Source organism: Flavobacterium sp. H122 (assembly GCF_004959765.1).
In the GTDB taxonomy this organism is placed as follows: Bacteria; Bacteroidota; Bacteroidia; order Flavobacteriales; family Flavobacteriaceae; genus Flavobacterium.
The window spans coordinates 115,344-173,014 of the sequence record NZ_SJZD01000006.1 but is presented as its reverse complement, the minus strand read 5'-3'; the positions used below and the strand labels follow the sequence as shown (position 1 = coordinate 173,014).

General features: G+C 34.3%; 53 protein-coding genes and 1 pseudogene (2 of these 54 cut by a window edge). 36 read left to right on the top strand and 18 right to left on the bottom strand.

The genetic code is table 11. The annotated features are described in order from the left end of the window. From EZM65_RS10840 to EZM65_RS10765, 17 genes and pseudogenes are all read left to right on the top strand, one after another. A protein-coding gene (locus EZM65_RS10840; protein WP_136668580.1) for a glycoside hydrolase family 65 protein crosses the window boundary here: on the top strand, positions 1-1,169 show its 3' portion. The gene continues 1,123 nt to the left of window position 1, outside the view; the window shows 1,169 of its 2,292 coding nt (coding positions 1,124-2,292); the start codon falls outside the window, past its left edge; the stop codon is at positions 1,167-1,169. A 4-nt stretch (positions 1,170-1,173) separates the two neighbouring features. After that, positions 1,174-3,288: a glycoside hydrolase family 97 protein gene (locus EZM65_RS10835; RefSeq protein ID WP_211196212.1), complete on the top strand. Its 2,115-nt coding sequence runs from the start codon at positions 1,174-1,176 to the stop codon at positions 3,286-3,288. Positions 3,289-3,341: 53 nt separating this feature from the next. Next, entirely contained in the window at positions 3,342-5,180 is a 1,839-nt protein-coding gene (locus EZM65_RS10830; RefSeq protein ID WP_136668578.1) for a glycoside hydrolase family 13 protein, read from the top strand. After that, the gene (locus tag EZM65_RS10825; RefSeq protein WP_136668577.1) at positions 5,177-6,583 is read left to right on the top strand and encodes an alpha-amylase family glycosyl hydrolase; all 1,407 of its coding nucleotides are present in this window, start codon (positions 5,177-5,179) and stop codon (positions 6,581-6,583) included. Before EZM65_RS10830 ends, EZM65_RS10825 begins: the two co-directional genes overlap by 4 nt. A gap of 1 nt (position 6,584) precedes the next feature. Continuing rightward, positions 6,585-7,247, top strand: a complete 663-nt coding sequence (locus EZM65_RS10820) for a glycerophosphodiester phosphodiesterase family protein (RefSeq protein ID WP_136668576.1) — start codon at positions 6,585-6,587, stop codon at positions 7,245-7,247. After that, positions 7,244-8,455, top strand: coding sequence for an NAD(P)/FAD-dependent oxidoreductase (locus tag EZM65_RS10815; protein ID WP_136668575.1), 1,212 nt, complete (start codon positions 7,244-7,246; stop codon positions 8,453-8,455). Before EZM65_RS10820 ends, EZM65_RS10815 begins: the two co-directional genes overlap by 4 nt. Positions 8,456-8,513: 58 nt before the next feature. Continuing rightward, positions 8,514-8,663: pseudogene (locus EZM65_RS15860) on the top strand (two-component regulator propeller domain-containing protein); the annotation flags it as partial. A 207-nt stretch (positions 8,664-8,870) separates the two neighbouring features. Further along, a complete protein-coding gene (locus EZM65_RS10810) occupies positions 8,871-11,081 on the top strand; it encodes a LytTR family transcriptional regulator DNA-binding domain-containing protein (RefSeq protein WP_248574855.1) in 2,211 nt (736 codons plus the stop codon). Between the two features lie 109 nt (positions 11,082-11,190). After that, positions 11,191-12,288, top strand: coding sequence for a T9SS type A sorting domain-containing protein (locus EZM65_RS10805; protein ID WP_136668573.1), 1,098 nt, complete (start codon positions 11,191-11,193; stop codon positions 12,286-12,288). A 152-nt stretch (positions 12,289-12,440) separates the two neighbouring features. Next, positions 12,441-13,523: a diphosphomevalonate/mevalonate 3,5-bisphosphate decarboxylase family protein gene (locus EZM65_RS10800; protein WP_136668572.1), complete on the top strand. Its 1,083-nt coding sequence runs from the start codon at positions 12,441-12,443 to the stop codon at positions 13,521-13,523. A gap of 11 nt (positions 13,524-13,534) precedes the next feature. Then, the gene (locus EZM65_RS10795; RefSeq protein WP_136668571.1) at positions 13,535-13,750 is read left to right on the top strand and encodes a hypothetical protein; all 216 of its coding nucleotides are present in this window, start codon (positions 13,535-13,537) and stop codon (positions 13,748-13,750) included. Positions 13,751-14,084: 334 nt separating this feature from the next. Beyond that, positions 14,085-15,023: a mevalonate kinase gene (locus EZM65_RS10790; protein WP_136668570.1), complete on the top strand. Its 939-nt coding sequence runs from the start codon at positions 14,085-14,087 to the stop codon at positions 15,021-15,023. Between the two features lie 45 nt (positions 15,024-15,068). Further along, positions 15,069-15,986, top strand: coding sequence for a geranylgeranylglycerol-phosphate geranylgeranyltransferase (locus tag EZM65_RS10785; protein ID WP_136668569.1), 918 nt, complete (start codon positions 15,069-15,071; stop codon positions 15,984-15,986). Between the two features lie 72 nt (positions 15,987-16,058). Continuing rightward, complete coding sequence (locus tag EZM65_RS10780) at positions 16,059-16,967, top strand: pseudouridine synthase (protein ID WP_136668568.1); 909 nt, start codon at positions 16,059-16,061, stop codon at positions 16,965-16,967. A 42-nt stretch (positions 16,968-17,009) separates the two neighbouring features. Further along, a complete protein-coding gene (locus EZM65_RS10775) occupies positions 17,010-17,372 on the top strand; it encodes a nuclear transport factor 2 family protein (protein WP_136668567.1) in 363 nt (120 codons plus the stop codon). 120 nt (positions 17,373-17,492) lie between these two features. Then, entirely contained in the window at positions 17,493-19,253 is a 1,761-nt protein-coding gene (locus tag EZM65_RS10770; RefSeq protein ID WP_136668566.1) for a DUF885 family protein, read from the top strand. Between the two features lie 90 nt (positions 19,254-19,343). Beyond that, the gene (locus EZM65_RS10765) at positions 19,344-22,085 is read left to right on the top strand and encodes an AsmA-like C-terminal region-containing protein (RefSeq protein ID WP_136668565.1); all 2,742 of its coding nucleotides are present in this window, start codon (positions 19,344-19,346) and stop codon (positions 22,083-22,085) included. 73 nt (positions 22,086-22,158) lie between these two features. Here EZM65_RS10765 and EZM65_RS10760 read toward each other — a convergent pair whose 3' ends face one another. Then, the gene (locus tag EZM65_RS10760) at positions 22,159-22,662 is read right to left on the bottom strand and encodes a CAP domain-containing protein (RefSeq protein ID WP_136668564.1); all 504 of its coding nucleotides are present in this window, start codon (positions 22,660-22,662) and stop codon (positions 22,159-22,161) included. Positions 22,663-22,935: 273 nt separating this feature from the next. Here EZM65_RS10760 and EZM65_RS10755 point away from each other — a divergent pair, with 273 nt between their 5' ends. Genes EZM65_RS10755 through EZM65_RS10745 form a run of 3 tightly spaced genes read left to right on the top strand, consistent with a single transcriptional unit; the run spans position 22,936 to position 24,924 of the window. Continuing rightward, a complete protein-coding gene (locus EZM65_RS10755) occupies positions 22,936-23,841 on the top strand; it encodes an alpha/beta fold hydrolase (RefSeq protein ID WP_136668563.1) in 906 nt (301 codons plus the stop codon). Between the two features lie 17 nt (positions 23,842-23,858). Continuing rightward, a complete protein-coding gene (locus EZM65_RS10750; RefSeq protein ID WP_211196211.1) occupies positions 23,859-24,344 on the top strand; it encodes an RNA polymerase sigma factor in 486 nt (161 codons plus the stop codon). Continuing rightward, positions 24,331-24,924, top strand: a complete 594-nt coding sequence (locus EZM65_RS10745) for a hypothetical protein (protein WP_136668562.1) — start codon at positions 24,331-24,333, stop codon at positions 24,922-24,924. The genes EZM65_RS10750 and EZM65_RS10745 overlap by 14 nt, the downstream gene beginning before the upstream one ends. 52 nt (positions 24,925-24,976) lie before the next feature. On the opposite strand, the gene EZM65_RS10740 is transcribed toward EZM65_RS10745, so the two are convergent. Next, a complete protein-coding gene (locus EZM65_RS10740) occupies positions 24,977-25,591 on the bottom strand; it encodes an N-acetylmuramoyl-L-alanine amidase (protein WP_136668561.1) in 615 nt (204 codons plus the stop codon). Between the two features lie 167 nt (positions 25,592-25,758). Then, on the bottom strand, positions 25,759-26,418 hold the full coding sequence (locus EZM65_RS10735; RefSeq protein WP_136668560.1) for a hypothetical protein: 660 nt from the start codon (positions 26,416-26,418) through the stop codon (positions 25,759-25,761). A 77-nt stretch (positions 26,419-26,495) separates the two neighbouring features. Here EZM65_RS10735 and EZM65_RS10730 point away from each other — a divergent pair, with 77 nt between their 5' ends. Then, complete coding sequence (locus tag EZM65_RS10730) at positions 26,496-27,293, top strand: DNA/RNA non-specific endonuclease (protein WP_136668559.1); 798 nt, start codon at positions 26,496-26,498, stop codon at positions 27,291-27,293. A gap of 3 nt (positions 27,294-27,296) precedes the next feature. Here the strand turns inward: EZM65_RS10730 and rodA are convergent, their stop codons facing one another. The 6 genes from rodA to purH form a co-directional block, all read right to left on the bottom strand. Further along, positions 27,297-28,553, bottom strand: a complete 1,257-nt coding sequence (gene rodA, locus EZM65_RS10725) for a rod shape-determining protein RodA (protein WP_136668558.1) — start codon at positions 28,551-28,553, stop codon at positions 27,297-27,299. 3 nt (positions 28,554-28,556) lie between these two features. Next, a complete protein-coding gene (gene mrdA, locus EZM65_RS10720; protein WP_136668557.1) occupies positions 28,557-30,515 on the bottom strand; it encodes a penicillin-binding protein 2 in 1,959 nt (652 codons plus the stop codon). Positions 30,516-30,517: 2 nt separating this feature from the next. Then, complete coding sequence (locus tag EZM65_RS10715) at positions 30,518-31,024, bottom strand: rod shape-determining protein MreD (protein ID WP_136668556.1); 507 nt, start codon at positions 31,022-31,024, stop codon at positions 30,518-30,520. Further along, on the bottom strand, positions 31,017-31,847 hold the full coding sequence (gene mreC, locus EZM65_RS10710) for a rod shape-determining protein MreC (RefSeq protein WP_136668555.1): 831 nt from the start codon (positions 31,845-31,847) through the stop codon (positions 31,017-31,019). The genes EZM65_RS10715 and mreC overlap by 8 nt, the downstream gene beginning before the upstream one ends. A gap of 71 nt (positions 31,848-31,918) precedes the next feature. Then, a complete protein-coding gene (locus EZM65_RS10705; RefSeq protein WP_136668554.1) occupies positions 31,919-32,947 on the bottom strand; it encodes a rod shape-determining protein in 1,029 nt (342 codons plus the stop codon). 144 nt (positions 32,948-33,091) lie between these two features. Next, complete coding sequence (gene purH, locus EZM65_RS10700; protein WP_136668553.1) at positions 33,092-34,624, bottom strand: bifunctional phosphoribosylaminoimidazolecarboxamide formyltransferase/IMP cyclohydrolase; 1,533 nt, start codon at positions 34,622-34,624, stop codon at positions 33,092-33,094. A gap of 129 nt (positions 34,625-34,753) precedes the next feature. Between purH and EZM65_RS10695 the strand changes: the two genes are divergently transcribed. Beyond that, complete coding sequence (locus EZM65_RS10695) at positions 34,754-36,010, top strand: ABC transporter permease (RefSeq protein WP_136668552.1); 1,257 nt, start codon at positions 34,754-34,756, stop codon at positions 36,008-36,010. Between the two features lie 49 nt (positions 36,011-36,059). Here EZM65_RS10695 and pepE read toward each other — a convergent pair whose 3' ends face one another. Then, positions 36,060-36,767 carry a dipeptidase PepE gene (pepE, locus tag EZM65_RS10690; protein ID WP_136668551.1) on the bottom strand — a complete coding sequence of 236 codons (708 nt, stop codon included), beginning with the start codon at positions 36,765-36,767 and terminating at the stop codon, positions 36,060-36,062. 105 nt (positions 36,768-36,872) lie between these two features. On the opposite strand from pepE, the gene EZM65_RS10685 reads away from it, so the two are divergent. The 5 genes from EZM65_RS10685 to EZM65_RS10665 all read left to right on the top strand — a co-directional run bounded on the left by EZM65_RS10685 (position 36,873) and on the right by EZM65_RS10665 (position 41,522). Continuing rightward, positions 36,873-37,625 (top strand): hypothetical protein, encoded by a 753-nt coding sequence (locus tag EZM65_RS10685; RefSeq protein WP_136668550.1) that lies wholly within the window; start codon positions 36,873-36,875, stop codon positions 37,623-37,625. Next, complete coding sequence (locus EZM65_RS10680) at positions 37,622-38,119, top strand: DUF6702 family protein (protein ID WP_371683002.1); 498 nt, start codon at positions 37,622-37,624, stop codon at positions 38,117-38,119. The genes EZM65_RS10685 and EZM65_RS10680 overlap by 4 nt, the downstream gene beginning before the upstream one ends. 60 nt (positions 38,120-38,179) lie before the next feature. Next, entirely contained in the window at positions 38,180-40,426 is a 2,247-nt protein-coding gene (locus tag EZM65_RS10675) for a M1 family metallopeptidase (protein ID WP_136668549.1), read from the top strand. A 140-nt stretch (positions 40,427-40,566) separates the two neighbouring features. After that, the gene (locus tag EZM65_RS10670) at positions 40,567-40,914 is read left to right on the top strand and encodes a twin-arginine translocase TatA/TatE family subunit (protein WP_136668548.1); all 348 of its coding nucleotides are present in this window, start codon (positions 40,567-40,569) and stop codon (positions 40,912-40,914) included. Then, positions 40,914-41,522 (top strand): phosphatase PAP2 family protein, encoded by a 609-nt coding sequence (locus EZM65_RS10665; RefSeq protein WP_136668547.1) that lies wholly within the window; start codon positions 40,914-40,916, stop codon positions 41,520-41,522. Before EZM65_RS10670 ends, EZM65_RS10665 begins: the two co-directional genes overlap by 1 nt. On the opposite strand, the gene EZM65_RS10660 is transcribed toward EZM65_RS10665, so the two are convergent. Beyond that, on the bottom strand, positions 41,481-42,122 hold the full coding sequence (locus EZM65_RS10660) for an O-methyltransferase (protein WP_136668546.1): 642 nt from the start codon (positions 42,120-42,122) through the stop codon (positions 41,481-41,483). The genes EZM65_RS10665 and EZM65_RS10660 overlap by 42 nt on opposite strands. A 106-nt stretch (positions 42,123-42,228) precedes the next feature. Continuing rightward, positions 42,229-43,179: a nitronate monooxygenase family protein gene (locus EZM65_RS10655; protein ID WP_136668545.1), complete on the bottom strand. Its 951-nt coding sequence runs from the start codon at positions 43,177-43,179 to the stop codon at positions 42,229-42,231. 171 nt (positions 43,180-43,350) lie between these two features. Between EZM65_RS10655 and rlmN the strand changes: the two genes are divergently transcribed. Continuing rightward, complete coding sequence (rlmN, locus tag EZM65_RS10650; protein WP_136668622.1) at positions 43,351-44,394, top strand: 23S rRNA (adenine(2503)-C(2))-methyltransferase RlmN; 1,044 nt, start codon at positions 43,351-43,353, stop codon at positions 44,392-44,394. A gap of 45 nt (positions 44,395-44,439) precedes the next feature. Here rlmN and EZM65_RS10645 read toward each other — a convergent pair whose 3' ends face one another. Then, positions 44,440-45,300: a hypothetical protein gene (locus EZM65_RS10645; RefSeq protein ID WP_136668544.1), complete on the bottom strand. Its 861-nt coding sequence runs from the start codon at positions 45,298-45,300 to the stop codon at positions 44,440-44,442. Between the two features lie 111 nt (positions 45,301-45,411). Here EZM65_RS10645 and EZM65_RS10640 point away from each other — a divergent pair, with 111 nt between their 5' ends. The 6 genes from EZM65_RS10640 (at position 45,412) to dnaG (ending at position 52,261) form a co-directional block, all read left to right on the top strand. Continuing rightward, on the top strand, positions 45,412-46,392 hold the full coding sequence (locus tag EZM65_RS10640; RefSeq protein WP_136668543.1) for a polyprenyl synthetase family protein: 981 nt from the start codon (positions 45,412-45,414) through the stop codon (positions 46,390-46,392). 102 nt (positions 46,393-46,494) lie between these two features. Further along, positions 46,495-47,055, top strand: coding sequence for an RNA polymerase sigma factor (locus tag EZM65_RS10635; protein ID WP_136668542.1), 561 nt, complete (start codon positions 46,495-46,497; stop codon positions 47,053-47,055). Continuing rightward, complete coding sequence (locus EZM65_RS10630) at positions 47,042-47,737, top strand: hypothetical protein (protein ID WP_136668541.1); 696 nt, start codon at positions 47,042-47,044, stop codon at positions 47,735-47,737. The genes EZM65_RS10635 and EZM65_RS10630 overlap by 14 nt, the downstream gene beginning before the upstream one ends. 16 nt (positions 47,738-47,753) lie before the next feature. Next, positions 47,754-48,803 (top strand): hypothetical protein, encoded by a 1,050-nt coding sequence (locus tag EZM65_RS10625; protein WP_136668540.1) that lies wholly within the window; start codon positions 47,754-47,756, stop codon positions 48,801-48,803. Between the two features lie 136 nt (positions 48,804-48,939). Continuing rightward, positions 48,940-50,178, top strand: coding sequence for a hypothetical protein (locus tag EZM65_RS10620; RefSeq protein ID WP_136668539.1), 1,239 nt, complete (start codon positions 48,940-48,942; stop codon positions 50,176-50,178). Positions 50,179-50,275: 97 nt separating this feature from the next. Further along, positions 50,276-52,261, top strand: a complete 1,986-nt coding sequence (gene dnaG, locus EZM65_RS10615; protein ID WP_136668538.1) for a DNA primase — start codon at positions 50,276-50,278, stop codon at positions 52,259-52,261. Here the strand turns inward: dnaG and EZM65_RS10610 are convergent. From EZM65_RS10610 to nadE, 3 genes are all read right to left on the bottom strand, one after another. Further along, positions 52,258-53,661, bottom strand: a complete 1,404-nt coding sequence (locus EZM65_RS10610; RefSeq protein WP_136668537.1) for a lectin-like protein — start codon at positions 53,659-53,661, stop codon at positions 52,258-52,260. The genes dnaG and EZM65_RS10610 overlap by 4 nt on opposite strands. Positions 53,662-53,678: 17 nt before the next feature. Next, a complete protein-coding gene (locus EZM65_RS10605) occupies positions 53,679-54,308 on the bottom strand; it encodes a response regulator transcription factor (protein WP_136668536.1) in 630 nt (209 codons plus the stop codon). A 75-nt stretch (positions 54,309-54,383) separates the two neighbouring features. Beyond that, positions 54,384-55,190 (bottom strand): NAD(+) synthase, encoded by an 807-nt coding sequence (gene nadE / locus EZM65_RS10600; RefSeq protein WP_136668535.1) that lies wholly within the window; start codon positions 55,188-55,190, stop codon positions 54,384-54,386. 92 nt (positions 55,191-55,282) lie between these two features. On the opposite strand from nadE, the gene gldB reads away from it, so the two are divergent. Together gldB and gldC are read left to right on the top strand one after the other, a co-directional pair. Next, positions 55,283-56,248, top strand: a complete 966-nt coding sequence (gene gldB, locus EZM65_RS10595) for a gliding motility lipoprotein GldB (RefSeq protein WP_136668534.1) — start codon at positions 55,283-55,285, stop codon at positions 56,246-56,248. 89 nt (positions 56,249-56,337) lie between these two features. Next, positions 56,338-56,676 carry a gliding motility protein GldC gene (gene gldC, locus EZM65_RS10590; protein ID WP_136668533.1) on the top strand — a complete coding sequence of 113 codons (339 nt, stop codon included), beginning with the start codon at positions 56,338-56,340 and terminating at the stop codon, positions 56,674-56,676. Between the two features lie 26 nt (positions 56,677-56,702). Here the strand turns inward: gldC and yihA are convergent, their stop codons facing one another. Together yihA and EZM65_RS10580 are read right to left on the bottom strand one after the other, a co-directional pair. Next, positions 56,703-57,326, bottom strand: coding sequence for a ribosome biogenesis GTP-binding protein YihA/YsxC (yihA, locus tag EZM65_RS10585; protein WP_136668532.1), 624 nt, complete (start codon positions 57,324-57,326; stop codon positions 56,703-56,705). Between the two features lie 43 nt (positions 57,327-57,369). Beyond that, positions 57,370-57,671, bottom strand: the 3' portion of a protein-coding gene (locus EZM65_RS10580; protein ID WP_136668531.1) for an alpha/beta fold hydrolase. 466 nt of this gene lie beyond the right edge of the window; the window shows 302 of its 768 coding nt (coding positions 467-768); its start codon lies beyond the right edge, outside the window; it ends in the stop codon at positions 57,370-57,372.

Below are 57,671 nucleotides of genomic sequence, written 5' to 3'. Positions count from 1 at the left end.
ACCAGCAGGTAGCACGAAATCTTTTGGCGTATCGTTACAATCAATTGGATAAAGCTATTGAAAATGCTGAAAAATTAGGTTTCAAAAACGGAGCAGCGTTGTACCCAATGGTGACTATGAACGGTGAAGAATGTCACAACGAATGGGAAATCACTTTCGAAGAAATCCATCGTAACGGTGCTATCGCTTTTGCTATCTATAATTATTACCGATTCACAGGTGATTATAGTTACATACCGGAAAAAGGATTGGAAGTTTTAATCGGAATTGCGCGTTTCTGGCATCAAAGAGCAACATTTTCTACCAAAAGAGGTGAATATGTAATTCTAGGGGTTACAGGGCCTAACGAATATGAAAATAACGTAAACAACAATTGGTACACAAACTATATTGCCAAATGGTGTATTAATTATGCTTTGGAACAGGTTGAAAAAGTTAAAGAGGATTATCCTGCCGATTATGCCCGTATCATGCACAAAGTGAATCTACAAAACGAGGAAATACTTGGGATGAAAAAAGTCGCCAACAAAATGTACTTCCCATATTCAAAAGAGCATCATGTGTATTTACAACAAGACGGTTTCTTAGATAAAGAGTTAATTACAGTGGCCGATTTAGATAAATCACAACGCCCAATCAATCAAAAATGGTCTTGGGACAGAATTCTGCGTTCACCCTACATCAAACAGGCCGATACGTTGCAAGGATTTTATTTCTTCGAAGATCATTTTTCAAAAGAAGAATTAGAACGTCATTTCGATTTCTATGAGCCATTTACAGTTCACGAAAGTTCATTGTCACCTTGTGTACATTCTATTCAAGCTGCCGTTTTAGGGAGAATGGAACAAGCTTATACTTTTTATCTGCGTACTTCCCGTTTGGATTTGGATGATTATAATAAAGAAGTGCATGAAGGATTGCACATTACTTCAATGGCCGGAACCTGGATGAGTATTGTTGAAGGTTTTGGTGGCATGCGTGTTAAAAAAGGTAAACTAACGTTTGAACCTAGAATTCCATCACAATGGGAAGGCTATTCTTTCAAGGTAAATTTCAGAAATTCAATTGTCAAAGTTGAAGTAAATCATCAGGAAACAAAAGTTAGCGTCGAAGGCGATAAAAGCGTTGAGGTAATTGTAAATGGTGCGGCTCAACTTATAAAAAATTAAAATTATGTGTAAATATTTTGTTTCAGTCATTATTGCTTTGCTATCCGTTTTGGGCGTTTCGGCACAGGAACTGAAATCTCCCAACGGGAATTTTAAAATGATTTTTTCATTAGCAAATGATGGTACTCCGTTGTACCAGCTTTTTTATAAAAGTAAAGAAGTAGTTAAGCCAAGTAAATTAGGTTTGGAACTGAAAAATGATAAAAATTCACTGCTGAATAATTTCAAAATCACAGAAGCAAAAGAAAGTGTCTTCAACGAAATCTGGAAACCGGTTTGGGGTGAAGAAACTGCTGTTCAAAATCATTATAATGAATTAGCTATACGACTGAAACAAAATACTACCGACAGAGATATTATAGTAAAATTCAGATTGTTTAATGATGGATTAGGATTTAGATATGAGTTTCCAGAACAAAAGAACTTAACCTATTTTGTGGTAAAAGAAGAACGTACCGAATTTGCCATGACTGGCGATCATACGGCATTTTGGATTCCGGGCGATTATGATACACAGGAATACGATTATACCGAAAGTAAGCTTTCTGAAATAAGAGGTTTATTTAAAAAAGCGGTTACCGATAATGCCTCTCAAAAACAGTTTTCAGACACTGGTGTCCAAACTTCACTAATGATGAAAACTGTAGATGGATTGTATATCAACATTCACGAAGCGGCTTTAATCAATTATTCGTGTATGCATTTGAATTTAGATGACAAGAATTTTGTATTTCAATCGCATTTAACACCTGATGCCAAAGGGAACAAAGGGCATTTACAAGCTCCAGGAGTATCTCCTTGGAGAACTATTATTGTTAGTCCTGATGCCAGAGACATACTAGCTTCACGAATGACCTTAAACTTAAATGAGCCTTCAAAAATTAAGGATACCTCTTGGATTAAGCCAGTAAAATATGTTGGAGTATGGTGGGAAATGATTACAGGAAAAAGTTCTTGGGCGTATACAGATGAGGTGCCTTCGGTACAATTAGGGATTACCGATTTTTCTAAAGCAAAACCTAATGGTAAACACGCAGCCAACACAAAACATGTCAAAGAGTATATTGACTTTGCTGCTTTACATGGTTTTGATGGGGTGCTAGTGGAAGGTTGGAATCAGGGTTGGGAAGACTGGTTTGGGCACGAAAAAGACTATGTTTTTGATTTCGTATCGCCTTACCCTGACTTTGATGTGAAAGCAATTCACGAATATGCGAAGTCAAAAGGCGTTAAAATGATTATGCATCATGAAACTTCGGGTGCTACCAGAAATTACGAACGTCATTTGGATAAAGCATTTCAATTTATGAATGACAATGGGTATGAGGCTGCCAAAACAGGTTATGTGGGTAATATTTTGCCTCTAGGGGAACATCATTACAGTCAGTCGATTTTAAATCATTATCAATATGTAGTCGAAAAAGCAGCCGATTATAAAATTATGATTAATGCGCACGAAGCGGTACGTCCAACAGGAATTTGCAGAACCTATCCTAATATGATAGGAAATGAAGCCGCTCGCGGAACAGAGTTTCAAGCGTTTGGCGGTTCAAAAGCAAATCATACAACAATTTTGCCTTTTACAAGGTTAATAGGTGGGCCTATGGATTATACTCCAGGTATTTTTGAAATGGATATTGCAAAAATTAACCCAGGGAATAATTCACATGTCAATACAACTTTAGCAAACCAGCTAGGTTTGTATGTAGTCATGTATAGTCCGTTGCAAATGGCAGCCGATTTGCCTGAAAATTATAACCGATTTTTAGATGCGTTCCAATTCATAAAGGATGTTCCTGTCGATTGGGCTACCTCAAAATACCTTGAAGCAGAACCAGGTTATTATTTAACGATTGCCAGAAAAGATAAAAACTCAAACAATTGGTTTGTGGGTAATTCAAATGGTTACAATGCTAGAACAGCAACGGTTAATTTAGACTTTTTAGAAAAAGGTAAAAAATACGAAGCAACAATTTATGCTGATGCTGATAACGCTGATTATAAAACCAATCCGCAAGCTTATAAAATTTCAAAACAAAAAGTAACCAATAAAACAAAATTGCTTTTAAAAACCGCTGCAGGTGGTGGTTTCGGAATCAGTATTAAAGAAATAAAATAATAATATGCCCTTTCAGTGTTGTATATGCTGAAAGGGTTATTTTTTTAAATAGTATGAATAAAATATTTCAACTTATAGTTTGTCTGTTTACTTTTTCATTAACTGCCCAAATTGATAGAGTAGAACCGCCATTTTGGTACGAAGGCATGAATAAAAGTGAGGTTCAGATCTTGTTTTATGGTAAAAATATTGCACAAAATTCGGTTTCCGTTTCAAATAATGTTGTAATTACTAATATCACAAAAACTGAAAATCCAAATTACCTTTTTGTAACAATTGATACTAAAAATGTAAAAGCACAACAATTGCAATTTACGTTTGTCAATGGTAAAAAAACATTCAAAAGAAATTACGAAATCAAAGCTAGAAAAGAAAATTCAGCTTTGCGTAAAAGTTTTAATGCTTCCGATGTGATGTATTTGTTAATGCCTGACCGATTTGCAAACGGAAATCCAAATAATGATTCTTCTCCTGAATTACAGGAAAAAGCCAATAGAAGTTTGCCTGGCGGAAGACACGGCGGCGACATTCAGGGAATCATCAATAATTTAGATTATATCAAAGAATTAGGCGCAACTGCTATTTGGAGTACACCACTTTGTGAGGATAATGATAAGGGTTATTCGTATCATACCTATGGTCAGTCGGATGTGTATAAAATTGATGCACGTTACGGAACCAACGAAGAATATAAGCAGTTGGCCTCTGAAATGCATAAAAGAGATTTGAAGTTAGTTATGGACTATGTGACCAATCACTGGGGAGCAGAACACTGGATGTTCAAAGACATGCCAACCTATGATTGGTTTCATCAGTTTCCCGGCTATGCGCAAAGCAATTACCGAATGACTACACAATACGATACAAACGGTTCAAAACGTGATGCAAAATATTGTATGGACGGCTGGTTTGTGCCTTCTATGCCCGATTTGAACCAGTCAAATCCATTAGTATTGAATTATTTAATCCAAAATGCGATTTGGTGGATTGAATATGCTGATTTGGATGGTTTTCGTGTAGATACCTACTCGTATAACGACAAAGAAGGCATTGCCAAATGGACAAAAGCTATTACTGACGAGTATCCTTATTTTAACATTGTAGGAGAAGTTTGGATGCATGACCAAGCGCAAATATCCTATTGGCAAAAAGACAGCCCGATTGCGAAAATTCAAAACTATAATTCACATTTACCAAGTGTGATGGACTTTACGTTACACGATGTTTTTGGAAATGTTTTTAATGAAGATAAAGCCGATTGGAGTAACGGAATGATTAAATTCTATGAAAATTTTGTGAATGATTTCTTGTATGCTAATCCAAATAATTTATTACTCTTTTTAGAAAATCACGATACCGGTAGATTCAATCAGATTTATAAAAATGATTTCAAAAAATATCAGCTTGGATTGACACTTTTAGCAACCATGCGAGGAATTCCGCAATTGTATTACAGTTCTGAAATTGGGATGGCAGGTGATAAAGGAAAAGGCGATGCAGATATTCGTCAGGATTTCCCAGGTGGTTGGAACGGCGATGCTAACAATGCTTTTTCAAATGCGGGAAGAACTGCTGAACAAAATCAATATTTTAATTTCTCTAAAAAAGTATTGAACTGGCGCAAGAATAAAGAAGTTATTCATTCCGGAAAATTAAAGCATTATATTCCGGAAAATAATGTTTATATTTATTTCAGGTATAATGACAAAGAATCGGTGATGGTGGTGATGAACAATGCAACCGAAGGACAAAAGATTAATTTGTCAAGATTTAAAGAGAGTTTACAAGATTATAATTCTGGTTTTGAAATAATTTCGGGTACCTCTGTTGACCTTAAAAATGAATTGATTATAGACGGTAAATCTTCAATGATTATAGAATTAAAAAGATGAGAAACATAATTTTAAGTGCATTAGTTATAGCTTCTTTAATTGGCTGTAAAAAAGAAGGTAAAAGCGGCGGAAGTAGTTCTTCAAACAATGAAACAGCGTCAGTAACGCCGGAACTGGCAGATAACGCAGTTATTTACGAAGCCAATATCCGTCAGTACTCACCTGAAGGCACTTTTAATGCTTTTATCCATGATATCCCAAAATTGAAAAAAATGGGAGTAAAGATTCTTTGGTTAATGCCTATTCATGAAATCGGTTATAAAAACCGAAAGGCAACAAGTAATAAGTCAGTTGTAGATATTGAAGATGTAATCGAAAAGAAAATTTATCTGGGTAGCCCTTATTCTGTTAGAGATTATAGAAGTATCAATCATATTTACGGATCTAAAGAGGATTTTCAATATTTGGTTAATACCGCTCACAAAAACGGCATGATTGTCATTTTGGATTGGGTGGCGAATCACACAGCTTGGGACCATCCCTGGGTTGCACAACATCCGGAGTATTATACCCGTGATAAAGACAGAAAGATGATTGCTCCGTTTGATTGGAGTGATGTGGCCGAACTGGATTATAATAATCAAAATCTTCGTAAAGCAATGATTGAAGATATGAAATATTGGATAAATGAATTCAATGTTGACGGTTTCCGTTGTGATGTGGCTGGAGAAGTGCCAACGGATTTCTGGGAAACGGCTTCTGTCGAACTCAATAAAGTAAAGCCTGTTTTTATGCTGGCCGAAGCTGAAAAACCGGAACTGATGAAAAAGGCTTTCGACATGCAGTATGGTTGGGAAGTACATCATATTTTTAATGATATTGCCAAAGGCAAAAAAACAGTCAAAGCTTTTGATGAATACATGCAAAAAGTAAAAGATTCGTTACAACCAGACGATATTCATATGAATTTCACTTCAAATCATGATGAAAATTCCTGGAACGGAACGGAATATGAAAGAATGAATAATGCTGTGGAAGTATTTACTGCACTAACATATGTAATGCCAGGTGTTCCTTTGATTTATAATGGTCAGGAATATGATTTAAAGAAAAGACTGAAATTTTTTGAAAAGGATACTATCCCGCATACCGTTGGAAAAATGAAGCCGGTATATGAAAAGTTAGGGAAACTAAAAATTGAAAATCCTGCTTTGCATGGAGGTAAAAATCCTGCCGGCTATAATCGTCTGGAAACTTCTGCAGATGATAAGGTTTTGGCTTTTGAAAGAGAAAAAGGAAATAAGAAAGTAATGTTTATAGCTAACTTATCCCGAAGAAGTCAAAATGTTGAATTGTCTTTAGAAGGCAATTTACAAGACTATATGACTGGCAGAACGATTTCTTTTACGAAAGGGCAAAAGACAAAATTAGAGCCTTGGCAATATTATATTTTTGTAAATTGAAATGCTTAATATAGGTCATAGAGGAGCAAAAGGCCACGTGGCTGAAAACACCATCGATTCTTTCTTAAAAGCATTTGAGTTGGGAGCCGATGGTATTGAGTTGGATGTTCATTTATCTGCTGACGGCGAAGCAATTGTTATCCATGATGAAACAGTTGACAGAACCATTAAAAATGCTGCCGGATTTGTAAAAGATTTTACCGTTGCTGAATGTCAAAAACTGGGTATTCCAACATTGGTTGAGGTTTTTCATATGCTGCCTGAAAATGCATTTCTGAACATCGAAATAAAAGATGTTAAAGCAACAGAAATTGTGGTGGAAGAAATTGAAAAATTTGAGCGTTTAGGAGAAATTGATTATAAGAATGTTTTGGTTTCTTCTTTTGACTGGGAAGTTTTGAAAGAAACAAAAAGATTGAATCAAGTTATCCGATTAGGTGTATTAACGGAAGGTAATCTTGAAGAGGCTGTCGAATTCGCCAAAAAGATTGAAGCCTATTCTGTGAATCCATGGTTCAAGCTGTTAACTCCTGAGTCTGTAAGTTTAATCCGCGAACATAAATTCCAGATACATACTTTTACGGTAAATTCACTTGAAGATATTACCTTTGTCAAAAATCTTGGTGTCGATGCCATTATTTCTGACTTTCCTGAAAGAGTATGATTTCAAATTATGACATTGTAATTGTAGGTGGAGGAGCTGCGGGCTTTTTCACGGCCATTAATATTGCAGAAAAAAATCCAAAGCTAAAGATTGCTATACTTGAGCGGGGAAAAGAAGTGCTTTCCAAAGTGCGTATTTCGGGTGGCGGACGTTGCAATGTTACCCACGCCTGCTTTATTCCTAATGATTTGGTGAAATTTTATCCGCGCGGTGAAAAAGAACTTCGGGGGCCTTTTCATCAGTTTTGCTCCGGAGATACCATCGAATGGTTTGAAAAACATGGTGTCGAACTTAAAATCGAAGAAGACGGACGTATGTTCCCTGTAACCGATTCTTCACAGACAATTATTGATTGTTTTTTGAATACTACCAAAAAATTAAAAATTGAGGTGCTGACCGGACAAAGCGTTCAAGAGATTTTTCAAGGTGAAAACTATTGGAAAGTTGAAACCAATCAACAAGTTTTCAAATGTCAAAAATTAGTTATGACTACGGGAAGTAATCCTAAAATGTGGGACATGATGCAAAAGTTAGGTCATAGTATTGTTGCTCCTGTTCCTTCTTTATTTACTTTCAATATTAAAGATAACCGCATTAAAGATTTGATGGGCGTTTCTGCAATTGCTTCAGTAAAAGTTAAAGATTCTAAATTAAAGGCTTCGGGACCATTATTGATTACGCATTGGGGTATGAGCGGACCTGGAATTTTGCGTTTATCAGCTTGGGGTGCAAGAGAATTGGCAGTTAAAAATTATCAGTTTACGTTACAGGTTAATTGGTTAAACGATTTGGATTTTGAAACCGTTTTGGATGATTTAAAAGAAATTAAAGAGGCTAATTCAAAGAAGATTGTTTCAAAATTTTGTCCGTTTGATTTTCCAAAACGATTATGGGAAAGTTTATTGACTGCCTCAGAAATAAATCATGAAACCAAATGGGCTGATGTAAATAAAAAACAACTAATAGATTTAGCGAATCAACTGAACAACGGTCAATTCCAAGTTAACGGTAAAAGCACTTTCAAAGAAGAATTTGTAACAGCAGGCGGAATCGATTTAAAAGAAATCAACTTCAAAACCATGGAGAGTAAATTGCACCCGAATTTATTTTTTGCTGGCGAAATTCTAAATATTGATGCTATAACCGGAGGTTTTAATTTTCAAAATGCTTGGACGGGAGGGTTTTTAATAGCACAATCTATTTACTGATAGTTAGTAAAAGCAAATCAGCATTTTTATATTTTTGTACGGAAAAACCTATAATTTAATGTGGTTAAAATTTTTTCTGTACCTTCTTTTCTTTACTACTGCAACTGCTCAGAACGGTAAGTTTATAAATTATACTCAGGAAAATGGCCTGCCTAGTAATGAAGTGTACGACTCATTTCAGGATAAGAATGGTTGTGTTTGGTTTGCGACAGATAGAGGAATAGCGCAATATAATGGCTATGAATTTCTAAAATTTGAACCTAAAGACGGTTTGACAGATATCACTGTTTTTGATTTTTTCCCTCAGGAAGATGGAACCGTTTGGTGCTCAACATTTAGTAATAAAATATTTTACTTTAAAAACGGAGAAACTAAATTCTATCGATATAAATACAACACTGCTCTGAAGCATTTTTTGAAAGATAAGAGATATACAACCTTTTTTTTAAAGAGTATTGCTTCAAACTTAAAAGGAGAGTTATTTCTTTCAAATAATGAGTCAATCATAAAAATTGATCGTAAAGGTGTTATTTCGATCATAAAAGGTAGAACCTTGGATAAAAATGGTAAAGCTGTTCTTGATAAAAGATCAAAATTTATTAAAACAAAGAGAATTAATTCCAATCAATCGATCAATTATCTCTCAGCTACTGAATCTTCAATTTTTTTACAACCATATTGTTCTGCAATGCATAGAGGGATTGTAAATGTTTCACAAAAAGTTAAGCTTGTAGTTACGGATAGTGCTGTATACTTACACAAAAAAGGAAGTTTGCCTAAAAAAATTAATTTTAAAAACCATGAACCTCTTGAAGCAGGTGCTTATGGAGATAATTTTTTCTGGATTGGATTTAGAGGTAAAGGCGCGAAGGTTTTTGATTTTGAAGGAAATGTAAAGAAATCATTTCTTGAAAATCATTCGCCTACCAAAGTTTTAAAAGATTGCTTTGGAGGTTTGTGGGTAACGACTATCGATTCTGGTGTTTTTTACATGTCATCTAATCAAATAGATACTTTTATTTTTGATAATTCAGGTATTAATTCATTAACAAGTGACCCTTTTGGCAATGTATATATTGGTACTTTTAACGGAGATATTTATAAAAAAACTAAAGGGAATAATTTTAAAAAAATTCATAAAGGTGTAATAAATACACCTTCACATGTTCAATATTTCGAACAAAAAAGGGCAACATATTTTTTTACCGATAATAAGGTTTTTTCGTCATTAGGCTATCAAAATAAAAATTTTCATGGAGTTCTAAAGATTTCAGACGATAATCCAAATGCACTTGTTTCTTCTCAATATGGTATTTACACACTTTTTGAAAATGATAAACTAATTTCAGACACGCTAAATTTTAGAATTCATGATATTTCCTTTAATAATGGTAGGTATTATTTAGGGACAATAGATGGATTAAGAGTTTTTGGGAAAAATAAAATTTATCATAAAACAATACCTCGTTTAAATTGTAGAATAGATGATTTAGACTATGAAGCATCATCAGGACTATTTTACATGGCTACTTTAGGAGAGGGTGTGTTAGTTTATAATCCTAGATATAATAGCGTATATGCTATTAATAAAAAGAAAGGCTTATCAAATGATTTGGTAACTGAAGTTTATGTTGAAGATAAAAATACTATTTGGGCTTGTACCAACTATGGTTTGAACAGAATACATTTTACTGATCCTAAAACTTTTTCTGTTGAGTATATAACCTCTTCGAATGGGTTGTTAGGTAATCAGCTAAAAGATATTGAAGTAATTGGGGATAAAATATATGTTGGTACTTCAAAAGGTTTGTCAATACTCTCAAAATCACAATTCGAAAAAATATTTGAACAAAAAAAGTATTTTTTGAGGCTTAAAAGAGCAGTGATTAATAACGTTATCTATAATCAATTTTTAAACGATTCAGAGTTAAAGCATAATCAAAATCAAATAGATTTTTTTATTGAAGCAGTCTCTTTTTCAGATAATAAAAATTTAGTGTATAAATACAAAATAGAAGGGCTGGATAAGGTTTGGAGGTATACTAAAGAACGGAAAATTTCCTATGAATTTTTGCCATCTGGGAATTATAAATTTATGGTTCAAATAGTTGAAGGAGGAAGAATATTATCAAATGATAAATTAAATATTTCGTTTTCTGTCAATTTGCCTTTTTGGGAAACCTGGTGGTTCATTTCTCTTGTAGTTTTAGCTATAGCGGGTTTGATTTTTCTTTTTTTTAAAATAAAAGTGTTTACTTATAATCAAGATATAGTTAGGGAATTACTGCGATTATGGATGAGAAAAATAAAAAAAAGAGAGAAGTATTATGTTTTTAAAGAAGCCGGTAAAGAGATAAGAATTAATACTGTCGATATTTTATTCGTAAAGTCTTCAGGTAATTACATTGATATTCATACAATTCAAAAAAAGTATACTGTAAGAGAGAAAATCAGTGATTTTATTAATGAAATTTCGGATCCATTAGAATTTTTAAGAGTGCATCGTTCTTATATAGTAAGAATTGACAAAGTTGAACAAAAATCTAAAAAACATATTTGGATAAATCATATTGAGATTCCAATCGGGGAGACTTATTTGGATGATCTTGATAAAATTGTTTTTTGAAATTTTAATTTTCGTCACTATTTTATATAGGATTCGTCACAAATGTATGATTTGTAAGGTTTTGGTAGAATTGTGTTTTTAGTTTTGTAGGAATTTTAAAACAAACATTATGAGAAAAACTATTTTACAAATCTTAAAAAAAGCAGGAATTATTTGTTTGCTTTTTGGAGCTTCATTTGTTTCACAGGCACAAACATTTAATTATGGGAACAATACTAATGCTGTAGCTGTAAGTGGACCAACTACTTCTGGTTCTACAACAAACTACACATTTACAATTCCGTTTTATGAACCAAACATGACAGGTGTCTTTAGTGTTGCATACAATACTATTTTTAGCTGTGGTTCTGGATATTATAAACATATTACTTTAAATAAAACAAATGGGACTTATGTTTCCAGCTCAGATAATAGTAATGGTGTTAGTATTCCAGGTACAAGTATGCCATTAGGAACAACAAGTTATGTTATGAGAGTTTATTGCGCAAATGGTGCGCCTGATTTACCATCTCAGTTATTAGCAACAAAATATATCAATATTACTGTTGTTAAAGAATCTGATCCTTCATTATCGTTGTCTTTAAGTGCATTTTGTAAAAAGAACAGCGATAACTTATACAATGGATATATAGGCTTTAATGTAACAGGAAGTTATGTTAATGCAAGTAAGTTGTATTTAAGTGTAGCGGGCACTTGTTCTCAAGCTGATACCAAGTTAACTATTTTAAGTAATAATTCTAATCTTCCAACAAACTCAGTTCTTCCAAATCAGTCTATTTATGATTGTAATGCTAATACCACTTATACTGTTTCTATGGTTTATAGAAGTACAACAATTACTGGACAAAACTTAGTTTATGATATTCCTAATGGTTCTTATGGTTGGACAGATTATTCTTGGACAAAAACTTTCAAATCATGTTTAAATAAGCTTGAACCAGTTCCAAGTGATCCTGTTGAGCTTAAAAATGCTACTGTAATTTATCCTAATCCAGTTAAGGATTTAGCGACAATAAAGGTAAGTAATGATGAGAAAATTATTTCAGTTTCAATTTTAGATTATTCTAATAAGATCCAGAAAAGAGAGAATTATAAAAAATCGTCTTCAGAACAGTCTTTAGAGGTTGGAGATTTAAGAAAAGGGATTTACTTATTGGAAATTGTGACTGATAAAGGTGTAAAGAGAGAAAGACTTGTGAAAGAATAGAAAAGTATTCAAATATCCAATCAAAAGGTGAGGTTTCTATGGTAAGAAACTTCACCTTTTGCGTTTAGCTTTAAATGCAGAAATAGTAAGAATTTGAAATGAAAGTATGTCAAATCCTCTAAAGTAGTATCTTTGCGTAAATTTTAGTTTTTATGTTTTCTGAAAAGGATTTTATCGCTTCAAATTATACAATTTCCACAACCGAAGGTGCTTTTGAATGGAGCGCACCAAGTAATATTGCTTTGGTTAAATATTGGGGGAAAATCGGCAATCAGTTACCGGCTAATCCATCAATCAGTTTTACGCTGAATAATTGTAAAACGATAACTAAATTGGCGTTTATAGCAAAAGATGTACAAGCTGATTTCTCTTTCGATTTGTTGTTTGAAGGAAAGCCAAAAGAAGATTTTAAACCAAAAATTCAAAAATTTTTCGAACGTATTTTTGAATATTGTCCTTATTTAAAAGATTTTCACTTTACAATAGATACTCAAAATACATTTCCGCACAGTTCAGGAATCGCGTCATCGGCTTCAGGGATGGCAGCGCTGGCAATGAACGTGATGAGTCTTGAAAGATTGTTAAACCCTGAAATGGCTGAAGACTATTTTTATCAAAAAGCTTCGTTACTGGCTCGTTTAGGATCAGGAAGTGCCTGCCGAAGCGTAAAAGGTCAGGTAGTTGTCTGGGGAGAGCATAAAGAAATTGAAGGAAGTTCAAATTTGTTTGGAGTGGGATTTTCAGGTATGCACGACAATTTTAAAAACTATCAGGATACTATTTTATTGGTCGATAAAGGAGAAAAACAGGTTTCGAGTACAGTTGGACATGATTTAATGCACGATCATCCTTTTGCAGAAAGACGTTTTGAGCAGGCACATGAGAACCTGTCTAAAATGAAATTTATTTTGGAAACCGGTAATATAGAGGAATTTATCAAAGTAGTTGAAAGTGAAGCATTGACCTTACACGCCATGATGATGACATCAATGCCTTATTTTATATTGATGAAGCCTAATACATTGGAGATCATTAATAAAATTTGGAAGTTCAGAAATGATACCCAAATTCCGGTTTGTTTTACACTTGATGCAGGTGCCAATGTACATGTTTTATATCCTGAAAAAAATAAAACGGAAGTTTTGCAATTAATTAACAATCAATTAGTTGAATATTGTCAAAATGGTCAATATATTTGTGATGAGATTGGGTTTGGAGCTCAGTTTTTATCATAAACATTTTGGCTATGGATTTACAGTTAAACAAACAGGATAAAGCGTTACAGCTTTTAGAATCTGATTATCTGTCAATGACAGATGGATTAGATAAAATTTTCTTGAAAAAATTTAAAAAGTCCAAAAAACACATGGCGGTTAATGATAAAAAATTCACTGATGAGGAAATGGAGGAGTATAAAGCCGGCCAACTTCTGAATTGGGATTTTTTTATGGGTAAAAAATAAATATTTTGTAACTATTCAGTATTTATCTTCCAGAGGGCTTAACTATTCTTAATTTTAGAGTAACACCTATTTTTTTTTTTACCATTAAGAGATTAAGAAAGTTAATTGTTTTATTGCCTGTTTTGGAGTGACTTAGTGACCTTAATTTCTTAATGGTTTAATTGAAAAATGCTTTGTTTAAAACGGAACAATGTTAAAGTTCATTAAATGTATGACAAAACATACAAGACTGAAAAATTATACTAAATTTTTAAAATTCAAAATACTTGCCTTAAAATATTTTGTACTTTTGCAAAGTATATTTATCTTCATTGTCTAAAAGCAAAGCTGCAAAATGAAAGGACCATTATTTTACTCAAAAATTCTACTTTTCGGAGAGTACGGAATCATTAAAGATTCTAAGGGGTTGGCAATTCCATATAATTTTTATAATGGTGCTTTAAAAATAGAAGAGAATCCATCTGAAGAAGCGGTTAAATCGAATACCAGTCTTAAAAAATTCACAGCTTATTTGCAGGAACTGCAGGAAGAACAACCTGAATTGGTAACTTTCAATAACAATGCTTTAAAAAGCGATGTTGAAGCTGGAATGTATTTTGATTCCAGTATCCCTCAAGGTTATGGAGTAGGAAGCAGCGGCGCACTTGTAGCGGCTATTTATGATAAATATGCTTTAAATAAAATTACGGTTTTAGAAAATCTTACCCGTGAGAAACTATTGCAGTTAAAAGGGATTTTTTCTCAAATGGAAGCTTTCTTTCATGGGAAAAGTTCTGGGCTTGATCCGCTAAACAGTTATTTGAGCCTGCCTATTCTTATCAATTCTCAGGATAATATTGAAGCTACAGGAATTCCGACCCAAAGTACCAACGGGAAAGGAGCAGTATTCTTGTTGGATTCAGGATTAGTAGGTGAAACGGCTCCTATGGTGAGTATTTTTATGGAAAAACTGAAAGAAGAAGGTTTCCGTAAAATGCTGAAATCACAATTTATTAAATATACTGATGCCTGCGTGGAAAACTTCCTTAAAGGCGACGTGAAATCATTGTTTACAAATACAAAAGAACTGTCTAAAGTAGTATTGAATAACTTTAAACCAATGATTCCGGAGCAATTCCATCAGGTATGGCAACGTGGCATCGATACCAACGATTATTACTTAAAACTTTGCGGTTCCGGAGGCGGAGGCTACATTTTAGGCTTCACTGAAGATTTGGAAAAAGCTAAAGTATCGTTAAAAGACTATAAACTGGAAGTCGTATATCAGTTTTAATTTTTATTTTCGAAGGTGTAAAACACTTTCAAATCCTATTATAGTATGCTCACAAGAAAAACAAAACTATTACTGATGAAAATTCTCAGTTTGTTTTCTGTGGTGCGTGGGTATAATATTCCGATCATTGTTTTAGCACAATACCTTTCTTCCATATTTATTCTGGCTCCTGAAAGGAGAGCTTTGGATGTAATTTTAGACTGGCGCTTATTTATTCTGGTTTTTGTGTCTACTTTGGTAATAGCTTCGGGTTATATTATTAATAACTTTTACGATTCCGAAAAAGATCTTATCAATAGACCAAGAAAATCAATGCTGGACAGATTGATAAGTCAAAAAACAAAATTGCAGGTCTATTTTGGATTGAACTTTCTGGCTGCGGTTTTAGCTTTTATTATATCGTGGAGAGCCGCTTTTTTTTACTCGGTGTATATTTTCTTAATTTGGTTTTATTCTCACAAATTAAAAAAATATCCAATTGTAGGTAATTTAACAGCTTCACTTTTAGCAGTTCTGCCTTTTTTTGGAATACTAATGTACTTCAAGAATTTTTACCATGTTATTTTTGCCCATGCAGGTTTTTTATTCCTGTTAATCTTAATCAGGGAAATGATAAAGGATTTGGAGAATATAAAAGGGGATATGGCTAATAATTATCAAACCATTCCTGTGCGTTTTGGTGAGCAGATTTCTAAATATATCATTACACTTCTGACACTTTCTACTATTATTCCGGTCTATATTCTCGTAGATAAGTTTAACGTAGGTTATATGGATGTGTATTTTTATGTGAGTTTGATTGTTTTGATATCCTTTTTAATAAAATTGTGGAAATCTAATGAACACTCAGAATACGTTCATCTTCATAATGCCTTAAAAATTCTGATTGTTGCCGGAGTTTTTAGTATTGTTCTTATTGAACCTATGGTTTTAATTCACGGGAGAAATCTGCTGAAGTTTTAATGGCATACTTTCAAATCAAGTTAAAAGTAGATAAAGCTAATTTAATCAGTATATTTGCAAAAAATAATTGTGATGATTAACGGAAGAGGAAATAATAAACGCAATACTTCAGGTAAATCCAATGCTGGCGGCAAACGTCCCAGCTCAGCTGCAAAAGCAGGATTTAAAAAAGGAAATACAAGTGCCAAACCTGAATTTGGTAAGGTGAAACCTGAGTTTGGTAAGACAAAATCATTTGATAAAAAACCTAAACCTATCAAATCTCTTGAGTCTGAAGAAATCAGATTAAACAAATATATTTCTAATTCCGGAGCTTGTTCCCGCCGTGATGCTGATATTTATATCCAGTCAGGAAATGTTAAAGTAAATGGTGAAGTGGTGACTGAAATGGGTTACAAAGTAAAACCCGGTGATGTGGTAAATTTTGACGGCTCAGTAGTAACTCCTGAAAAGAAAGAATACCTGTTGTTAAACAAACCAAAAGGTTTTACGACATCTAAAGAAGAAGATATGCACGCAAATAACGTTTTGGATCTTATTCGTGGTGCTTCTAAAGCCAAATTACAGCCTGTGGGAAGAATGGATAAAACCACAACGGGATTGTTGTTGTTTACAAATGATTCTGACATGGTTAGAAAGTTTACACAGCCTAAACAGCGTTCTGCTAAAATTTATCAGGTTACTTTGGATAAGAATTTAAAATTTGAAGATTTAGAGAAAATTACCAAAGGGTTGCATATAAACGAACATAAAATTTTTGTAGATGAGGTTTCATACATCGAAAATGAACCAAAATCAGAAATAGGTTTGCAAATCAAAACGTCAAATGTAAAAGTAGTACGTTCTATTTTTGAACATTTAAACTATAACGTTTTAAAGGTTGACCGAGTTGTTTTTGCCGGTTTAACAAAAAAGAATCTGCCACGAGGTAACTGGAGATTTTTAACAGATCAGGAAATTATCAATTTAAAAAATATATAATACATACAATCCCGAAATCTTCGGGATTTTTTAATAAAAATTATGACACCGGAAAATTTACAGTCTATCGCCTTTAGATGGTTTGAAGCTTTTAATAATAAAGAACTGGAGAAATTATTATCATTGTATGATGATGAAGCAAAGCATTTTAGCCCTAAGTTAAAAATCCGCCAGCCAGAAACCAACGGATTGGTAATTGGTAAACAGGCCATGCGTGAGTGGTGGCAGGATGCTTTTGACAGATTGCCAAGCCTGCACTACAAAGTAACTTCGTTAACGGCAAATACCGACAGGGTTTTTATGGAATATATCAGACAGGTTGATGGGGAAGATGATATGCAGGTGGCTGAAGTTCTTGAAGTAAGAGACGGAAAAATAATAGCGTCAAGAGTATATCACGGATAACTTAAAAAGCTTATTTGTATAAAGCCTTTAGACTTAATAAAATGTTAAGTTTAAAGGCTTCTTTATTTTAAACTCAATCAATTTTAGTAGTTTTACTACTAATCATTTTAAAATCAAACTATGAAAAAAGCAATTCTTTTAACAGCTGCGCTTCCATTTTTGTTTGCAAGTTGTAAAAAAGACTCAAAATCAGGAGACTTTGCAACCATAACAAAGAATTATTTTAAAGAAAAAAATGAATTGGAACCATTGAATGCCACACTTAACGGGCAAAACGAATACAATGATCAGTTTGTTTTTGAAATGACCGATTCCTACCGTAAAAAACAGGCTGATTTTTTCGATAAGTATGAAACGGAATTATCAGGAATTGATGCTGAAAGTCTTTCACCTGAGGAAAAAATCAGTTACGAAATTATTAAATGGGAAACGGCAATAGGTAAAGATTTGCTTAAAACAGATAATAATTTAATGCCAATACACCAGTTTTGGGGAACTCATTTAACAATGACGCAGTATGCCAGCGCAACTGCTGCACAACCATTTAAAACAGAGCAGGATTACCATAACTTTTTAAAAAGAATGGATGCTTACAGTGTTTGGATTGATTCAGCTATGGTGTACATGAAGAAAGGAATGGCTAAAAAAATGGTGCTTCCTAAAGCTTTAACCATAAAATTGATTCCACAATTTGAAGAGCAAATTACACCTAAAGTTGAGGATAATATTTTTTATACCTCAATTAAAAGCCTTCCAAATGATTTGTCTATTGAAGTAAAATCGTCTTTAAAAAATGATTATGCTTCAATGATTAATAATAAATTGATGCCTCAGTATAAAAAGATGGTCGATTTCCTGAAAAAGGAATATTTGCCGGCTTCCAGAAACACCAGTGGTATAGGCAACATTCCCGGTGGAAAAGAAATGTATTCTGTTTATGCAAAACAATGGACAACAACTACAAAAGCACCTGAAGAAATTCATGAGTTGGGTTTAAGTGAAGTAGCCCGTCTTAAATCTGAAATGGAGAAGGTGAAAGAACAGGTTGGGTTTAAAGGAACTATAGTTGAATTCTTTGATTACGTTAGAAATAAAAAAGAATTAATGCCTTTCAAAAAGCCGGAGGAAGTCATTGCCAATTTTGAAGCGATCCACAAAAAAATAAAACCTAATGTGGATAAATTATTCTCTTTACAGCCTAAAACTCCATTTGAAGTCAGAAGAGTAGAAGCATTCCGAGAAAAAACGGCAAGTGCTGAGTATGTGCAGGGAGCTGCTGATGGTTCACGTCCTGGGGTTTTTTATGTCCCAATTCCTGATGTAGCGAAATACAATTATTATGGAGATGAAGATTTGTTTTTGCATGAAGCAATACCTGGACATCATTTCCAAATTTCTCTGCAACAAGAAAATAAAGAATTGCCTGATTTTAGAAAATTTAATTGGTTTGGCGCTTATGGTGAAGGCTGGGCTTTATATACAGAAAGTTTAGGGAAAGAATTAGGACTTTATGAAGATCCGTATCAATACTTTGGAATGTTAGGCAATGAAATGCACAGAGCTATCCGTTTAGTGGTGGATACAGGACTGCATTCTAAAGGATGGACACGTGAACAAGCTATTAAATATTCTTTGGAAAACGAAGCCGAAAGTGAAGCTAGTATAATATCTGAAATTGAACGATACATGGCTATACCAGGACAAGCACTATCTTATAAAATAGGTCAATTAAAATTAATTGAACTTAGACAAAAAGCCCAAAATCAAATGAAGGATAAATTTGATATTAAAGTCTTTCATCAAAAAGTTTTAGAATCAGGTGTAATGCCTTTGGCACTCTTAGAATCAAAAATTAATGATTGGACAAAAAAAGGGAATTAATTCCCTTTTTTTGTTTCTATTTTCTTAACTTAATATAAGAAAATACTTAGTCATAGAATAAAGTAATATTCATTTATATAGAACAAATTAATGATGGTAAAAATTGTAATACGAACATTGAAATACATTGGAATAACTTTTTTTTCCATCTTGTTATTAATGTTCATACTCCCAAAGCTTTTTCCAGGAAAAATAGAAGAAGAAATTAAATTATTTGCGAATAAAAAATTAAATGGAAAGCTTAATTTTAAAGAAACAGAGCTTTCTTTTTTTAGCCATTTTCCCTCTTTAACGCTTACATTGACCGATTTTTCATTAAATGGTTCTGCTCCTTTCGAAGAGCAAAATTTAGTCAAAGCTGAAAATATTTCTTTTGGGGTTAATTTAAAAAGTCTAATCTTCGATAGTACTGTAAAAATAGATGAGATATATGTATCAGATGCAGAGATAAATGTATTGGTAAATAAAAATGGACAAGCTAATTATAATGTTTATGTTGCCAGTCAGAAATCTGAAAAGAATAAAGATTCTAAAGAAACTTCTTTAAAATTAGATCGTATTCAAATAGAAAATACGCATTTGACCTATAATGATGAGTCAATTAAAATGGCTATAAATGCTGTTGGATTTAATTATTTGGGGAAAGGCGATTTTGATAGTGCTATCTTTGATTTAGTAACTGAAGCTAAGATTGACTCCTTTGATTTTATGTTTGGAGGTGAAGACTATCTTAAAAACAAGAAAATTAATGCTGATTTGATTACTCAAATAAACACTAATTCCTTGGCTTTCATTTTTCAACAAAATAATTTGGTAATTAATCAATTGCCAATCGATTTTAAAGGGAAGCTAAACTTTTTAAAAAACGGATACGATATTGATTTTAGCGTAAAGTCTACTAATAGTAATTTGTATGATTTTTTTACTGCCTTACCTCCTCAATATGTGAAATGGCTTGAAAAAACTGAAATTAAGGGAAAAACAGATTTGCTTCTTACTTTGAAAGGGGAGTACAATGTAGAACGTAATAGTAAACCTGACCTAGCATATCAAATGAAGATTAGGGATGGATTTGTTAATTATAACGCCTCAAAAAATCCTGCTTCGGGTTTAAGTTTAAATTTATATACCAAATTACCTTCACTTGATGTAAACAAATTGTTAGTCAAAATTTCTCCTTTGTCTTTTAAAATGGGGAAGGATTATTTTAATGCTCAAATAGAAACTTTAGGGATAGATAGTCCTTCAATAAAAGCTAAAATTAATTCTGATCTTGATCTAAAAAAACTACACGATGGAATTGGTATTCAAAATGTTGATTTCTCGGGTAAATTGATAGCTAATGTGACGGCAAATGGAGTATATGATAAAAAAAATAGATTGTTTCCAGTAACTAAAGGGAATGTTGTTTTGCAAAATGGAAGTTTAAAAACGGCATGGTATCCTAATCCTATAACAGCTATAAATCTAACGGCAAATATTAACGATGCTACTGGGAATTATAGTGATTTAAAAGTGAAATTTACTCCAGCTTCGTTTGATTTTGAAGGAAAGAAAATAAATGTAAATGCGTCTCTTGAAAATTTTGATGATGTACTTTACGATATTAAAGCCAATGGTGAAATTGATTTAGGAAGAGTGTATAAAGTTTTTACACAAGAAAATCTGGATATTAAAGGTATTGTAAAAGCTAACTTGTCACTCAAAGGGAAACAAAGTGATGCTGATAAAGGGAGATATAATAAACTTGAGAATAGTGGAACGCTGTTTTTGAAAGATATTACCTTAAAATCAAGTTATCTGGCAAAATCATTTGTTATTAATGAAGGTTTGTTTTCTTTTAATCAAAATAAAATGAATTTTAAAAACTTTTTGGCTACATATGGGCAGTCTGATTTTAGAATGAATGGGAATATGCAAAACGTGATCAATTTTGTAATGTCTGATAAAGCTATTTTAAAAGGCGAATTTAAAGTTGAGTCTAAATATTTAAATGTTGATGAGTTTACGGCAAGTAATCCAATTTCAAGTACTACTTCAAAATCAAATAGTTCAAATAATGGTGTAGTAATTGTTCCACCCAATTTAGATTTTAGTTTATTGACAAATTTTAATAAAGTAAATTTTGAAGGTTTGTCTATAAATGGGCTTACTAGTTATCTTTCAATGCATAATGGAGAAATGAATTTAAAAAATACTGGTTTCGATTTAATAGGTTGTAAGGTAAAGATGAATGCGACCTATAAGAATTTGAATACTAAGAGGGCAAAATTTGAATATCAAATCATTGCTAAAGATTTTGATGTAAAAAAAGCATATACTGAGGTGAAGATGTTTAGAGATATGGTTTCTGCAGCTAAGTCAGCTGAAGGTATCGTGTCACTTGATTACAAAGTGGCAGGTTACCTTAATGAAGAAATGAAACCTATTTATCCTTCTTTAAATGGAAAAGGGATTTTATCAGTTAAGAATGTAAAAATGAAAGGGTTTAAATTATTTAATGCCATCAGTAAAACCACAACCCATGAAGGTATTAAAAATCCAGATCTTTCAGAAATAGATATCAAAAGCAGTGTTAAAAAGAATATTATGACTTTAGAACAATTTAAGTTCAAAGTTGCTGGTTTCAGACCCAAAATAGCTGGTCAGACTTCATTAGATGGTAAATTGAATTTGAAAATGCGTTTAGGTTTACCGCCTTTAGGAATTATAGGAATTCCACTAAAAATTTCAGGTACACAAGATAAACCAATTGTGAAGATCACCAAAAAATATGAAGATTTGGAAGAGACTAATTTTGATGAAAGTTCTGATACTATAAAAAGTAATTAAAAAACCGCCTCAGTTGGGGTGCTGAGGCGGTTTTAAAAATCAAATAAAACAAACTAACTATCAAACAAATTGATTATTTAAACATAAATAGGTTTGTGTAATATTTTTTTCCTTCAGCATTAGCTCTGATTGCTATTCCGAAGTGAGTATAATTTCCTTCAATATTAGATCTGTGACCGTCACTTGCCATCCATGCATTGAAAACACTTTGCGGACTAGAGTAGTTGTATGCTACATTTTCACTGACATTCTTAGCTCCTAAATTTTTGGATAAAGCTTCAAATCTATCATAAAAATTATCGTGTGAAGGTTTCCCTTCCTGAATCATATATTTGTCATGACTTTCTGATATGGTTGAGATATAATCAACTTTTTCTAAAGCATTTAAGCCTTTGCTTACTCTGTAATTGTTTATTAAAGCCAAAACTTCAAGCTCTTCTGAGGTGTAGTTGAATTTTGCATTTACCTGTGCAGGTGCTGTTGATTGATTTGGGGCAGCTTCTTCCTTTGAACATGACATAAATGAAAAAGATAATAATAGTAAAAGAGCGATTTGGGGCAAAGATTTTTTTATCATAGTTTGTGTTTTTTAATTGTGTTACTTGTTCATTGTCAAATTATTAACCCGTTTTGACATGACAACATTACAAACTTTTTCGATAAACTAACAAATAAAATCGATGAAATGCACTATTTATATTATTTTGAAAAAAAATACTTACAATATAAATATTTAAATAACTGACAAACAACTATTTAAAAAAAATAATTAAAAAAATATTTGTTTTTGTAACAATTGATTTCGGTTTGTATCAAAAGAGAAAATAAACCAACTAAAAAAGCAATAATTATGAAAACAATGATTCATCAAAACAGAAAAAAAATCTCTAATAATTTTAGTGGAAAAGCAATCATCTTAGTATTGGCAGTTCTTGCATTTGCAAACGTTTTTGGGCAGCAAAAATCTTTTGAAGTAAAAGTAACCGGAAAAGGCAAGCCGGTAATTTTAATCCCGGGTTATTCATGCAGCGGGGAAGTATGGAATGAAACTGTAGATCATTTAAAAAATAAATATCAGTTACATGTTGTCACAATTGCTGGATTTGCAGGCGCAAAACCAATTGAAGACGAAGAAATATTGAAAACGGTACGTGACGAAATCATCCAATATGTAAAAGTGAATAAATTGAAAAAACCAATGCTGATAGGCCACAGTTTGGGAGCTTTTATGACATTGTGGTTGAACAGCACAACACCGGAATTATTCGGGAAAGGAATTTGTGTTGACGGCCTTCCGTTTGTATCAGCAATAGGTAAGCCGGAAACCAATGCGGAAACACTAAAAAAGCAGCCTCAGTTTAACAGGGAAACGGTAATCAATAATTTTAAGTCACTGCCGGCTGAAGGTTATATCAAAAACATGACCAGAGCAATGATGTATCAGGTAAGTGATTCAGTTCATGCTAAAAAAATTGCTGAATGGAGTTTTAAAAGTGACAGAACTACTTTGGGAAGTACAATTGTTGAAATGTCAACCACAGATCTGAGACAGGAAATAGCAAAAATAAAATCACCTATACTTGTAATGGCCAGTATTTTTGGAACTAAAGAAGTGAGTGAAAAAGAATACAACGCACAGTATGCTTTACTGAAAAACAAAATTATTAAAGTTGCTGACAGCAAGCATTTTATTATGTACGATCAAAAGGACTGGTTTTTAAATGAAATTGATTTATTTTTAAATTCAAAATCATAAGCAAACCAAGAAATTAAGTGGAAAATCAGTTCAAACAAATTTATGCCGATTATTCTCAAAAGGTACACCGTCTTTGTTTAGGGTACACAGGTGATGCAATGCAAGCTGATGATTTGCATCAGGAAGTATTTATCAAAGTCTGGGAAAATCTGCCTAAGTTTAGAGGAGAGTCACAGGTAAGCACCTGGGTTTATAGAATTGCAGTTAATACTTGTCTGTTGTATTTACGGGATGCTAAAAAGAGAAATAATGTCGATATAGAAAAAAGCGCCTTTAAATTAAGTGAAGAAACTAATGATAAAGAATCTCAAATTCAGCTGTTGTATAAATGCACAAGCGAATTAAATGAAACCGACAGACTTATTATAACCCTTATGCTGGAAGAGGTGCCGTATGCTGAAATTGCTGCAGCCACTTCAATATCAGAAGGTAATTTACGGGTTAAAATTCATAGAATAAAACAACAATTAAGCGAAATCTATTCTAAATATGAAAGACTTTGACAACATAATGGATGTATGGAAACAGCAGAAGGAAGTCCAGATTCCGGATGCAGATACAATTATCCTGAAAGCTAAAAAAGAACGCAGCACATTTGCCAATAAAATTATTTTTCAGGTTATTACACTTTTACTGACTATTGTGGCAATAGGATGGGTGGTTTCAGTCATAGACTTTAAAATGAAGACGACTTACATTGGTTTAGGTTTGATGTTTTTGTGTGTTTTTGGATTTTCAGTAATTCGCTTATATCAAATGATACAGCTTAAAAAAATCGACTTTACGCAAAAACCTTCGTTGACACTTGTTGAATTGGAAAAATCATTTGCTTTTCAGCAGTTTGTCGGCAGTAAAGTAAGTCTGTTGTATTTTATTTTTCTGAATCTGGCGTTTGTGTTTTATTTTATAGAAGTGATGCAACCAATGAAAGTATTGCTTAAATCGGTTGTTATTATTGTATACGTAGGCTGGATGATGTTTGCTTATTTCTATCTTGGAAAAAAACAAAAGAAGAAAGAAAATGAAAGAATCCAAAAAATGATTGATTCAATAAAAGCATTGGAATCTTCTTATGAAGAATAAAAAAAAAGCACTCTTTTGAGTGCTTTTTTTGAGACTTTTAATAATATAAATATTATTTAATCTGGGATATAAATTCGATTACAGCTTGCGCAACCTTGTCCTGATTTTCCTCAGAAGTTATTATTTTTCTGTCTGCATGGTTTGAAAGATAACCTATCTCAGCCAGAATAACAGGGCATTTGGATTTTTTCAAAATGAAAAAAGGAGCCGTTTTTATGCCGTTTGATAGCAGACTTGTTTTGTTTGTCAGAATTTGTAAAAATTTAGCAGCAAATTCTTCTGATTTTTTGGTGTGTTCCAAATCTTTCGGGATAAAAACTTCAGCACCATTTGATGTTGGGTTTTTGATGGAATTTACATGTAATGAAATTACCAGATCGGGATTTATTTCGTTTATTTTTTGAACACGGTCAGCTAATGTGATTACTTCATCACCGTTTCTGGTGAAAAATAATTCTATATTTTCATTAGTATTTATGCTCTTTATTTTGTTGATAATTGAAAGAGTAAGGTCTTTTTCACTGATACCGTTTTCGGTTGCTCCAAAATCTATTCCGCCATGACCGGCATCAATAACTACCCTTATTTTCTTGGGGTCATTTGAATTGAAAGAAAGTAAAAGAGTGAGGCTTAATGACAGGGCAATGATTTTTAGAAGCTTTTTCATGAAAGTTGTTTTTTAGTTATTAAATTCTAACGATTTTTTTTGTGTTGTAGTATAAAGCTTATAAATATACAGGATTTTAATTCATTTATTCTATTGGAATAATCTGTTTCATAAAAAAACGAGGGAATATTTCTGTATAATAATTCCCTCGTTAGTAATTGTTTGATTTATAGTTTTTCAGCTTCTCTTTCAGCTTTTTTTACCTTTTTGCTTTGTTCGGCAGCTTTCTCTTTTTTCTTTTCTATTTTTTCATTCCATTTTTGAATGTCATTGGGAGAAAGATTTCCTTTTTTATTTTCTTTGTCAAACTTTTTCTGTTCTTTTTCTACATCTTCATTTAATTCATCCTGTTTTTCTCTTGCTTTAGCCAGATCTTCTTTAGCCTCTATTGCTTTTTCTCTCTGTTTTTCGGCTTTCTTGCGTTCTTTTTCAGCTTTTTCTCTTTCCTTCTCCATTCGTTTTCTTTCCTTTTCCATCTCTTTCAGCTTTTTCTCTTCGGCTTTGGCTCTCTTTTCTTCAGCTTTGACTTTTTCTTCCTCGAGTTTTATGGCCTTCTCTTTTTCTTTTTCAGCTTTTAATTTTTCTTTTTCTGCTGCTTTGGTCGCTTTTTCAGCTTCTTTTTGAGCTTTTTCTGCTTCAAGAGCTGCCAGCTTTTCTTGTCGCGCCGCTTCTTTCTGAGCTTGTAGCTCCGTTGCTTTTACTTTAGCAATCGAATCCTGACGTTTTAAAGCTATTTCCTTTTCAGCAGCTGGCATAACCGGTTCCTGCGCAAATGCAACCAGTCCTGAAAAAGTAACTAAGGCTGCAATCAATAATCTTGTCTTCATACACTTACGATTTTAATTTCTATTGTCTAAACGAGTTAACTATATTTGCCTACTAAAATTACAATTATTATTTTAAAATGAAAAAAGTACGAAAATATTTATTTGTATTTTGCATACTCTTTTGTTTTTCGTATTGTAAAAAAGAGGCTAATAATAGAAATGTATCGGTGACCGATAATTTTGTGTCTTCAACTGTTTCTTCCAAATATTATCTTCCATCTTCAACGACATCCGTAATAGTAAGACATAAATTTTATACATTATCATATAGTGAAAAACACGAGCAGGCAGAGTGGGTTGCTTATGAGTTAAAGAAATCAGATGTTGTGTATACGAATTTCCGGCGCCCTTTTTTTATAAGTGACCCGGCTGTAAAAACAGGTTCTGCCGGTTGGAAAAATTATATCCGTTCAGGATATGACCGCGGTCATTTATGTCCGGCGGCCGACAGGAAATTTTCTAAAGAGGCTTTTAATGAGACTTTTTATACTTCCAATATTTCGCCGCAAAAAAATGATTTTAATGGCGGGGTGTGGAGCCGTCTGGAGCAGAAGACACGTTATTGGGCAAAAAAATACGATGGTTTGTATGTAGTTACAGGAGCAGTCCTGACCGGGGATTTAAAAAGCATTGGTAAAGAAGGAGTATCAGTGCCTGAATATTTTTATAAAATACTATTGGATAATAACAATGGTAATTACAAGGCTGTTGGTTTTCTGGTGCCGCACAAGGAATCTAATATGCCATTATACAAATTTGTTGTACCGATTGATAAAATTGAAAAACTTACGGGTATAAATTTCTTTCCAAAATTACCTGATGCAGTAGAAAACAGAATTGAAGTTAAAGCTGATTATAAAGATTGGAGCTTTTAAACCTTACCATTCGTTTACCTTATTGGCATCCATTTTTAAGAATACAAACAGCAAAATTGTGAAAGCCCATAAACTTGAACCTCCGTATGATAGAAAAGGCAGTGGTACACCAATGGTTGGGAAAATACCCACAACCATAGATATATTTACAAAGTAATGCGTAAATAAAATCGATGCCACACCATAGCCATATACCCGGCTGAATTTAGTTTTTTGATTTTCTGCCAGATATAATACTCTTAGCAATAAACCGGCAAAAAGAAGTACAACAAGTGCTGAACCTGCAAACCCCCATTCTTCTCCTACAGTGGTGAAAATATAATCCGTATGCTGCTCCGGTACGAAATTCCCCTTTGTCTGTGTGCCTTCCAGCCATCCTTTGCCTATCCATCCGCCGGAGCCAATAGCAATTTCCGATTGGTTTGTGTTGTACCCGATACCAGCCATATCCACTTCTTTTCCTAATAGGATATTAAAACGGTCGCGGTGGTGCTGCTGGAATACATTTTCAAAAACATAATCAACAGAAATCGTAAAACCGGCCATTAATAGAAAAACCACACTGCTGGCAATTATGTTCCGGTTGATTAATCTGGATCTTAAATAATGAATGATAACCCCGGTAAGCGAAATCAGGATTACATATTGCGGTTGGAGCATTAGTGACATTATAAATAATACAATTGCACCAAAACCTGTCCATAAATACCATGAAGGCAGTCCTTCACGGTTTAGAACCAAAATCATTAAAATGAAAATAAGTGCACTACCTGCATCGGGCTGTAAAATGATTAAACCTACAGGGATGATAATAATTAACAAAGCAATCAGCTGATGATTGATGTTTTTTAAATTAACCTGACTGTCACTTAAATATTTTGCTAATGCCAATGCTGTGGCTGATTTGGCAAATTCTGAAGGCTGGAGTGTAAAACTTCCGATGGCATACCAGCAGCGCTGACCGGCAATTGTTTTTCCGAATGGAAATAAACCTATTAATAGAATGAGAGTAACGCCGTAAATTATACTTGAAAAACGTTCGTAAAATTTGGCATCAACCGTGAGTATAATGACAATCAGTAAAACTGTAAAAGCAATAAAAATCAATTGTTTCCCGTAGTTTTGAGTAATGTCAAAAATATAGGTTGTATCAGGAGTACTGTCAGCAGAATAAATGTTTGCCCAGCCAATTAAAACCAGCAACATATAAATTAGAACAGTAATCCAGTCTATATTTTTTCTTACACTCTGATTTTTCATTTATTAATTTGTTGTTGTTTGTGTATTGGTTTGAACTCCTGCTTTTTTAATCGAATCAAGCTTCTTTTTTGCTTTGACCCTGTCTGTAGAGTCTTTACGCAATTTTACTTTGTACATCGAATCAATGTATTTTCTTGTGAACTTATTGTATTCGTGCTGTAAACTTCTGTTTATGATATTTTCTTCACGATACTTGTTGGTTATTTTTCCTTTTAGATATTTTTCAATCATTAAACTTGTGATAGGGCCAGCTATTGTTGCTCCGTATCCTCCGTTTTCTACAAATACTGCAATTGCTATTTTTGGATTTTCTTTAGGTGCAAAAGCCACAAAAATAGAGTGGTCCTCCAGTTGTACTTTTTTACCGTTAATTCTGGCGAAATTTTCAGCAGTACCGGTTTTACCGCAGATTTCAATTCCTTCAACACCTAAAAAATAGGCAGTACCGGTTTTAAATACTTCGGCTAGACCCTCAATTACAGGTTTATAATGTTTAGGATCTATTGACGTAACATGCTTGGTTCTGAATTTCTCGTCAATTTGTTCTCCTTTCATTTTTTTGATGATGTGAGGAGTGTAATAATAGCCCCGGTTAGCAATGGTAGCCATCATGTTTGCTAATTGGATAGGTGTCATTAATACCTCACCTTGTCCTATTGAGTTGGATACAATAGCCGTAGAGCGCCATCCACCGTTAGGATATATTCTTTCGTAAGTTTTGGAAGTTGGTAAATTACCGCGACGGCCAGTAGGTAAATCATAACCCATAAATTGCCCGAGTCCGAATGTTTTTAGATGGTCACTCCATGCATCAACACCAATGGATGGCGTTTTAAAGTGATCAATAGTACGCATGTAGGTGTTCCCAAAATATGCATTACAAGATTTTGCAATTCCCATATGAAGTTTTCTCACACCACCACCACAATGGCAACGCATAAAACGACGACCATAACTAAAACCTCCTCTACAGGTAAAAGCTGTTGATGTATCAATCACTTTTTCCTGTAAACCTACAAGCGCGGTCAGTATTTTAAAAGGTGATCCGGGAGGGTATTCGGCTAGCAGTCCTCTGTCATACAGCGGTTTTGCCAATGAGTCATTGTAAAGTTTAGTGTAGTTTCTTGAACGCTGACGGCCAACAAGAATTGCCGGATCGTACGTAGGCGCGGTTACCAGACATAAAATTTCACCTGTTTTAGGTTCAATCGCAATAATCCCGCCACGTTTGTTTTTCATTAACAGTTCGCCATATTCTTGTAATTTTGAATCGATGGTTAATGTTATGTCTTTACCTTGTATGGCAATTGTGTCAAACTTTCCTTCCTTAAAAGATCCCATTTCTCTGTTAAAACGGTCACGTTGAATGTGCTTAACACCTTTCTGGCCTCTCAGAATTTCTTCATACATTTCCTCAACCCCTTGTTTTCCTAATAAATCACCGCTTTTATAGTAAGGATTTTTTTTGATAATTGCTTCATTGGCTTCTGTTATAAAGCCAAAAATATTTGCACCATTATGGAATTGGTAATCTCTAAGTGAACGCTTTTGAATATAAAAACCGTCAAATTTTCGCTCTTTCTCCTGAAATGCCGCATATTCCATTTTGTTTAACTGCCCCATAAAAACAGAAGGCAGTAAAGGAGAATATACTACCGCTTTTTCTAATCTTTTAGAAAAATCTTCTTTTGTTATGCTTAAAAGTTTACAAAATTCCAGAGTGTCAAGGTTTTTGATTTCCCTTGGAACTACCATGATATCATAAGAAGGTTGGTTGGCTACTAAAAGTTCGCCGTTTCTATCATAAATATAACCTCTTTCAGGATACTCGTATTTTATTTTGATTGAAATATTTTCTGATTTAAGCTTAAGCTCCTCATCAATAATTTGTAAATAAAAAAGCCTTGCTATGATTAAAATAGCAGAAACTATAATCATACCAGGAAGAAGTAACTTTCTCATTTTTAGCGTTTACTGGGCTTGAATAAATATATAATAATGATACTGACTATTAACGTGAAAACAGTCGATAAAAGTGTCCGCAACAATACATCTAAAATAAAGGCGAATTTGAAGAACTCCAGCAAAAATAATACCAAATGATGTGTAATGATGGATATAAAAATAAAGCTGAATCTTTCAGGCGATAAACGGTCGTTTATTTTTATGGTCTGGTATTCATAACTCAAACCAAAAGAAAATTTGAAGAAAGAAGGTCTTAAATAAGCTAAAACTAATGAAGCGGTTGCGTGTACTCCTCCTGAATTAGCAAAGTAATCTACAGATAATCCCAATAAAAAGCTGGCAATCAGCAAACCTGCACGGTTTGAATTAACAGGATATAATAAAATAAATAAAATATAGGGATATGGATTGATATACCCAAACAAATCAATATTGTTGAATACCACTACTTGAGCAACAACAAGCAGTACAAATCGAAAGAGATTTAATATCAGGGTACTATTCATTTTTCTTTACAGTTTCGGCTTCCAATTGATTGATTTCTGCAGCTTCTTTATTTTTTATAACATAAACGTGATTCAGGTTTGTCATGTCTGTAAATAAACGTACGTCTAATGTATAATAATTTGTTTCTGTATCAGTGTAAATGCGGTCAATGATTCCTACCGGTATGTTTTCAGGGAAAATGGTTGAACGGCCTCCGGTTACAATAGTGTCTCCTTTTTTAACCGATGCCAGTCTTGGAATTTCTACCAATTGTACATAACCGGCATTTTTTGCTTTCCAGATCAGTGAGCCAAAATGATTTGTTCGCTTAACCTTTGCATTGATTTTTGATTTGATATTTAAAACACTGATAACTGTTGCGTATCTAGGGGATATTTTTTCAACAACACCTACAATCCCTTCACTGCTCACGACTCCCATATCAGGTCTTAAGCCTTTAATAGCTCCTGAATTGATAGTTAAATAGTTTTCGGTTTTGTTGTACGAATTGTTGATGACCTTCGACTGAATTACCTCTAATTTGTCGTATCCTTTTACAGAATCCTTAGGCAGTGTTGAAGTACTGTCTTTTTTATTAAATAATAACTTACGCAGATAGGCGTTTTCTTTGGCTAATTTGTCATTTTCATCCCTAAGGCTGAAATATGTCTGTACCTCGTTTACTTCTTCATATACGGTTCCGGTTACTGCATTGGCAGAATTTACCATCTGGCTTCTATGGTAAGAGTGGGATTGTATGGTTAACGTTAATGAAGTTGCCAAAAGCAGCAAAAACAGCAACCTTGTGCTGTTTTTTATAATAAAATTTATGATTTGCTGCATCGTAAAAAATTAGAAATTTTCTAAGTTATAAATTTCCAAATCCCAAACTGTAATTTGTAATTTGGGTTTTGTTATTTAATAAGTATGCTTCTGTATTTGTTTAAATTTTTAAGAGTCATACCAGTTCCTCTTACAACTGCTCTTAACGGGTCTTCAGCAATGAAAACCGGTAAGTCTGTTTTTTGTGAAATACGTTTGTCCAAACCTCTTAACATAGATCCTCCGCCTGCAAGATAAATACCTGTGTTGTAAATGTCGGCAGCTAATTCAGGAGGTGTTTGTGATAAGGTTTCCATAATCGCATCTTCAATACGCTGGATAGATTTGTCCAATGCTTTTGCAATTTCTCTGTATGAAACTTCAACCTGTTTCGGCTTGCCTGTTAACAGGTCTCGTCCTTGTACCGACATATCATCCGGCGGTGAGTCCAAATCTTCAGTAGCGGCACCGATTTCGATTTTTATTTTTTCAGCAGTGGTTTCACCAACAAATAAATTATGCTGTGTTCTCATGTAATAGATGATGTCATTTGTGAAAACGTCACCGGCAATTTTAACCGATTTGTCACAAACAATACCGCCTAAAGCAATAACTGCAATTTCTGTTGTTCCCCCGCCTATATCAACAATCATGTTTCCTTTAGGCTGCATGATATCCAAACCTATACCGATAGCGGCTGCCATAGGTTCGTGGATCAGATAGACTTCTTTTCCGTTTACGCGTTCTGCCGATTCTTTTACGGCACGCATTTCCACTTCTGTAATTCCTGAAGGAATACATATAACCATGCGTAAAGCAGGTGTGAATAATCTTTTTTGCAATGCAGGAATGCTTCTGATTAACATTTTAATCATTTGTTCCGATGCATCGAAATCAGCAATTACTCCATCTTTTAACGGACGGATCGTTTTAATATTTTCGTGAGTTTTCCCTTGCATCATATTTGCTTCCTTACCTACGGCAATAATTTTTCCGGAAATGCGGTCGCGTGCAACAATAGAAGGACTATCGATAACAACTTTGTCGTTGTGAATGATTAGCGTATTTGCGGTACCAAGGTCAATTGCAATGTCCTCGGTCATGAAGTCAAAAAATCCCATATATCCTATTGAGGGTTTTACTAAGTTTTTACAGTATATTCAAACGCAAAAGTATAAAAATTATTTGGTTTTATTAAAAATAAAAATCGTGTTAAAACAATAAAGTCTTAACACGATTCAAAAATGTATTGAAATTTTTCTTTTTTAGTGTTTGAAATGACGTACGCCTGTAAATACCATTGCCATTTTGTTGTTGTTGCAATAGTCAATGCTTAAATCATCTTTGATGGAACCACCAGGCTGGATAACTGTGTTAATCCCTGCGTTTTTAGCAATTTCCACACAATCAGGGAATGGGAAAAAAGCATCACTCGCCATTACAGCTCCGTTTAAGTCAAATTCAAATGATTTAGCTTTTTCAATAGCCTGTCTTAAAGCGTCAACTCTGGAAGTTTGTCCGGTTCCCGATGCACACAATTGTTTGTTTTTTGCTAAAACGATAGTGTTTGATTTTGTGTGTTTGCAAATTTTCGAAGCAAATAATAAGTCTTCAATTTCCTGATCTGACGGTGATAATGCTGTAGCTGTTTTTAAAATTTCTTTTGAATCAGTTATTAAATCTTTGTCCTGAACTAAAGTGCCGTTTAAACAAGTGCGTACCGTTGTTTTAGGTAATTCAACTTCGTTTTGAACTAAAATAATTCGGTTTTTCTTTTCTTTTAAAATTTCAACTGCTTTTTCGTCATAGCTTGGAGCGATAATTACTTCGCAGAAAAGTTTGTTTATTTCTTCAGCTGTTGTAGCGTCTATATTTCCGTTAGCTATTAAAACACCTCCGAAAGCTGAAGTCGGGTCACCGGCTAATGCATCCAGATATGCATCTTTCATGGTTGGTCTTGTAGCCACACCACAAGCATTATTGTGTTTTAAGATAGCGAATGTAGGAGCGTCATTTTTAAATTCCGACATTAAATTTACGGCCGCATCAACATCTAATAAGTTATTGTATGATAATTCTTTTCCGTTTAATTTGTTGAACATTTTTTCTAAATCGCCAAAGAAATATCCTTTTTGATGAGGGTTTTCTCCGTAACGTAATACCTCGCCTTTGGTTTCGCTTATTTTTAATACTGCTTCTTCCTGATTTTTGTTGAAATAATTAAAAATAGCCGAATCGTAATGGGAAGAAACATTGAATGCTTTTGCAGCAAAAGTTTTTCTTTGTTCTAAAGTTGTTGCTCCGTTTTGAGCGGTGATAATATTTAAAAACAACTCATATTCGTTTACAGACGGAATGATTACTGTATCGTTGAAGTTTTTAGCACCGGCGCGTATTAATGAAATACCTCCGATGTCAATTTTTTCAATAATATCTGCGTCGCTTGCTCCTGAAGCAACAGTTTTTTCAAAAGGATATAAATCTACAATTACTACATCTATCTGCGGGATTTCATATTCCTTCATTTGGATAACGTCTGATTCGTTGTCCTGACGGTTTAAAATTCCTCCGAAAACTTTTGGGTGTAAAGTTTTTACTCTTCCTCCTAAGATAGAAGGGTAATCAGTAACTTCTTCTACAGGGACTACAGGAATTCCAAGATTTACAATAAATTCTTCTGTTCCGCCGGTAGAATAAATAGTTGCGTTTTGTTCGTGAAGCTTTCTTACAATAGGTTCAAGGCCTGTTTTATCGAACACTGAAATCAATGCCGATTTAATGGTTTTTGTAGTATTCATTGTGTTGTTGCGATTTAAGGTGCAAAAGTAATTTATTTTTATGCCTTTTTCAAATAAGAATTTATAAATACTGTAACAAATTATAAGTTTTTGCTACCTATTTTGATAAATACGAAATCCAAAAGTTGTATGATAATCTATTTGCGATTGCTAAAAGAGAGTTTCAGTTTTGCCTGGAGTGCTTTGCGGAATAATAAACTGCGTACCTTATTATCCTTGCTGGGTGTTACAATTGGTATATTTTCTATAATTGCGGTACTCTCTGCAGTAGATTCTCTGGATAGAAAGATTAAAAAGGATGTGGGGAGTTTGGATAATAGTTCTATATATATATTCAAATACTCATTTGCGCCGACTGATGTGCCTGACTGGAAAATTGAACAATTTCCACACGTTGATTTTGAGGAGTATAAAATGCTGAAAGAAAGCGATGAGGATTTGGAGCATGTTTGTTTTCAATATTTTACAGGCAGAGAAAATATTAAGTTTGAAGACAAATCAATAAGTTCTGTCAATGTCACGCCGTGTACCTATGAATATATTGAAATAGATAAATTGGATTTTAGGGAAGGACGTTTTTTTAATGAAAAGGAATCTAATTCAGGTGACAATCTAATTGTGATAGGTTATGAAGTGGCTAAAACATTGTTTGGGGATACTTCGGCAATTGGTAAAGACATCCGTTTGTATGGGCAGAAATTTAAGATTGTGGGTGTGCTTAAAAAAATTGGTGACAGAATGATAAGTTTTGGTCCCAATCCGGACAACACTGTTTTTCCTAATCTAAACAAGATACGTTCGTTATATGGAGAGAACAGTGATAAATTTTTACCTGTTATTATAGTAAAGCCCAAAAAAGGAATCGAAGAAGATGCCGTTAAAGGACAGATTGTTCAGAAGCTGAGAAGCAGCAGGGGGTTGAAAAGCGGACAAATCAATAACTTCTTCATTAATTTTTTAAAAGGAGCAACAGATATGCTCGATAACCTTATTGGGCAAATGAATCTAATAGGATGGATTATAGCCGGATTTTCGCTTTTAGTTGGTGGTTTTGGTATAGCAAACATCATGTTTGTTTCGGTAAAAGAACGTACCAATTTAATTGGAATTCAAAAATCACTGGGGGCAAAAAACAGGTTTATTCTGCTGCAGTTTTTATTTGAAGCGATAGTACTTTGTGTAATAGGAGGAATTATTGGTATTTTTCTGGTGTGGATAATTTCAATTGTGCTGACAAATGCTTTGGATTTTGATTTTGTATTGAGTGCATCCAATATTATTTTTGGAACATTTCTTGCGGCGTTCATTGGGTTGCTGGCAGGGATAATTCCGGCAATTTCGGCTTCAAAATTAGATCCTGTTGAAGCTATCAGAAGCGGAATGTAGTTTTTTTGTAAAATATTTAAAAGTGGCTGTGTAAAAAACAGCCACTTGTTTATTGTAAGAAATTCAAATTTTCACCCGGCGCCATCTCTACAGGGAATTCGCCCGCTCTGAACAATCGTGCGGTAAGTTCGCCTCTCAAAAAGACATCGTCATCATAGGCTTCCAGCCAACTTCCCTCACGTAATCCCAATACCGGTATTGTGCTTAGTTTGTGAAACTCATTTATTCTGGTTTCTCTGGTTTCGCCCATGTGTGTGGATCCTTCAATAGGATCTAAATAATGCGGGTTTAAATTGAAATTAATAAAACCCAGAGTATCGAAACTCGGAGGTAAAACAATAGGCATATCATTAGTAGTATTCATAGTCTTTCCGCCTATGTTGCTCCCGGCGCTTGTTCCTAAATAGGGTGTCCCGTTTTGAATCGCATCTTTTAATGAATCAATTAAATTGTACTCATATAGTTTAGAAACCAATAAAAAAGTATTGCCGCCTCCAGTAAATATGGCTTCGGCTTTTTGAATAGCTTCAACTGGATTGCTGAATTCATGGATTCCTTTTACGCTGATGCCGATACTTTGAAAAGCCTGACCGACTTTTGCAGTATAGTCGTCGTATGAAATACCGCTTGGCTGTGCATACGGTATAAATAATAAATTTTTTACACCTTCAAAATGTTTTACTAATGTTGGAAGTAAATATTCTAAATAACTGCCTTCGTATAAAGTCGAAGTACTGGCTAAAATAACTTTTTTCATTGTAATGGATTTGTTTTCAAAGATACAGAATTAACAAATTTTTACCAGTGTTTTAATACTTTGTTGGCAAACATAAATTTTATTTTTACCGTCAATCAATAAACTATGCTAAGAATTGTACTTTTTTTAATGTTTTTAAATTTTAACCTGTATTCTCAAAACCAAAAAATTAACGGAATTGTTGAGTCGGATTTGGGTGTTCATGACGGTGTTTTGGTCGTAAACAGGACCAATAAGCAAAATACATTTACATCAAACGGAGGTCAGTTTGTAATTGAAGCAGATCCGGACGATGTTTTGGTGTTTTCGTCACCTAAAACAGAGCCTTTGGAAATCAGACTGAACAGTAATTCATTCCGCCAGAATCCTTTGAAAATTAAAGTCAGGGTAAAGCCTAGCGAACTGGCTGAAATTAAAATCGTGGATATTTCTGCCAAAAGACTGGGAGTGGTTGATAATAGTGTTAAAACTTATACTCCCGCAGAGCGGAAATTAAGAACGGCAGGCACATTCAAATGGTATAGTCCGCTGTTGATTCCTTTTGGAGGGATGAGTGTTGATGGATTGATAAATCAGATTTCAGGAAGAACCAGCCGTCTTAAAAAAGAAGCTAAAATTGAAAGAAATGAATTTAATCTGGCTAAACTAAAAACAACTTTTCCTGAAGATTTTTATATAAGCACTTTAAGTATTCCGCCTGATTATATTGAAGGTTTTTTGGTTTATGCTTCGGAAAATCCTAAAGTGGTGCAATGTTTGAAGGAAAAAAATAAAAATGTATTACGGTTTGCTTTGACTGATTTGGCTTTTCAGTATAAAGAGTTGATTAGCACAGAAATTAATACCTTTGAAAAATGATGAAACGTTTTTTTTTATTTAGCAGTCTTTTGTTTTTGATGGTCTCGTTTGAGGCACACAAATTTTATGTTTCCATATATCAGATTGATTATGCTTCTGAAAAAAAGATGCTTCAGATAACTTCCAGAATTTTTGTAGATGATTTGAATAAAGTGCTTTCTGAAAAATACAATTCCAAAGTGTTTTTAGGGGAAAAAGAAGAATCTCAAAAAGATATTGATCTGCTGAAAAAATATATGGCTGAAAAATTTAAAATAAAGGTCAACGGTAAATACAAAACAATCAATTTTGCCAATAAAGAAATGGAAGGCAATGTGCTTATTTGCTATTATAATTCAAAAGATGTGGCAAAAATAAAAGTATTGGAAATTGAAAATACAGCGCTCTTGGAATTAAATGATGAACAGCAGAATATTATCCATACCAATTATAACGGGGTTAGAAAAAGTATGTTGTTTTCAGGGTCAAATGTAAAAGGAATGTTAAAGTATTGATAAAAAATATAAGACTCCTGAAAAAGATTTTATTTTTAGCGCGTTCAATCGATAAAAAAAATGAAAAAATTTAAATTCTTTGCTGTTTTCTTTTCTTTGAGTGCAGCAGTTTTGGCACAGAACAATCCATCAAAACCTAAACAGGAAGGGCATACTGATCAAAGTAAATTCCGTCAGATGTATGATTTGATGGCTACTCCCAATATGTACAGAACGGCTTCGGGTGCACCGGGACCGGAATATTACCAGCAGCGTGCGGATTATAAAATTGATATCGAATTGGACGATAAGAATGCACGTTTATCCGGTGTGGAAACCATTACATATACCAACAATGCAAAAGAATCTTTGGATTATTTGTGGATACAGTTAGACCAGAATTATTTTGCAAAAACATCCAAGTCTCCGTTGGTGAAGAGCGAAAGGATAGACCCTGCTATAAGCACAGGAGCCTTTTCGCGGATTTACATGGAAGAAAAATTTGACGGAGGTTTTAAAATAGATTATGTTAAAGATGCATTAGGGCAGCCGGTCTCCTATACGGTTAATGAAACCATGATGCGTATTAATTTAAAAACACCTTTGGCAAAAGGAGAAAAATTCGTTTGTACTATAAAGTGGTGGTACAATATAGGGAACTATATGGTTGATGGCGGCCGTAGTGGCTATGAGCAGTTTCCTGATGGTAACAGATTGTATGTATTGGCTCAGTTTTTCCCTAGAATGGCTGTTTATAATGATGTGGAAGGATGGCAGAATATGCAGTTTTGGGGACAAGGAGAGTTCGCCTTGCCGTTTGGTAACTATGAAGTAAATATTACAGTACCTTCAGATCATATCATGGAAGCAACAGGAGTGCTTCAAAATAAAGCTGAAGTTTATACACCGGCGCAGATGCAAAGATATTTACTGGCCGAAAAAACTTTTGATAAGCCGGTTGTTATTGCTACCCAACAGGAAGCGGTAGAGCGTGAAAAAGGCAGGTCAGATAAAAAGAAAATATGGAGATTCAAGGCGGAAAACGTTCGTGACTTTGGTATTTCCACTTCGCGTAAGTTTATCCTGGATGCGATGGCAGTCCAACTGGGTGGGAAAAACGTGATGGCAACATCTATATATCCTAAAGAAGGAAACCCGCTGTGGGAACAGTATTCTACCAGAATTGTGGCTCATACATTAAAAAGTTATTCATCACATACATTTGATTATCCTTATCCTAAGGCAGTTTCTGTAAATGCACAGGATCAGGGAATGGAATATCCTATGATTTGCTGGAACTTTGGGCGTCCGGATGAGAAAGGTGTAACTTCAGATAGAACAAAATATGGAATGATGGGGGTTATTGTCCATGAAGTGGGGCATAACTTTTTTCCTATGATTGTGAATTCAGATGAGCGTCAATGGACCTGGATGGATGAAGGACTGAATACTTTTCTGGAATATCTGGCAGAAATTGAATGGGAATCGACTTTTCCTGTAGACAGAGGGCCTGCTAAATTAATAGTGCCTTACATGAGCGGAGAGCAGGCCTGGCTGGAACCAATCATGTCAAATTCGGAAGCGATTAAGCAGTTTGGTAACAATGCCTATGGTAAACCTGCTGCCGGATTAAATATTTTGCGTGAAACCATTATGGGACGTGAATTGTTTGATTATGCGTTTAAAACATATGCCAACCGTTGGAAATTCAAACACCCAACACCTGAAGATTTTTTCAGAACTATGGAAGATGCATCGGGTGTGGATTTAGACTGGTTTTGGAGAGGATGGTTTTATACTACCGACTATAATGATATAGGGGTAAAAGAAGTAAAACAGTTTTATGTTTCAAATGAAGAGCCTTCAAGCTATAAAGCCCAGGAAACAACCCGCCGTAACCGTTTTAGAAATTCCGGACCTAAAGTGTATATGGTAGACAGTGCCAGTGCCGATTTTAAACCTGAAATGAATAAAACATTCGAGGTGAAGGAGGTTAAAACTTTGGACGAATATATTACGGCTAATTTTAATGAAGAGGAAAAATCTAAATTAGAGTCTCCTAAATATTTTTATCAGGTTACTTTTGATAAACCGGGAGGATTGGTTATGCCGCTTTTGGTTGAAATTACTTTTGAGGATGGTACAACGGAAAATCATAAATTCCCAGCTCAGATATGGTTGAAAAATGATAAGGAAGCTTCAAGAGTTTTTGCAACAAAAAAAATTATCAAAAAAATAAAAGTAGATCCAAAAGAAGAAACAGCCGATGTAGATACTTCAAACAACTCTTGGCCTAAAGAGGAAGTTAAGTCAAAATTTGAACAATAATAATTAGTTGTTAAAGCTTGTCATTTTGAGCAAACATTAAATCAACTGGATTTTAGCTCTTAATGACAAGTTTTTTTATTTCCTTAACGGTTATAAAAATTATTTCTGATTACCTTTGTAGGGTAAAAAACAGAATCATTATGTTTGGAATAGGAGGAGGCGAATTAATACTTATCATCTTCATTGCGTTGATGCTTTTTGGATCTGAAAAGATTCCTGATATAGCTCGTACTTTAGGTAAAGGAATGGCGCAGCTGAAAAACGCTACCAATGATATTAAATCGGAAATACAAAAAAGTTCTACAGGTCAGGAATTGACTCAACTGACAAACGATTTCAATAAAGAAGTGGAAGGTATCAAACAAAATGTTCAAAATCGGATTTTACAGGATGCACCAACAGAGAATCCTTTGGATATCACTAAAGAAATCAATGAAGTAAAAGAAAATTTTGAAGATTTAACCGGACCTATTAAACGCCAGATGTAATGCTTGAAAAACTAATTCAGCTTGATAGAAATTTACTTGTTTTTTTAAATAGCCTGGGTTCTGAACAATTTGATCCGTTTTGGCTGTTCATTACCAAACAACTGCATCTAACACCTTTTTTTATCGTTATACTTTATCTTGTGCATAAAAAAACAGGTGGTTGGAAGCATTTTTTAATTATTGTTGTAACTATTGCTTTACTGATCACGGTTACCGATCAATTTACCAATCTTGTAAAAAATTCAGTGCAGCGTTTAAGACCTTGTAATGAGCCGGCAATCAATTCAATAATAAGAATAGTTAAGAGCAGCAGTTCATTCAGCTTTTTTTCAGGTCATGCAGCAAACTCAATGGCAAGTACAGTGGTTGTGTTTATGATTTTGAAAAAACATTACAAATATGCCTTCTTACTTTTCTTATTCCCTTTAATTTTTGCTTACAGCCGTATTTATTTGGGATTGCATTACCCTCTTGATATTCTTACCGGTTATACTGTGGGAGCAGTTTTTGGGTATGTGTTTTATAATTTGTATAGAAAGGTATCGCTGAAATATTTTTCTGAAATATTACAAAACCCTACTGACAGTCAACCCATCGCGAATAGGTAATAAAACAGTTTCTACCCGTGGGTCGTCTTTAAGCAGTTGGTTGTATTCGAGTAAGACTTTAGTGCTTTTGTCATTGGCTTTTACTTCTTCAAGTACTTTGCCGCTCCACAACACATTGTCAGATAAAATCACCCCGCCTTTGTTCATCAATGGAACAATCATATGGAAGTAATTGATGTAATTTTCTTTATCGGCATCAATAAAAACCAAGTCAAACTTTTTATTCAATGTAGGAATTATATCCAAAGCATTGCCTAAATGCTGATGCATTTGATTAGCCCATGTTGACTGGTTGAAATATTTTTTTTGGAAATCAACCAATTCTTCATTGTTGTCAATAGTATCCAGTTCACCGTTTTCAACAAGACCTTCGGCAAGACAAAGTGCTGCATAGCCTGTATATGTTCCTATTTCAAGAATATTCTTCGGGCGGATTAACTTGGAAAGCATGCTCAAAACGCGACCCTGAAAATGACCGCTCAGCATTCGGGGCTGTAAAATCTTCTGGTGTGTTTCTTTATTTAAACGGGCTAATAATTCAGGTTCATTCTCACTATGATCAGCAACGTAATTTTCTAAATCTTCTGAAATAAAATGCATATACTTTAAAGTTTTTGTCATCTCGAGCGGAGTCGAGAGACAAAAATACAAATTACAGAACGGATAATAAAAAAAGCGGGAACTTTTACTTTCCCGCCTTTTTCAACTATTTAACCAAACCTTCAATTATTTTCTGAACCGGTTGGATAGATTTGGAGTATTCTATGGTGGGACCTGCCACCCAAACCGTTTTGTACGTGACTTCTGTTGCAGCTTTTGTAACTGCGTTGTTGCCAATCATAAAACGAATGAGTTTAGCCCATTTTTTTAATTTTTTATTGGTGTTTAAAAACCGCTCAAGCCAGTTTAGCTTAGTGCCTATTTTTTGAACATACGGAGTATTGATTACAGTACATGGTGTTCCGGAAATTTTTTCGGTCATGACAATGTCTTTTGCGCCGTACTCTACACAAGCCTGTTTGTATTCCTGTGATACTTTTGATTCTGCCGACGGAATAAATAAACTGCCAACTGAAACTCCTATAGCGCCGGCAGCAATCATTTTGTCTAAATCAGATTTACAGCCTACACCTCCGGCAGAAATTACCGGTAAAGAAGTGTTTTGATCTAACAGTTTTATTAAATCTTCAGGAGAAATTTCCCCCCTGTGACCGCCGGCCTGATTGTTTACCGCTATCAGGGCATCAGCATTAAGACTTTCCACTTTTTTGGCAAATCCTAAATCGGTTACATCACAAAAAACTTTAATCCCAACTTTATGCGCTTCGCGGATAGTTTCTTCCGGACTTCCTAATGAAGTGATGATGAAATCTACTTTCTCTTCGCATAAAACACTAAGTTGATCTTTGTACTTAATATTTGATTTATTTACAATAAGGTTAAATCCAAAACTGCCCCCTTCCGGTTTGTTGGCTTTCAACTCTTTTATTGCGGTTCTTAATTCTTCCAGTGTTCTGTAGTTTAAAGCCGGAATACAGCCTGCAACCCCGGATTTCATTCCTTCGATTACCATGGCCGCGTTGGAAACCAAAAACATTGGTGCCATGATAATTGGGTGTTTTATATCTAATAACTCTGTTAAAGATGGTTTTGCCATTATTAAATCAATTTTATCAAAGATATAAAAAAATTATATGCACGCATATAAAAAATCAATTTTGTTTTAGAATTAAAAAAAGCTTGTCCTTTGTAATTTGAGATTTGCTAATTGGAGTTTGCTATTTGTAATTTGAGATTTGTTATTTATAATTATGATTATCTTTGCAGCATGCAAATGGAAAAGAAAGATATACGGGCACTGACAAAAGATCAACTCCGCGATTTTTTTGTGGCTAATGGAGACAAAGCATTCCGCGGAAATCAGGTTTATGAATGGCTTTGGAGTAAAAAAGCACATAAATTTGAAGATATGACTAATGTTTCCAAGCAGACAAGGGAAATGCTGGAAGCCAATTTTGTAATTAACCATATTGAAGTTGATCAAATGCAGCGCAGTGAAGACGGTACCGTAAAAAATGCGGTTCGTTTGCATGATGGGCTGGTAGTTGAATCGGTTTTAATTCCCACCGAAACCAGAACTACCGCTTGTGTTTCGAGTCAGGTAGGATGCAGTCTGGATTGTAATTTTTGTGCAACAGCCCGATTAAAACGTATGCGTAATCTTGAGCCGGGAGAAATTTATGACCAGGTAGCAGCAATAGATTCTGAAAGCCGTCTGTATTACAATCGTCCGTTGTCCAATATTGTTTTTATGGGGATGGGTGAGCCTTTGATGAATTATCCCAATGTGATGAAGGCAATCGATAAAATTACTTCTCCGGAAGGACTGGGGATGTCGCCTAAACGGATAACAGTTTCTACCTCAGGGGTTTCAAAAATGATAAAAAAAATGGCCGATGATGAGGTGAAATTCAAACTGGCAGTTTCATTGCATTCCGCTATTGAGGAAACCCGAAATCAGATTATGCCGTTTACAAAGAACTTTCCTTTGCCTGAATTACGTGAGGCATTGGAATATTGGTACAGAAAGACCAAAAGCAAAGTGACTTATGAATATGTGGTTTGGAAAGGAATCAATGATGATAAAAAATCAATCGACGCATTGGTTAAATTCTGTAAACATGTACCATGTAAAGTGAATCTGATAGAATACAACCCTATTGATGACGGTGAATTCCAGCAAGCTTCGGAAGAATCAATCAATGCTTACATAAAAGCTTTAGAAGCAAACGATATTGTGGTAAAAGTACGACGCAGTCGTGGTAAAGATATAGATGCAGCCTGCGGGCAGTTAGCGAATAAAGAAGTGTAAAAAAAAAAAGAGGCTTTAAGCCTCTTTTTTTATGGTGTTTGTATTTTAGTTTAAAATTATAGTGTATTCAACACCGTTGAAAGTTAAAACTGCAAGATTGTCACAGTCTCCGTTTCCAAAATCTAAAACTGCAGTACCATAACCTTCAAATTTAACAATACCTTTTACAATGTTATGGCAGTTTAATTTAACAATTACTGGTGATGTAATTGTACTTACTATAGACCATCCTGATGTAGTTGAAGTAGTTGTCCATTGTCCGGTTACACTGTAAACATTGTCTGAATATTCAGGTGTGCTTTGTCCGGCAATAATTTCTGTTGTTCTTGAACCTGTTCTGTGTAAAACTTCCCCGCTTTTAAATGTAGCTGTAAAATCCATATTCATCACTACAATGGCATGGGTTTCAGGATTAGCGGCAGATGTTCCCCAGGAAATTGTAAAAGTTTTGTTTCCAACAATGGTTATGTCATTGTGTGAGAAGTTATCAAACTGATAGTTAACAGTATGTGAGGTAGCGTTTGGTTGGTATACAAAAGAAATAATAATTTTTCCTTTTAAAACATTACCATTTGGAAGGGTACAGCCGGTAGTTGTGCCAAAATCAATTGTTTTTGTAATAGTTGTTCCCGGGCTGATAGTTGTTCCATAAGCAGGAACTCTTGTTACTGTAGCACAACTGGCTACCAAAGAAGTTTGTTGTGTAGTTCTTAAAGTAATACCGTCTTGAGCGGTTAATTGTTCTTCTACAATTGCAGAAATATCTGATCCTGCAGCATCCAATTTGGCAGATGCCGACACTTTATCTTGTTTTACCTGAGGATTATCCACAGCTTCATCTTTGTTGCAACTCGTTAAAAATAAAAACAAGCTTAATAATGCGGTAATAAAAATTTTTGTTTTCATAATTTATGGTTTTGTGTTTAGGGTTAGACTAATATAACGAAAAAAGGTTTAAAATAGTTTTTGTTTTTTCAATTTTCTCGTTAGCTAATTTGTTTTATATTTGAAACGTTAATGGATATTGCTTCTCAAATAAAACAGCCTATAATACAGGAGATGGAACTTTTTGAAAAAAAGTTCCATTCGTCAATGTCTTCAAAAGTCGCGCTGTTAAACCGTATCACCTATTATATAGTTAACAGAAAAGGAAAACAAATGCGCCCGATGTTTGTTTTCTTGACTGCAAAAATGATTTCCGGCGGTGAAGTTTTAGAAAGAACGTATCGAGGAGCCTTGGTTATCGAATTAATTCATACGGCAACTTTAGTGCATGATGATGTTGTGGACGACAGTAACCGCCGTCGAGGTTTCTTTTCTATTAATGCTTTGTGGAAGAATAAAATTGCAGTGCTTGTTGGTGATTATTTGCTTTCTAAAGGGTTACTGCTTTCTATTGATAACGGCGATTTTGATTTACTCCGAATTATTTCTGTGGCAGTACGTGAGATGAGTGAGGGGGAATTACTTCAAATCGAAAAAGCACGCAGATTAGATATAACGGAGGATGTTTACTATGAAATCATCCGTCAGAAAACAGCAACGCTTATTGCTGCATGCTGTTCTTTGGCTGCCTGTTCGGTAAAACCTGATGATACCGAATTAATAGAGCGAATGCGTAAATTCGGTGAATTAATCGGAATGGCATTTCAAATTAAAGATGATTTGTTTGATTATTCTGAGGAAGCTATTGGTAAACCAACAGGAATAGACATCAAAGAGCAGAAAATGACATTGCCGCTTATTCATGTACTTAATAACTGCACTGTAAAAGAAAAAAACTGGTTAATCAATTCAATTAAGAACCATAATAAAGATAAAAAGCGGGTGAAAGAAGTTATTGCTTTTGTAAAACAAAATAACGGACTCGTATATGCTGAACAAAAAATGATTCAGTTCCAGCAGGAAGCACTGCAGCTAATAGGAAACTTCCCTGATTCTTCTTATAAAAAAGCCTTGATTTTAATGGTGAATTATGTGATTGAAAGAAAAAAATAACTTTTTTTTTCATTTGTATGCAACCTTTTTTAAACCGTTCCCGTCTATGTAAATAGAAGGATCGGCAAAAACCTTTTGTTTAAAAAATCAAGCAAAAATAAATTGAAAGTTGTCAGTTTACATCACGAAGAAAAAAAATTGATAGAGCAGGCTATGACTAACAACCGTCATGCACAGCATCAGTTATATTCGAGGTTTGCTCCTAAAATGTTAGGGGTATGCCGGCAATATATTAAGGATTTACAGCAGGCGGAAGATGTAATGATAACCGGTTTTATGAAGGTTTTTACAAATCTTTCAAGTTTTGAGCATAAAGGAAGTTTTGAAGGCTGGATAAGAAGGATTATGATTAATGAATGCATTTCATTTATCCGAGTTAAAAAAGATGTGAAATTTATGGATGATGAATCTTTTGCGGAAGACAGTCATAATTCAATCGAAAGCCAGCTGTCACTTGATGATTTGCAATTCTTGATTGATAATCTGCCTGAAGGGTATAAAATGGTTTTTAATCTGTATGTGATAGAAGGATACAAACATCAGGAAATTGCTAAGATGCTTGGAATAACTGAAGGTACTTCAAAATCGCAATTGTCAAGAGCCAGGGAAGTACTGCAAACCCAAATCCAAAAACTTAAAAACTACAGTTATGGAACCGAATGAATTAGAAAACGAAATAAGAGAAAAACTGGGAAAGAGAGAAATTTTACCTTCCGCACATGCCTGGGACAGATTGGATGCTATGCTTTCGGTTCAGGAAAGTATACCGGAGAAGAAAAGTTTTCCGTGGATGCAAATCGTTGCAGGTGTTATACTTTTTTTAGGGATAGGATATTTTGTATTTAATTCCGAAATAAATACATCTGAAAAAATAAATTCAAATGCTATAACCAAAATTTCAGCTGATACGTTAAAAGAAAATGTAAGTAAAGAAGAAATTGCTGCAACAAATTCTTCGGTTCAAACAAAAAACCAACAGGAAACGATTGTTCAAAAAGGAGCAGATGACGAAGAGAGAATTAATGAAACGAAAACAATACATCAAGTTTCCAAGAGTATTGAATCTGTTATTGAAAAAGAAACTCAAATTGCTCAGAATGATGTAAATAAAGAGGTAAAGAATGAGCAAAAAAATATTGAGGTAAGTAATCAGGCTTTAGCCGAAATAAAAGCACCGGTTGAAAAACCGAAGTTAAAAGTTGATCCCAATGCACTTTTAAATCAGGTGGATGGGGAAATCCAGCTTACATTCCGTCAAAAAGTAATGAAAACAATCACAAAAGGATATAGAGAAGCAAAAGAAGCTGTAGTCAGCAGAAATCAGGAATCATCGATCAATCATTAATCAAAAAACGAATAGTATGAAAAATTTTATTATTTATCTGGGTATTTTAATCCTGACATCAACTGTAGAGTTATTCAGTCAGGAAACATTTGAAGGTAAGGCAAAAGGAATTGCATACCGCATTGAAAAAATCACAAAGGAAGAAAAAGGGTTGCTGAAACTTCAGGTTGAAGAAATAAATAATGAGCTTGAGAAAGGAATTATCAACCGCGATCAAGCCGATGAAAAGAAACTCAAGCTGGCAGAAGCAACTGCGTCTAGAATTGAAAGCCGTGTCGCAGAGGAAGAAGCAAAACTTACTGAGCTTGTAAAAGAAAAAGTTGAGGGAAGAATAGCTTATTTAGACACTACACTTCCTAAAGGAAGAATGTATGGAAAAGGTATAAAAGTAAGAATAGGTGGTGTTGGAGATACAACAAAAGTTTCTGAGAAAAGAACTACTTCTCAATTGGTTTTTGCCGCAGGGGTTAATAATTTAGTGACTGGTAAATCAGTGGCGCATTCTGATTTCAGATATTGGGGTTCCCATTTTTATGAACTGGGATGGACTTATAATTCACGGATCTTGAAAGAAAACAACTTATTGCATTTTAAGTACGGTCTGTCAGTGCAGTATAATAATTTAAGACCAACGGATAATCGTTATTTTGTGGAAAACGGTAAACAGACCGTTTTGCAGACAGCTTCGCAAAACCTGGATGATTCCAGACTGCGGAATGTGAATCTGGTAATGCCTTTGTATCTTGAATTTGACTTTTCTAAAAAGCAGCGGCATAAAGGAAAACCATTTTATCAAACGCATAAAAGTTTCCGTTTAGGATTGGGAGGATTTATCGGGGCAAATGTAAAAACAAAGCAGATTTTGAAATATGAGCAAAACGGACATGATATGACCCTGAAAGAAAAAGGGAGTTTTAACGTGAATGATTTTGTGTATGGTTTGGGGGCTTATTTAGGTTATAAAGAGACGAGTTTGTATGTAAAATATGATTTGAATCCTTTGTTTAAAGATAATCCTGTTGATCAAAACAATATTTCGCTTGGGGTGCGTTTCGATTTTAATTAATTTTTTATTTGGCATAGTTATTGGTAAAAGTGTTTCAGGAATGAAGCACTTTTGTTATAAAATAACAGTTTATCGATTTTTTTTGTTATTTTAAAAAGTAGAAGTACTTTTGTCCTCTTGATTAAGCAGACCCCAAATGAAAAAACAACTTTTAATTGTATTACTGGCTTCAATAGGAGCTATTAATGCTCAGAACAAACAAGGAATAACAGGAGATTTTAACTGGTTTAATAACTGGACTAATTTCAAGCCTAAAACTACTGAATATGGTTCTCCCAGTCAAATTTTAAATGGTGTAGTTACTGAAAACAGGACTTTAAAAAAAGGAACTTATTTAATAATGGGCTCGGTTTATGTACCCAGTGGTGTTACCCTGACTATTGAGCCTGGTACAGTATTACGCGGCGATTCTGATTCTACAGGGACGCTGATTGTAACCAAAGGCGGTAAAATTATTGCCGAAGGGACTGAAACAGACCCTATCGTTTTTACATCCGACAAACCTTCATACGATAGAAAGCCTGGTGATTGGGGTGGCGTTATTATTTATGGTGACGCACCTGTTAACAGACACGGAGGTATGATTTCTTCAATTTATGATTCAAATCCCCTGTATAATGTTTTTGGAGGTACCAGTGAATATGGCAATTCCGGAATACTTAAATATGTACGTATAGAATTTGCCGGAAAAAAAATAAATGAAAAAACCATGCTTAATGGTTTGACTCTTGGGGCTGTAGGTAAGTATACTAAAATTGAATATGTTCAGGTAAGTCATGCAAAAGATGATGCTTTTGAAATAATCGGCGGTGTTTTTGATATGAGTAATATGATTTCATTTCAAAATGCCGATGATGATTTCGATTTCTCTATGGGGACTATATGTACAGTGAACAATTCAATTGCAATCAGAAATCCTTTTATCTCAGATAATACACGTTCCAGAGTTTTCGAAATTGATTCTTATGATAAGATTGAAAATTTTGACCCTACAAAAAAGAAAACGTATGTCAAATTGAATAATGTTACCATGGTAAGTAATGAGGACAATTCAATGGGATTGGTTAAAGAAGCGGTTTCTGTTATGTCTGATTCTTTTCTGGAAATGAATAAATGTGTAGTTGCCGGTTTTGCATCGGTGGTTGCTTTAGATGAAAAGTACCTTAATAAATCTAATTATAAACAGCTGAAAATCTATAATACTGTTATAGATAACTGTAATGAGTTTATTACGAATGAATTGCTGTATAAGTCAAGTGAAGCAACGGATTGGTTCAATGCTTCGGATAAATTAAATTATATGTCCAGAGTGGGTAATATGACATTGTTTAAAAATAACGATATTAAGAAAAAACCCGACTTTAGATTGAAATAACATTGGAAATTCCATTATAATATGAAACGCTTCTTTTTTTGAAGCGTTTTTCTTTTTTAGAAAGTTGTATATTTGATTCCTTTTTCAAAATTTATTGATGATTTCCAAAAGTACTATAGAAACTGTTTTTGAAACTGCCCGGGTTGAGGAGGTGATTGGCGATTTTGTACAGCTTAAAAGAGCAGGTACAAATCTTAAAGGTCTGAGTCCGTTTTCTGATGAAAAATCGCCTTCATTCATGGTTTCGCCGGTAAAACAGATTTGGAAGGATTTCAGTTCAGGTAAAGGAGGCAATGCGGTGACCTTTTTGATGGAGCACGAGCATTTTTCTTATCCGGAGGCTATTCGGTACTTAGCGAAAAAATACAATATTGAAATTGAAGAAACGGTACAGTCTTCTGAGGAAATAGCTGAAGCTAATGATAAAGAGAGTATGTATCTGGTTTCTGAATATGCGCAGAAGTTTTTTCAGGATGTTTTGCTCAATACTGACGAAGGTCAGGCAATAGGATTTTCCTATTTTAAAGAACGCGGGTTTACCACTGATACAATCAAGAAATTTGGTTTAGGATATTCTCCGGAAACCTGGGATGTTTTTACAAAAGAAGCTTTGGGTAAAGGCTATAAACTTGAATTTCTTGAAAAAACCGGATTGACAATTTTAAGGGAAGACGGACGTCATTTTGACCGTTTTAAAGGTCGTGTGATGTTTCCTATACATAGTATGTCGGGGCGTGTGCTGGGTTTTGGAGGACGTATTTTGACTAATGACAAAAAAGTCGCTAAATATGTTAATTCACCCGAAAGTGAAATTTATCATAAGTCAAAAGTGCTGTATGGGATTTTTTACGCTAAACAGGCAATTGCCAAACTGGATAATTGTTTTTTATGTGAAGGATATACTGATGTCATTCAGCTGCATCAGGCAGGCATCGAAAATGTAGTGGCTTCTTCAGGTACTGCTTTGACGCCGGACCAAATCCGCCTTGTAAACAGACTGACAAAAAATATTACGGTGCTTTTTGATGGGGATGCCGCTGGTTTAAGAGCTTCAATCCGTGGTATTGACCTGATTCTTGAAGAAGGTATGAACGTGAAAGTCTGTACATTTCCTGACGGAGATGATCCTGATAGTTTTGCTAAAAAAACGCCTCATGATGAGTTGGTGAAATATTTGCAGGATAATGCAAAGGATTTTATTCAGTTCAAGGCTTCTTTGCTGATGAAGGAAGCTAATAATGATCCTATTAAAAAAGCGGACCTGATCAGGGATATGGTTACAAGTATCTCAAAAATACCTGATAGAATCAAACGTGAAGTGTATATTCAGGAATGTTCCAGGATTATGGATATTTCTGAAGATGTTTTGTTTAATACTTTGGCGCAGCTTACTCAAAAAGATCTGGCTGATGCAAATAAAAAGTTTAAACAGGAGCAAAAAGAAAAAGCTTTTGAAGTTGTTAAAAATGAACAGCTTGCTGTAAATTCAAAAGTTGATGTACAATACCAGTTGGAAAAAAGGATTATTGAAATTTTACTTTTATATGGAGCTGCTCAGGAAGATTTTGCGGATTATTTGTACAAAGCCTCTGATGACGGTGAGGTAAAAGAAGTAAAAGAAATCAATTCCTATAAAGTTTTTCAGCGTATTTATATGAGTCTGCAGGAAGATGAGGTAGAATTGGCAAATCCTGTTTTTCAGGAAATTTACAACAATTTAATTGCTTATTTCAACCAAAATGAAAAGTTTGAAATTGAGCAGTACTTAATGCAGCTTTCTCCCGAAATGTCTCAGGAAGTAACTTCTATTTTGATGGAAGATGAAAATATGGCGTTGCATAATTGGGAAGTAAAACAGATTTATGTAAAACAAAAAGACCAGACCATCAGTCAGTATGTTACAGAAACGATTCTTAGTTTACGTTGGTTTTTAGTCAACAAAATTATTGAAGAAATGAAATTGTCTATCACCAATCAAGAGACTGCTGATAATACCGATACGCTTTCAATGGTGATTGATTATTCCAAGCTGGTCTTGAACTTTTCAAATAAGCTGGGAAGGGTAATGTCCAGATACAGCTAGTTTTTCTGTATTTTTCTGGTTACAAAGTAAGTGCCAGTGCTGTTTTTGAGTTTTCCGTTTAACAAATAAATCCCTGATGGAATTGGTGATTTAAAATTTATTTCCAAGTTGTTTTCACCAAAAGTAAGGTTGTCAAATTGTAAATATTCTATAGTTTTTCCGGTATAATCTATAAGGGCAAATGACATGTCTCCGGGTTCTTTTAGGTATAACTTCAAGGATATGCCTGATGTAAACGGATTTGGATATATGCTGAAGAATAAAATCTGGCTGTTATAATCATCTGTGTCCAATGTTAGTTTGCAGTTGGAATTGCAGCCATCACCGTCAATCAGATTGCCATCGTCACAATCTTCACCATTTGTTATTATTCCGTTGCCGCAGGAAGTTAATTTGCAGTTGTTGTCACAGCCGTCACCGTTAGTCAGGTTTTTATCATCACATTGTTCAATGTCATTTTTGGTGCCGTCTCCGCATCGGTTGGGAATTTCGCAAATTAGACCTGTAATGTAGTTAGTCATATTGCAGTCAGTATCTGACCAGGAGCCATTGTTGGATGTTACGGCTAAACAATCGCCGTTACCGGTACTGTTAATATCATTGTTTGGCTCGCCGGAAGTGAATTTTGAATAGGAAAAAGGTTCGGCAGTAACCCATTTAAAAGTTCCTTCTGTTTCAATATCGTTACCGCCAATCCATTGTTTTCCCAGTATTATAGAATTAATTATATTGGCTTCTGAATTGTTTGCAATTGTGGTTAAATAACCGTTTAAAGAAGTGCAGTAATTTTGTGCTTCCTGCCAGGTGAAAACTTTAGGTTCTATTGAAATATAACAATTGCCAGTGTCCTGATTGGTTATAAAAACACTTCCGTCAGGATATTTTTGAGAACTGCATATTACTCCCAGCCGGCATTTTCTGGTACACCCGTCAGTGTTTAAATTGTTGCCGTCATCGCATTGTTCTCCGTTTTCGATAATTTTATTGCCACAGGTGGGGGCAATGTTCTTTTTAGTGATACTGCTTGATTTGCCGGTAAGAAAATCATGAACTTTTTCAATTGGACTATATCCTTTCAGAACTTCAGGTTTATTGGGATTATTGTCTGATTTCAGTATAGTTGGAACCGAATTGATTTGGTAAAATTGAATGATCGGGTTGTTTTTTTCTTCGGTTATGTCAATCAGTGTTACGTTAAAAGACGTTTTTATATAAGCAATAGTACTGAAACTATTGCTTATATCTTTATCCATTTGCTGACAATAAGTACAGTCAGGTCTGTAAAAAATTATTATAGACTTGTTTTTTTTGGTATCGGTTTCCAAATATGAAAACAAACCCTCGTTTGCTAAACACTGCAATGAGAGTATAGCAAATACTGTAGAGAGTATTTGTTTCATAACTTTTAAGTTAAAAGTTATACTATTTCCAAAGTTTTTGCTTTGTTTACAAGATCTACCAAATTTGTGACATTCAATTTAGCCAATAATCTTAATTTGTAAGTACTGATGGTTTTTTCGTTAAGATTTAAAGCTTCAGCCACTTCTTTGTTCTTTTTCCCGTTAGATAAATAACGTAAAACTTCAATTTCGCGAGAGGATAATTTTCTGTATAATCTTTCTGATTTAGATTGTTTTGATATCATTGCCATGTTGCGTTTTACAGCTTCGCTGAAAATTACCGCCCCACGATTTACCTTAATAATTGTAGAAGCTAATGTTTCTAATTTTTCCGATTTCTCTACAAATGACGACACCCCCGCTTTGATTGCATTAGGTGCGTAAACCTGTTCGTTCAGATTTGAAAATAAAACTATTTTTAATTTCGGATGATTTTGCAGTAGCGTTTTAATTGCATTAATGCTAGATAACCCATTTAATTCCAAATCCATTACTAAAACATCAATTTCTTTTCGTTTCAGCATTTCCTCCACCATTTCAAAGTTGTCAATAATTCCTACGAGTGAAATATCTGAATGTTCTTTGAAATATGACTTAATTCCATAATGCACGACCGGATGATTATCCGCAAGACCTATCTTTACCATACTCCAACCATTTAAAATTTGTGTAAGTACAAATTTACAAAATAAAATGTTAAAAACAGGAAGATGAAAATGATTTTATTTGAATTCTTTAGGAATTAAACAAACGGGTATTGGATTCATCTTGTGCTGGTTAATGGCGTTTAATCGCTTGTAAATATTGAATACCTCTTTCTCTCTGCCTGAAAAGTTTTCTGAAGTTTTTCCTTCTTCCATTTGTTTCATCGCCCATTCCAATTCTTCATAATCGGCCCCAAGCTGGTCTTCGTCGCTGCGGTCATCGCCAAAAAGTCCGTCTGTAGGCTTTGCCTCCAGGATGGATTGCGGAACGCCTACATGTTTTGCCAACGCCCTTACATCACTTTTAAGTAAATCGGCTATCGGGCTTACATCTACACCGCCATCACCGTATTTTGTAAAGAAACCTACTCCAAAGTCTTCTACTTTGTTTCCTGTTCCTGCAACTAATAATCCATTTAATCCAGCAAGGTAATACAGCGAAAGCATTCTTAAACGAGAGCGTGTATTAGCTAAAGAAAGGTGTAGCTTTGCTTCATTGTCTGAAGTAGGTACTTCTGCTTTAAAAGTTTTAAAAACAGGTGTTAAATCAATACGCGTGTCAGATACGTTTGGGAAGCGTTTTTTTAATTGGTTAATGTGTTCGTAAGCTCTAAAGACATGGCTTTGCGCTTGATAGATAGGCATTTCGACACATAAAGTTGGTAGTCCTGTTTGTGCACATAATGTAGAAGTTAATGCTGAGTCAATTCCGCCTGAAATTCCAATCACGAAACCGTTGACTTTTGCATTTTCAGCATAGGTTTTCAGCCAGTTGACAATATGTTGATTTACTTTTTCTGCATTAATTGTGCTAATTTTTTGCATAACGATGATAGTATTAAAAACGGATGTATATTTGCAAAAATAATAATTTTAGGCAGATTCCGTTTCTGCTCAAAAGGTATTACATCTATTCCATGAAGAAATTTTTAGCACTGGCATTAGTTTGCTTAACCATAGGTTCTTGTAAAAAGAACGATAAAATTCAGGACGAAGCGGAAGAAATGAAAGTTTCGGTTGAAATTGAACGTTACGACAAGGCTTTTTTTAGTTCAAAACCTGCTGATTTGCCAAAGTTAAAACAGCAATATCCGTATTTCTTTCCAGAAACGGTATCTGATTCTGCTTTAGTTGAAAAAATGACAAATCCGCTTTGGAGACAGTTGTATGCGGAAGTGGAAAAGCGGTATGATAATTTTGATCTTGAAAAAGAAGGGATAGAAGATCTTTTCAAATACATCAAATATTATTACCCTAAAACGCAAATCCCTAAAGTGGTAACGGTAATTCAGGATATGGATCCGGAATATAAGGTTATTTATTCACCGGAGAAAAATATGCTGATTATTTCTCTGGAATTGTATTTGGGTAAAGAGCATAAGTTTTATGAGTATCCTGATTATCTGAAGAAAACTTTTGAACCTGCACAGATGATGCCGGATATTGTGGATGCTTTTTCTTTTTATAAAGTAAAACCGCCAACAGACAGGGATTTCCTGTCGCAAATGATTTATGCGGGGAAAAAGTTGTATTTAAAAGATGTTTTACTTCCAAAAACTTCAGATGAAGATAAAATTTGTTACACCACAGAAGAATTGAAATGGTGTGAGGAAAATGATGAAAATATGTGGCGCTTTATGATTGAACAAAAAATGCTGTATGATACCAATCCTATGCTGGTTACGAAATTGATTGCTCCCGCGCCATTCTCAAAGTTTGGTTTGGATAGCGATAATCAAACGCCGTCTCGTGTGGCAACATGGATAGGCTGGCAGATAGTAAAGGCTTTTATGGAAAATAATGATATACCAATGCAGCAGATGATGCTGATGGATGCGAAAGAAATTTTTCAAAAATCGAAATATAAACCTGTAAAAAATTAAATTATTAATTGCAATATGCTGTAAGCTATAAGCTATAAGCTGCTCAGTTTTTGCTTAATGCCTATTGCCTATTGCCTAAAGCATAAAAAATGGCAGTTACAAAAACATCAGATATAAATTTTAAAATATCATTAGACGAAAACCAGGTTCCTGAAAAATTGCACTGGACTGCAAAAGACGGAGGTGTGGAAAATGAAGAAGCAAAAGCTTTTATGTTGAATATTTGGGACAGCAACGCAAAAGAAACTATGCGTATTGACTTGTGGACAAAAGATATGCCGGTTGATGAAATGAAAATCTTTTTTCATCAGACTTTGGTAGCTATGGCAGATACTTTTGAACGTGCTACTGCCGATGAAAAAATGAGTGCTACTATGCGTGATTTTTGTGAGTATTTTGCGGAGAAGCTTGATTTAAAAAAGGAATAAAAAAGTCGCCCTAAAAGGCGACTTTTTTATATAAAATTCTCGTTACTTTTGAAAATTTCCTGATTTACTGCATCAATATATTCCAAAACGGTATCCCTGCCTGTGTTTTCCAATGATGATGTTACGAAATACTGTGGCATTTCCTCCCAGTTGTTAGCTAATAATGCCTTGCGGTATGCGGCAACATGTTGTTCTATTTTTCCTTTGCTTATTTTATCTGCTTTTGTAAAGATGATGCAAAAAGGAACGCCAGTTTCTCCTAAATAAGTAATAAACTCTAAATCTATTTTCTGGGCTTCATGACGTATGTCAATCAGTACAAAAGCACAAACCAGCTGTTCGCGTTTTTCGAAATAATCAGTAATGAATTTTTGGAAAACTTCTTTTGTTTTTTTGGAAACCCGTGCATAGCCATAGCCTGGTAAATCTACTAGAAACCAGTTGTTATTTATCTTAAAGTGATTAATTAGCTGTGTTTTTCCCGGTCTTGCTGATGTTTTTGCTAGGTTCTTATGATTGGTCAGCATGTTGATCAGAGAAGATTTGCCAACATTGGATCTTCCTATAAAAGCATATTCAGGTAAACGCTCAGGCGGGCATTTGCTTACAATAGAATTGCTTATGATAAACTCAGCGGTATTTATTTTCATGTTTTTATAAAATAAATTCCCCTCTTGTGAAGGGGAAATGTTATTATTTATGTTCTGCTTTATTTTCTAACCATTCTTCAAGAATTCGGTTGAATTCATCAGGATGTTCCATCATGGCAGCATGACCACATTCGTCAATCCAGTATAAGGTTGAGTTGGGTAGTAATTTGTGGAATTCTTCTGCAACATCCGGAGGTGTTACTTTGTCCTGTTTTCCCCAAATAATACCTGTTGGAACATGCATTTTTGGTAAATCCTTTGCCATGTTGTGGCGAATAGCGCTTTTGGCAATAGTTAATGTTTTTAATAGTTTGATGCGGTCATTTACTGTGTCATAAACGTCAT

Bases quoted from the DNA above. Each gene is read 5' to 3' on its own strand.
- EZM65_RS10835 (WP_211196212.1), top strand. From the start codon at position 1,174: ATGTGTAAATATTTTGTTTCAGTCATTATTGCTTTGCTATCCGTTTTG.
- EZM65_RS10830 (WP_136668578.1), top strand. From the start codon at position 3,342: ATGAATAAAATATTTCAACTTATAGTTTGTCTGTTTACTTTTTCATTA.
- EZM65_RS10825 (WP_136668577.1), top strand. From the start codon at position 5,177: ATGAGAAACATAATTTTAAGTGCATTAGTTATAGCTTCTTTAATTGGC.
- EZM65_RS10820 (WP_136668576.1), top strand. From the start codon at position 6,585: ATGCTTAATATAGGTCATAGAGGAGCAAAAGGCCACGTGGCTGAAAAC.
- EZM65_RS10815 (WP_136668575.1), top strand. From the start codon at position 7,244: ATGATTTCAAATTATGACATTGTAATTGTAGGTGGAGGAGCTGCGGGC.
- EZM65_RS10805 (WP_136668573.1), top strand. From the start codon at position 11,191: ATGAGAAAAACTATTTTACAAATCTTAAAAAAAGCAGGAATTATTTGT.
- EZM65_RS10800 (WP_136668572.1), top strand. From the start codon at position 12,441: ATGTTTTCTGAAAAGGATTTTATCGCTTCAAATTATACAATTTCCACA.
- EZM65_RS10795 (WP_136668571.1), top strand. From the start codon at position 13,535: ATGGATTTACAGTTAAACAAACAGGATAAAGCGTTACAGCTTTTAGAA.
- EZM65_RS10790 (WP_136668570.1), top strand. From the start codon at position 14,085: ATGAAAGGACCATTATTTTACTCAAAAATTCTACTTTTCGGAGAGTAC.
- EZM65_RS10785 (WP_136668569.1), top strand. From the start codon at position 15,069: ATGCTCACAAGAAAAACAAAACTATTACTGATGAAAATTCTCAGTTTG.
- EZM65_RS10780 (WP_136668568.1), top strand. From the start codon at position 16,059: ATGATTAACGGAAGAGGAAATAATAAACGCAATACTTCAGGTAAATCC.
- EZM65_RS10775 (WP_136668567.1), top strand. From the start codon at position 17,010: ATGACACCGGAAAATTTACAGTCTATCGCCTTTAGATGGTTTGAAGCT.
- EZM65_RS10770 (WP_136668566.1), top strand. From the start codon at position 17,493: ATGAAAAAAGCAATTCTTTTAACAGCTGCGCTTCCATTTTTGTTTGCA.
- EZM65_RS10765 (WP_136668565.1), top strand. From the start codon at position 19,344: ATGATGGTAAAAATTGTAATACGAACATTGAAATACATTGGAATAACT.
- EZM65_RS10760 (WP_136668564.1), bottom strand. From the start codon at position 22,662: ATGATAAAAAAATCTTTGCCCCAAATCGCTCTTTTACTATTATTATCT.
- EZM65_RS10755 (WP_136668563.1), top strand. From the start codon at position 22,936: ATGAAAACAATGATTCATCAAAACAGAAAAAAAATCTCTAATAATTTT.
- EZM65_RS10745 (WP_136668562.1), top strand. From the start codon at position 24,331: ATGAAAGACTTTGACAACATAATGGATGTATGGAAACAGCAGAAGGAA.
- EZM65_RS10740 (WP_136668561.1), bottom strand. From the start codon at position 25,591: ATGAAAAAGCTTCTAAAAATCATTGCCCTGTCATTAAGCCTCACTCTT.
- EZM65_RS10735 (WP_136668560.1), bottom strand. From the start codon at position 26,418: ATGAAGACAAGATTATTGATTGCAGCCTTAGTTACTTTTTCAGGACTG.
- EZM65_RS10730 (WP_136668559.1), top strand. From the start codon at position 26,496: ATGAAAAAAGTACGAAAATATTTATTTGTATTTTGCATACTCTTTTGT.
- rodA (WP_136668558.1), bottom strand. From the start codon at position 28,553: ATGAAAAATCAGAGTGTAAGAAAAAATATAGACTGGATTACTGTTCTA.
- mrdA (WP_136668557.1), bottom strand. From the start codon at position 30,515: ATGAGAAAGTTACTTCTTCCTGGTATGATTATAGTTTCTGCTATTTTA.
- EZM65_RS10715 (WP_136668556.1), bottom strand. From the start codon at position 31,024: ATGAATAGTACCCTGATATTAAATCTCTTTCGATTTGTACTGCTTGTT.
- mreC (WP_136668555.1), bottom strand. From the start codon at position 31,847: ATGCAGCAAATCATAAATTTTATTATAAAAAACAGCACAAGGTTGCTG.
- EZM65_RS10705 (WP_136668554.1), bottom strand. From the start codon at position 32,947: ATGGGATTTTTTGACTTCATGACCGAGGACATTGCAATTGACCTTGGT.
- purH (WP_136668553.1), bottom strand. From the start codon at position 34,624: ATGAATACTACAAAAACCATTAAATCGGCATTGATTTCAGTGTTCGAT.
- EZM65_RS10695 (WP_136668552.1), top strand. From the start codon at position 34,754: ATGATAATCTATTTGCGATTGCTAAAAGAGAGTTTCAGTTTTGCCTGG.
- pepE (WP_136668551.1), bottom strand. From the start codon at position 36,767: ATGAAAAAAGTTATTTTAGCCAGTACTTCGACTTTATACGAAGGCAGT.
- EZM65_RS10685 (WP_136668550.1), top strand. From the start codon at position 36,873: ATGCTAAGAATTGTACTTTTTTTAATGTTTTTAAATTTTAACCTGTAT.
- EZM65_RS10680 (WP_371683002.1), top strand. From the start codon at position 37,622: ATGATGAAACGTTTTTTTTTATTTAGCAGTCTTTTGTTTTTGATGGTC.
- EZM65_RS10675 (WP_136668549.1), top strand. From the start codon at position 38,180: ATGAAAAAATTTAAATTCTTTGCTGTTTTCTTTTCTTTGAGTGCAGCA.
- EZM65_RS10670 (WP_136668548.1), top strand. From the start codon at position 40,567: ATGTTTGGAATAGGAGGAGGCGAATTAATACTTATCATCTTCATTGCG.
- EZM65_RS10665 (WP_136668547.1), top strand. From the start codon at position 40,914: ATGCTTGAAAAACTAATTCAGCTTGATAGAAATTTACTTGTTTTTTTA.
- EZM65_RS10660 (WP_136668546.1), bottom strand. From the start codon at position 42,122: ATGCATTTTATTTCAGAAGATTTAGAAAATTACGTTGCTGATCATAGT.
- EZM65_RS10655 (WP_136668545.1), bottom strand. From the start codon at position 43,179: ATGGCAAAACCATCTTTAACAGAGTTATTAGATATAAAACACCCAATT.
- rlmN (WP_136668622.1), top strand. From the start codon at position 43,351: ATGCAAATGGAAAAGAAAGATATACGGGCACTGACAAAAGATCAACTC.
- EZM65_RS10645 (WP_136668544.1), bottom strand. From the start codon at position 45,300: ATGAAAACAAAAATTTTTATTACCGCATTATTAAGCTTGTTTTTATTT.
- EZM65_RS10640 (WP_136668543.1), top strand. From the start codon at position 45,412: ATGGATATTGCTTCTCAAATAAAACAGCCTATAATACAGGAGATGGAA.
- EZM65_RS10630 (WP_136668541.1), top strand. From the start codon at position 47,042: ATGGAACCGAATGAATTAGAAAACGAAATAAGAGAAAAACTGGGAAAG.
- EZM65_RS10625 (WP_136668540.1), top strand. From the start codon at position 47,754: ATGAAAAATTTTATTATTTATCTGGGTATTTTAATCCTGACATCAACT.
- EZM65_RS10620 (WP_136668539.1), top strand. From the start codon at position 48,940: ATGAAAAAACAACTTTTAATTGTATTACTGGCTTCAATAGGAGCTATT.
- dnaG (WP_136668538.1), top strand. From the start codon at position 50,276: ATGATTTCCAAAAGTACTATAGAAACTGTTTTTGAAACTGCCCGGGTT.
- EZM65_RS10610 (WP_136668537.1), bottom strand. From the start codon at position 53,661: ATGAAACAAATACTCTCTACAGTATTTGCTATACTCTCATTGCAGTGT.
- EZM65_RS10605 (WP_136668536.1), bottom strand. From the start codon at position 54,308: ATGGTAAAGATAGGTCTTGCGGATAATCATCCGGTCGTGCATTATGGA.
- nadE (WP_136668535.1), bottom strand. From the start codon at position 55,190: ATGCAAAAAATTAGCACAATTAATGCAGAAAAAGTAAATCAACATATT.
- gldB (WP_136668534.1), top strand. From the start codon at position 55,283: ATGAAGAAATTTTTAGCACTGGCATTAGTTTGCTTAACCATAGGTTCT.
- gldC (WP_136668533.1), top strand. From the start codon at position 56,338: ATGGCAGTTACAAAAACATCAGATATAAATTTTAAAATATCATTAGAC.
- yihA (WP_136668532.1), bottom strand. From the start codon at position 57,326: ATGAAAATAAATACCGCTGAGTTTATCATAAGCAATTCTATTGTAAGC.